The organism is Streptomyces sp. NPDC046860 (assembly GCF_040645115.1).
Classification (GTDB): Bacteria; Actinomycetota; Actinomycetes; order Streptomycetales; family Streptomycetaceae; genus Streptomyces.
Window position 1 is genome coordinate 181,718 of the sequence record NZ_JBEYXQ010000006.1, and the last position, 54,631, is coordinate 236,348.

Genomic DNA, 54,631 nt, shown 5'->3' on the forward strand with positions numbered 1-54,631 from the left:
TGGGCAGCTATCGGCAGTCACGGGAGCTGATGTCTACAGCGTCACCTCGAATGGATGTCGCGAGGTAACCACTCACTTCTATAGGTGCATGAAGTCGAAGAGTCAGCATCTGGAATCCTTCATCGGTCGAACCCACCGCAACTGGATCATGGAGTGATTGAACCGTAACACAGGGGTGCGGGCACCTCATTAAAGGATTAGCAAAGTCACGATTGCCCCGATTCGGGCATTGCGTCTTTTTAACGGATGTGAGTGCTGCTTATAGGTAGTCGGGGCGTTATGGTCGGGCGCTAACCACGTATGCTACTGAAAAGCAAGTGCGAATCAAGCCGAGATGATGTAGGTATCTTTCCTGGCTAGAGTTACGGCGGTCGGAAAGCGCGGCAATCCAGTCGCGGCGCCCTTGCGGCGAGACCACACCGCAAGGGCTCTCGGCGGGGCCGGAGTTCTTTGTCACTACGAGGCCCCGACCGGGGGCCCACCTGTTACGGCAGGAATCAGACACTCCGCCGCCGGGCCCGGCTCGCGGCGTCAGCGGGGCAGAGCGTCCGGCACCCGGTTCGGTCCAGCCAGCCCCGGTGGGCCAGTTTGCGGAGCTGACCGCGGACCGGCTCCACCTTCGCCGGAGTGTTCTTCCGCCACAGCGCAAGAGTGACGTCCTTGGCCTTGACCGGCCCTGGGGCCACCCGCCGCGATCTCCATCAGCCGCAGGTACACCGTCGGCAACGCCTCCGGCCCGATGCCCTCGGCCCGATATGGCACCAGCAACAACCCACCAGCCCCGGATCTCGCGGCAACCGGCTCCGGCTCGGTGATCGCGCCCGCCGGCCGCCGTCCCCCGTCCGTCGTCCCGGCCCACTGGCCGTACACCACCTCGGCCGCCTCCAGTCGAGCCACCTCGGCATCGATCGAGCTGAACCCGTCGCCCGGAGCAGGAGCCAGGGGTCCAGCTGTCGGGCGGAGGGGAGCTACGGCGCGATGGGGTCGGTGGGAAACTTCTCGGGATGGGCTGACGCGAGGTAGTCCATGGCCGTGTCCTCGGTGATCCCGAAGACCGTCATCAGGTGAACCGGATCAGCGGTCGCCCGGGCCTCGTCCAATATCCTGTCGATGCGGACCTGCTCCGCGTTGGCTCCGAGGCGCCGAAAGAAGTACTGGGATGCCTTGTGACTCATTTGGGGACCTGCAGGATCATGCGCCGTCACCCTCGTGACCAGCAGGTGTGGGTTGGTTGAGTGCGGCCAGCGCGCGGCACGTTCCTTGAGCATCGTGGCGATCAGGGACAGCGTGAAGGCGTCCAGGTAGACGAGCCGTGTTTGTCTGCCGGAGGCACTCCGCACGCGGAGGGTCCCCTTCGATCGGTTCAGATCGGATAGCAGCGTCCCGCGGATGGTGTGCGCTCGCAGCGCGTGGATGGCTGTCAGCGCGACGGCGACTCTGCCTGACGCGGTGGGAACACGGTCAATGAGCCCGACGAGTCGGTCCGAGGGCACGGGCCTGCGGACGGCGACGCGGAAGGTGAACGTGGCTGAGCGGGCAGGATCGTGAAAGATGACCCGCTCCCGCTTGAGTGCCTTGAACAGGGACCGCAAGGCGGTGAAGACACCATCAACACCGGAAGCGTTATCGAGGGCTTCTTGGACATGAGCTGTGGTGATCTCGCGTAGGGAGGTGACTTACGGGCCCCACGATTCCAATAGGGGCGTTGCGTAGCCGAGATAGCCGTTCACCGTTTTCCAAGGAAACGGACGGGATGGCCGCCTGCCCTCGCCGCACAGCACTGCGATCCATATGTCGATCTCGGGGAGCAGATGGGCGGGAATCCGTCGGCGTAGGCGGGCGACACCGGCTCGGTGGGAGTCGGCGTGCCGCGCGTGGTCAGGGATGAGTAGACCGCGCTCCGTGAGGAAGGGGATGAGCCGGCGGGCGTTATAGCCGTTTCCCAGACGGGCGATCGCCCACAGGTCGGCTTCTTCGATCGGGGCGTCCACGCCCAGCCATGCCGTGATCATGGTCAGTGTGCGTTGATGAGAGCTGGCGACCCGTGGGCGCCACTGCTGACGGGCGGCGAGCTGGGCGAGTTCCCCGCGGAGTGCTTCGGCCCGGTCGCTGAGTGCGGGCATTTCGCGCTTGTGAAGAACTTCCCAGTGCCGCGGCGGTGCGGGAAACAAGGCGAGCTGACCGGCAGTAGCGATCGCGGGAGATGTCCAGGGCTGTCGGCGGTCCGCGGTCTCTTCGGCGGCGACTGGGCGCCGGATGCCGTCCTGTCCCGTGACGAGTCGATACCCGCGCCAGCGCGGCCGCAGCCCGGTCCCATCCATCCATAACTGGACGCCGGACGTCAAAGCCTGCTCTCCGATGTGAGCATGGGCGTACAGGCACATCCGGCATCGTCCCTGCTGCAGTGGCAGGTTCCGTCCGCAGCCCGCACACACCCCGGCCTGGCGGTGGGCCTGCTTGAAGCGCTGGCACGGCAGACACAGCCGGGCTCCGTTGGCCTTCCACACCAGGCAGTGGGCGCAACTGGAGGCCAGCGCGACCATCTGGCGGGCCAGCCGGATGATCTCAGCCCGCTCTGCCTGCGGTCCGAGCCCGGCTCGGTCGAGGACTTCCGCTATCAGCGCCGGTCGACGCGGCAGTCGAAGGATGGCGTCGAGGCTGACTCGGCGTGTCCCGGGCGGACGTACGGTCAGAGCGTAGAGGCAGTCCGACAGGAGGCCGATGTCGCGGACCCACGGACCCTGTGCCTCCGCCGTCGCGTCGATGGCCGCCCGGATGGCCTCCATCTCCCGGGAGTAACTGGCTGTCGTGAAGTCTCTTGCGGACAACTTTCCCCGCCTCACAACAAGGAGGGACAACTGCCCGGGGATCGGCGGTGGGAACGAAGCAGCCTGATCTTCCTTTCGCTGCCGCTGCTGGACTCGCTCCAGTTGCCGCTGGTACACGCGAGGCCGGCCCGCCGTCGACCGCAGCACCTCGGGGAGGATCAAAGACACTTGCAGAGGCCGCGGTCGACCTGCCCCGGGCATGCCCATTTCCCCCGAGGCGACGCGGCACTCCAGCGCACACAGGCGGCACATTCCATGCTGGTCGAGGGTGACCTCCCGCGGCCATCTGCAGTGGCGGCATTGTCCGACACTGTGGTTCGCGGGGTGCCAGTCAGTGCACGGCTGGCACACGCCCCGGGGTCGTACCGCGCCCCAGGCCCCGCATCTCCGACACGAGGCAGGTCCACGCTCCGCCCACCTCTCCCACTGCTCCTCGCGAAAGCCCATGGGCCGCGGTCTAGTTTGGCGGAAGCGACTTGCGGCCGGAACCGCCGGGACGGGGGACCGGCCGTGCCGCCTCGGACCCAGGCTCGCCGCCTGCGGCCGCGCGAGGTGCCTCGTCCCGTACAGCGCGATGGGACTCCGGCTCCTCCTGCATCAGGTCCGCCACCGTGCAGTCGAGCGCCGCACAGATCTTGTCCAGGTCGTCCAGCCGCACGGTGACCGGCTGGCTGCCCCACAGCGCAGCGACCTTGCTCAGCGATGGACTGAATCCCACTTCCTTGAACGCCGCGAGCAGCTGCACCGGCCGCCAGATGTCCCGCTGCGCGGCGACCATCCGCAAGTTCCACTTCACCGCTACGCCCTTCCCCTCAGCCTCTGGACCGCCCGGTGCGATGCTTCCAGGCTCGCTTTCTCCGGATCAGCGCGAACCGACGAAAGGTACCCAACCGTCGTCGTTGCCCAGCGATGGCCAAGAATTTGCTGTACATCCCACAAGGGCATGCCGTCCTCATAGTGGTGGGTCGCGCAGGCGTGCCTGAGCAGGTGCGGAAATAGATGAGTGACGGGCCCGGTCAGATGGAGCTTTGAGGCGTCCCGCAGCGCGCGGCGAAAAGCATCCGGGCCGACCGGCGGGGCAATCGGAACATTCAGCGCCGCCACCCCCTTCGGTAGCCGCTCGGACGGGAACAACGGGGCGCCCGGATCACTCGGATCGTCGGTGAACTCCCCTCGAATCTCCTCTAGATACCACCACAGAAGGTCCCGGCCCTCCTGGAACAGATACGCCTGTCGTTCGCGCGGACCGGACCGCCGCGCGCCCTTGCCCTGGACAACGAACCGGCCCCATTGACCCAGCTCCCAGTGGATGTCGCCGATGGTCACGGCGCACAACTCCGCAGCTCGCACCGCCGAGATGTACGTCAGCTTCGCCATCACATAGTCCCGGCAGGCCACCGGGTACTTCCGCGCGTCCGGCAGCGAACCGCGCCACGAGGCGAAGAACTCCTTCGTCGCCCGCTTCGACGGCGGTATCCGCAGCCCGAAGTCCCCACGGTTACAGGACGGTTGAACGCATCGACCGGCGACTCGACAGCCACGCCGAAGCGCCGGGCGATTTCCCCGGCGTACCGCTGCTCGAGGAAGTGGAAGTACCCGTCGATCTTCAGCAGCTTGCCCCGCAGCGTGGACGGCGCGCGCTTGCCGACCCCGGCGAAGTACTGATCCAGGTGCCGCGGCGTGATCTGCCACGGCGGCAGATCATAGAAATCGCATACCTCGACGACGGGTTGGACTTGGCGGTGCAGGGTGGTGGGAGCCAGACCTGCGACGTCGCGCGCCCACAGGTACTCCATCAACGTGTCTTGGAAGAACGCGTCGGCGTCGCCATCGGTGACGGTCGCGGCCGCGCGGCGCTGCAGGGTGACGACGTCCGCGAGCTCGGTCTCCGTGGGAGGCAGCACAGGCTCTTCAGACGCCGCGTCCGGGGCCGGAGGGTGCACCAGCCTGAGCCAGCGACTTCCAGAATCTGCCACAGACATGGAAGTTACAGCGATTACACGCAGAATCCAAGAGTTCTACCGAGATCTCACGCCATCGAGCGGGGTCAGGCTTCAGGGTGTCTACCTGCTGAAATGCAGGTTCGTGGCAGATCAGAGGGCGGGCGAACCTGGCGGGACTCCAGTATCTCCAGCACTCGCATCCCGGGCTTCACCTGGGCCTGTTCCAGCATCATGGCCTGGATCTGCGGGGCGGAGACGGAGCTGAGCTGCACACCGTGCTCGTCGGTCTTGGTGATCACGGCGACGTACGTGTCGTACGCCTTGTCGAGCGGGGTGTCGGGGATGAACGCGTGGCGGGGCACCTTGCGCATCACGGCTTCGACCTCCGAGGAGAAGATGTTGCCGTCCGCGCACAGCTCGTCCACCACTTTGTTCCGCAGACGGGTCGCCTCGGCGGGCTCGACGGTCGTATTCGTCATGGAGTTCCTTCGGTCGTGCGTGTTCAGGGGTAGGTGGACATCGCGTGTCGGTTGGACCGGGAGGCCATGGGCGAGCGCTCTCCGCTCTCGCCGGCGAACCAACAGGAAAGTGATGGACGGCGAGTTGGGAGGCGCACGCCGGTGGAGGCCGGCTCGGCGGGCCGGTACGGACTGCCCAGACCGCAGAGCGGCGCGCAAGCGGGTGGAGGCGTGCATCACTCGGTCCCCTTGATGTAGCGGGCCTCAATCAACTCTTCGATTAGGTCGGCAGTGACGAAGGCGAGACGGCGGGCGAGGCCGACAGCCTGCCGATAGGCCGCCGGTGTGTACTCCTCCCGCAGAGGAAGCCCTCGCTCCACGAGTCGGGTCATCTCAGCCGTGGGTGGGAATCCGTTGTCTGCCACCGTGATGTCGCTGAGCTGCTTCAAGTGGTTGCGCAGACGGTCGACCAGGGCGGCAGTCGTCGCACCGGGCGGAGGCTGATTGCCGATCGCCGCGTCGAGATCGTCAAAAACGTCCTCGATGTCGAGCGGTTGCCAGACCCGGAAGCGCTCCAGCACGAGCCGTAAACCGTCTGCGTCGAGCGGTGGCGTCCATTCCTCGGCCGGGCGTTTCGGAGCCACTGCGGTGCTCACCGCTCTCGCCCTGCCGAAGCCTCGATCACAGCCCAGGTGACCTTGCCCCACCGGTATGTGTCGTAGCCCCACTGCGAACTCATCCCCGCCACCAGACTCAGCCCCCGGCCACTCTCAGCGTTCAGTGCTGCGGTCTTCAGGTGCGGGACGCCGTGCGACCGGTCGGAGACTCCGATGCAGACGGCGCCGTTGCTCCGGCGCTCGATGGTGATCTTCGAGACGGGGGTCTCGGTGTGCTCAACGGCGTTGGCCAGCAGTTCGGTAACAATGATTCGTCCGCAGTCGGCCATGTCGTCGTCCATGCCCCAAGCTGCCAGCGCATTGGAGACGAGATCGCGGGCGTGGCTCGCGGACTCACGGACGCAGGGCAGCTCCGCGGTGTAGCCCGGGGCGCCGATCGCATTCGGTTTAGCGACGGTCATGGTCACGAGGTCTTTCCCTCCGGCTTGGGGTGCCCGGTCCTGACGAGTGAGGCAGGGCTGGGCTTTCCTCCGTGCCGCCGTGCCGAACTCGACTCAGCGACCTATGACCAGTCAACGAGTGACGAGCGGCGCGCAACAGGAAGAGTCCCGGCTTTGTGTACGCCGACCGACCGGAAGACTTTGCGTTCCCATTACCTGAGGTGTGGGCATCAGAGTGACCGTGGTACTACGTTCGGTGCATGGGAGTGAATCTCGCCCTTCAGAGCCGATTAGATCAACTTGGCATGACTCAGGAGGAGTTGGCGGCTCGGTTGAACTCTGCGCTGCAGGAGATCACCGGCCGACCCGGCGAAATCTCTTCCCGAACGGTCCGGAACCTGCTCAACGGATCAAGTCGACGTCCAATCGGCCGCACTTGCGCGGCACTTGAGCATGTGTTCGGCTGCCCCGTGGCGGACTTAGGGTTCAGCGCCCCCAGCTCCATGCAACATCACTCGGAGGACCCCGTGCGGCGTCGCGACTTCATCGTTTCCACCACCGGAACGGCAGCCGCAGCCGTTCCGATCGCCAAGCAACGTCGGTCAGTAGGCATGACGGACGTAGCCCGCGCCTCGGCCAGCGTGAACGAGTTCGTGGAGTCCGACAACCGACAAGGAGGGCACGCCTCCCTGGCGACCGCAGCCCTCGAAGCTCGCGCCAAGGTGCTGGAGCTTCAACAGCGGAACGCCAGCGAACGTGTACGCCGCGCCCTGTACGCACTGGCGGCCGAGTTCACCACCATCGCCGCCTGGTCGTGCATCGACCTCCGCGACCTGGCTACGGCACAGGCGTACCTGCATGAGTCGTCTACGTTCGCCGGCCTCTCGCAGGACCCTCCCACCGGCATGCGTGTGTGGGTCAACATGGCCATGCTCGCCTATCAGCGCAAGAACTGGCCGGAACAGCTCGCGGCAGCGCAGGCGGCCAACGCCTCCCCGGCCGCCCGTAGGGACCCCTTCTTCGGCTCCATGGGCCGCGTCCGCCTCGCTCTGGCTCACTCGTCGTTGGGCGATCTGCGGGCCGCTCGGCGTGCTCTTGGCACAGCGCAGGAGGCCTTCCAGAAGGCGGCCGAGGACGAGCGTCCCCGATGGACCGCGTTCTACGGGCCGGCCGAACTCAACCACCTCGCCGCGATCATCCTCAACCACAACGGGGAGCCCGCTGAAGCCGAGGCGATGGCGCACCGAGCCCTGGCCAAGATCCCGGCGGAGTTCCAGCGCAACCGCGCGCTGGCGACCTGCCAGCTCGGGCTGGCACAACTTCGCCAGGGAGAGCCCGAGCAGGCCACGGCGACCGCGGCCACCGTCTTCACGATCATGGACGGCGCACCACTGCCTGGGCGTATGCGCACCTTGATCGGAGACTTCCACCGAGACCTGTTCCGGCTGGCGCCGTCAACGACGTACGCCCGCGACTGGGCAGACCGAATGCGAGATGAATGGAGTCGAGCGTGACCAGGGTGATCGAGCTGCGGCATTACGAACAGGAAAGCCTCCCAGAGGACTTCAGGCAGATGCTCATCGATGTGCACGCCGACGCCTACGCCGATGCGATGGATGACGAGTTCAACCAGCGGTTCCCGTGGTTCGTCGATCACTGGTCAGGGATGGACGGCTTCTCCTGCGTCGTTGCTTTCGACGGCGATGAGCCGACCGGCTTCGCGTACGGCGCCCCGCTCCAGCGAGGTCGTGAGTGGTGGCGTTCCACCGCGTTCGCGCCGAACAACGGCCACATCGCCACCTACGCCGTCTCCGAGGTCATGGTGCGCCCGCGGTGGCGGAAGCAGGGGATCTCGGAGCGGCTCCACGAAGCCCTGCTGAAGGAACGCAGCGAAGATCTAGCGGTACTCCTGGTCGACGTGACGCACCCGAAGGTGCAGGATCTTTACGAGACTTGGGGCTATGAGAAGGTGGGCGAGCAGCAGCCCTTCGCAGACTCCCCGGTGTACGCGGTCATGGTGAAGAGGCTGCAACCCTGAGCAGCCCCGCCCCCGAGTCACCCGCGTACGACGCCATGTACTGATCCCGTCCGATCTGATGGATCGGGCGGGATCTCGGCGTTTCCGGGGTCTGTTCGAGATGTTTTCCGAACGGGTTCGGTGCCGGGAGCGGTTGCCTTGCGGTCGTCGGCCTGAAGTTTCGGAGTGGTCCGGGTGCGTGAGGCCTTCTGCGACGGGCGTGCGTGATCCCCGTGTGGGGTGCCGGGGTCTCAGGTGGTCGTGCGGGTCTTCGAACCGTTGGGTGGAGCCTTGTGGTCGCCGCCAGCCGACGCCAGCCCGCAGGGCACCAGCAGGCCGGTGAGCGCATCAGCCGCCATCCGCAGCTCGCACTCGGCCTCATCCTGGACACCCCGGTGTGATCGCCTTGCGCTCACGCCCCTCCCACGGACGACAGCACCCGTTAGCACCGTAGGGTCGGAACATGTCGATCGAGGACGTCCCGGGCTGTACGGCCAAGCACTGGCGGGACTGCACGGACGTGTACGACTTCCTGGACCAGATACGTCTCCGGCCCGGCACGTGGCTACGCGGCGGCTCACTCCACGATCTGCAGACAATGCTGATCGGCTACCAGGTAGCCCTCGGCGTGCATTCCATCGATGACCCCTGCGACTTCTGGCACGGTGGGGCATTCAGCCAGTGGCTCGGGGCACGCCTTGGCGGCACCAGCCCGCTCGGATGGGCAGCCGACATCGAGCGCAACATGCCCGACGGCTCGACCCCCGTCGAAGAGTTCTTCCGCCTCCTCGATGCCTACAGGAGCGAAGCGGCGCAAGCCACCGCGACCACTCGGCTTCCCGGCATCGAGTACATGATCAACACCTTCGTTACCCTTTTCTGGCGCAAGCGTCTCCTCACACAGGCGACCGAACGTCTCGAAGACCAGGGCTTCCGCGTTACCCGTCTGGAGGCCGGCCAATGGAGCACGGAGCGAGACATGCACCGTGCCATGGCCGCGGCCCTGGACTTCCCCGACTACTACGGGCACAACCTGGACGCGCTCAACGACTGCCTCGGCGACCTGGCCTGTTACGGCGGCTACGACGATGCTCCCGAGGGCGCCGGACTGGCCCTCGTCTTCACCGACTACGACCGGTTCGCGACGACCTGCCCCAGGGCGGCCCAGGTCGTCCTGGACATCATCGCTGTCCAGGCCAGGCAGGCAGCCGTCCTTCGCCGCCGTCTGATCTGCTTGGTCCAGAGCAACGACCCGCAGGTCCGGTTCGAGCCCATCGGAGCCATGTCCGTCATGTGGAATAGCGACGAATGGGCGGACAGCAACCGCGGCTGAGCGAGTGGTACACGAGAGGGGGACGATCAGCGCCAACACGGCACCCGTCATCGTCGGCGTCCACCCGGATGATGTCCCCACTGGCGACTCCGCGCACGAACCACGGAGTGTTGTCCAACCGCACCGTTCCATCGCCAAGGTCCACCGCCCACAGTCGACACTCGTCGGCGGCCAGCCATTCTCGTCCACCTCCAGCCGGAAATGGACCTTCACGTGGTTCTCGCTGATGCCCGTCACCGCACCATCACCCACATCTCGTCCAGGCTCTGCGATGTCTGGCAGCCGTTCCCGACCCCGGCGTACTTCACGCTGGTCCGGCCCGTGCGGCCGCTGTCAGTGGCCTCTGTCAGGATTCCTCGATCAGCACCGTGATCGGGAGAGACTATGGGCACTTGGGACGTCGGCCCCTTCGATAACGACACCGCAGCGGACTTCTGTGGCGACCTTGACGAGGCTGCCGCAGGCGAACGCGAGGGCATCGTTCGCGGCGCTCTCACCCGTGTGATCGACACCGTGGACTACCTCGAAGCGCCTGAATCAGAGGTAGCTGTGGCCGCGGCCGCCCTCGTCGCGGCGCAGTGTCCCCGGGGTGAGCCTGCTGATCCCGTTTATGGGCCGGAAGAGCTCCTTCCTGATCTAAGCGGCCTGCGCGATCTGGCACGTCAGGCCCTCGACCGTGTCATGACCGAGCCGTCCGAGCTGATGGGGCTGTGGGCCGAGTCGGGTGGCGCCACCTGGCGCGCGAACGTCCGCCAGTTGCAGAGCGTGCTCCTGCCTCAGCCTCCTGGAGAGCAGCTCAGCCTGATCTGACCGACCGCGACCGCTACTTGAGTCCTACCTGAAAGGCCACCATGAGCTGGGATGTGCTCCTCCTCCGCTTGCCCGACGAGGTCACCTCGATGCACGAGCTTCCCGACGACTACTCGCCGGAACCGCTCGGCCGGCAATGCGACGTGCTCGCGGCTGTCACCCAGGCCGTTCCCGAAGTTGATCTCTCGGACCCCACGTGGGGCGACCTGTCCGGCCCCACTTGGTCCATCGAACTCAGCATCGGCTCAGAAGACCCGGTGGACTCGATCATGCTTCACATTCGGGGCTCCGGCGACGACGTGCTGGCACCTGTCTTCCGCCTTGCGGAGGCTCTGCGGTGCAAGGTGCTCGACCTCGCCGAAGGGGACCTGATCAATCCGGGGCAGACCTCGGGCTGGCACACCTTCCAACAGTTCCGTGACGGTGTGATCGGATCCACTCAGTGATGCCGCCCGGCCGGATGATCACGTCCAGTGAAGGCGCTGGAGACTCCCAACCCCTATGGCTCAGCGACGAGCCGGCCGCAGCCGGGCTGTGGGCTCGGATGCACGCCGAACACAGAGGCTCCGGCCAGTGGCCCCTGCTGCTGGACCCGCTCGACCCCGAGGATGCTCAATTCCGCCCCTGGGGATCGGGCGAGGTTTTTCCAGAACAGATGTCCGCTGCCGCGAGCCACGACCCAGCCGCCCTTCTCGCGAAGTGGTGGGCGACGTATACCGCCGTCGATGAGGACGACGACATGCTGTCGGCCGATCGGCGCCTCGCCATCACCGCCCCCTTCGAGCAAAGCTGGCCTGGACGCGCACCCAGCCGAGAAGCCGTGTTGAGCGCTGACCGACTGGCCGCCGAGTACGCCGAGGTGTTCCTTTCCGACCATCCCAAGTCGCGTCTCGGGCTGGTCACCGCCGCATCCGGCGCAGAAGCCCTCACAACGGCAGCATGGTCCGGTCCCGCCAACTACGACAACGACACGGCGAAGTTCTCCGCGATCGTCGGCGACTGGGAGAACCGGTTCGGCGCCCGTGTCGTCGCTGTCGGCTTCTCCACCCTGCATCTCAGCGTCGCAGCCCCACCCACAACTGATGAGGACGCCCTCCTGGTCGCTGCGGAGCACTTCGCCTTCTGCCCCGACAACATCTGGCAAGGCAGAAGCCCGTACACACTGGCCGCGTACGCTGAGCGGCTCACCGGTGTCCACAACTGGGACTTCTGGTGGGACTGAGGCCCCTCGCTGGCACCCCGCGCGGGAAACGATCAACCTTGCCGCGGGAAGCGATCTTCAGGCGCTTCACGCGTACCTGATCAGAGGCACTCGTGAACACCCCCCTTTGATGGTCCGCCGCCCGACGATCAGCGCGCCGTCCGCCACTCTCGGCCTCGTGTACCGCTGGACCGACCAACAGAGGCGGGGGGCCACGTCACGGAACGCGGCGCCAAGGCCGCGTGGATCGTGCTGGCCGCAGCTTCGATGGCGCTGTCCGAGGGGAAGGATGCTGACGGCGCTCGGGCGTCCCGTGCCGAGAGCGAACCGAGACAGCAGGAAGCTGACGATGCATCGGATCCTGTCTGGGAACCCCGTCAGGATGCGTCCGGCGGTTTCCGACCCCAGCCGTGCCCAGGGATCCGGACGCCGGCGCCACGCGCCGGCGCCTAACCGCTGACTGACCCGGCGGATACTTCTTGGTCAACTGATGCGGTGAACCTGAGCGAACGGGTCAGCGCAGCCCCGCGAACACCACAGCTGCCGCCGTGCCGCCCAGGATGGTGCCCGCGATCACCTGTGCCGTTGTGTGGTCGCGCAGCGAGACTCGGGACCAGCCGACGGCGGCGACGCCGAGGAAGAGGAGGGCGGCCCACCAGCCGTAGGCGACGGTGATGACGACGGCGACGCCGGAGGCGACGGCGGTGTGGACGCTGACCTTCCACCAGACGGTGACCGCCATGGTCAGCACCAGTCCGGCGATCATGGCGGCGACCAGGGCAACGACCTCGCGGGGCGCGTCGAGCGCCAGAAGCAGGCCCGTGCCGACGAGGACGGAACCGAGGGTGACGAAGAGCGGTATCCACCGCTGAGAACGGACCTTGAGGTGCTTGTCGGTCCAGCGGCCACGGCGGACGCCAGCGACGATGTAGGCGATCGGCAGGCCGCCGCAGAAGGCGCCGGCCAGCAGACCCCAGCCCGCACCCGCCAGGGAGTCGGTGGAGTGCCAGCCGATGACCAGCAGGACGCTGACGACCAGGTTGGCAGGCGCCAGGACCTCGGTGACGAGGCGTGCGGAGCGCCGCTCGGCAGGAACGGCGGCAGTGGGCGGAAGCTGCGTGGTCGTGGTCATGCCGGTGTCTCCTCAAGGTGGGCGCGGAGGAAGTCCTGCGTGGCGCGGGAGCGGTAGGCGGTGCTGAGGGTGGTGAGGGCGCGGATCTCGGTAGCGAGGTCGCGACCTCCACTGGCCGGGCGCATGGGCTCACCGGAGCCGGTGGCCGCGCCGCGGAGCCGTTCCTCACGGGCGACGGCGAGCCAGCAGGCTTCGGTGGTGATGTCGGCGTGGGCGCCGATGAAGCCGAGGGAGGTGGCGTGGTCGTAGGCGCGTCCGCGAAGTTCTGCCGGCGCGTGGTCGGCGAGGGTGAGGATCGAGTCGCGGATCTCGATGGTGCGCCGGTACAGCCGGTCGTGCGCACGCAGTGGGTTGGTCGCGTCGGCGGCACGGCTCGGCGGGGTGTCGAGCCGGGTCTCTGGGACGGCGTCGGTGAGGGTGCGCCACAGGGGATAGAGGCTGACGAGCTGCCAGTGGGCCCGAATGCGGGCCAGGACACGTGGGGCGGCGGGGAGGGTGCTGCCCAGCACGATCAGCAGCAGGGCTAGGAAGAGCAGGTCCGTGCTGAGCGCGTGGTTGACGTTTTCACCGCGCGGACTGTTGCCGAGGCAGTCGATGAGCAGCACGGCGACGCGGTGGAGGGCGTATACGAGGCCGACGGCGGTTCCGGTGCCGATGAGGAGCAGCCCTCGGCCGACGAGTCCGCTGTCGGGGCGGCGCCCCCAGCGGAAGCAGAGCAGCGTGGCACTCAGCAGGGCGGCGCCGAGGTAGGAGGTCCATACGACGCCGTACGCGAGGATCGTGGCGTGGTCGGCGTAGTCCGCCAGGAGGTCCTCCGCCTCGTGAGGCTGGGGCGTGGCGAAGAAGCAGGCAGCCAGCAGGACGACCGCGACGACAGGCACGGCCTCGTGCAGCCTGGATACGCGTATCCCGGCCTTCGACTCGGCCATGTCGGCGACGAAGGTGAGGACCGATGCCGCCGCGACGGTCCCGCAGATGTGCTTGATCAGGAACGTCAGGTTGGTGACGTGCAGGTGCTCGTCGACTGCCGATGCGATGGCGCCAGGCCGGACCGTCATGGCTACGGCGAGTGCCGCGAAGGCCAGCCAGAGACTGAGTCGTTCGGGTCTGCGGAAGGCGGAGCGGGCACGCCAGAGGGTGACGGCCCAGAGCAGGACGGCGGGTATTGCGTCAATCATGTGTCGGGGAGTCTCAGGTATCGCTGAGCGCGGCATTGAGCCGACGCAAGGTGCTGGGGGTGGGCCGGTCGCTGGTTCGACGCAGAGCGGCGCGGGTCGCGATGAGGCCGGCCAGCATCTCAGCGCTCCGCTCCTCCTCGGTCTCGTAGCTCGTGCGGCCAAGGACGCCCGTCACGAGGTCGGGGTCGAGGTGGTGGAAGGCTCGGCCGAGGGTTTGGCGAGGGGTGTGCCCGAGGAGCATGTGGCTGACCTCGTGCAACACGATGTGGTCCCGGTGGAGGGGACTGGTGGCGTCCTCGACGAGGATGTGGTCTGCCTTGTCTGTGGCGAGCCAGGCTCCGCAGGGCAGTTCGTCACCGGTGATCGCCGGGAAGGTGTGCAGGTGGATAGGCCGGCCGCGCTTCTTGGACACGCGGGCGAGCAGTTCCTCGACCTTGAAGGGGTCCGGAAGGTCGAGATCATCCAGGACGGAGGCGAGCCGGATTTCCTGATCTTGGGCAGGCCCCGAACGATCGGACTTCATCTGCCCTCCGACTCCGACACTTCTCGAACGTGCGACTCACTGCCGCGATGCCGTGGCGAGTATATGGATCATTTCCGGTCGCACATCTGGAGGGCTGGCGATTGCGCCGATTAAATACGGACAATTATGTGCAAGTCGGGTGACGGATCCTTGCTAATGGAGCATCAGTTCACGCCATCGTGATGTTTGCCACTGGAATTCACATCGATGATCGAATCCCCGTCGGGAACCCCCAGGCCTTCAAGTTCGCGAGCGCGTTCGATGAATTCTGAAATGATCTTGAGGCTCTTGTCGGAGAGTCCGGACGCACGTAGGGCAACTGATCTCACGCCTGCATCGCGCATGGCGGCGAGTGCGTCGAGTTCGGCGGCGATCTTCTCCGACTCGTCGTCGTCGAAGAAGTAGGCGGGCTTCACGCCGAAGAAGGTGGAGAGGGCCTCGAGGTGGCGCTTGGTCGGATTGTCCTTGGCGCCGGTTCTCAGTTGCCAGATGTAGCTCGCGGAGATGGTCGGGCCGCCCTGTCGGCGGATGCCTGACGCCACCTCCTCGTAGCTGTACGGGCCGCGTCCCTTCGGGTGGACGGTGGCGAACAGTCGGTCCAGGCGACCGGCAAGTGTGGCCCCGCCGCCCGCCTGTGCCGCGGGTGGGTTGTTCTCGTGGTCCATCGTGGCCGTCCTCCGGTCGCGTCACTTCCACTGCTGTGAATGGCTGCCCTGCCTTCATCTTCCCTGGTTGACAGTAGCGCCCCATCTCAGTCTAGTGTGATCATCGTGCCATCCACCCACGAAAACGGTCCAGGCCGGGGTGGGGCCAAAACGACGATGCCCGGGAGCGCCAACTCCCGGGCATCCGTCGGCTGCCCTCGCCGAGGGCACCCAATGATCCGGGGCCGCGTGGCCAGCTTGCAGGCAACAACCGCGCAGCCCCGTCCATGAAGACGGAGTATCACATGCGCCCACCCAGTAGCGGAATCCCAGCAGCCTCGACGCGGGGCCGGTGCCAGCGGCTCCAGCGCCGTCGAGCTCACCGGGAGGGCTGATGGCCCGCATCCGGACGGTCAAGCCCGACCTGTTCGTCAACGAACGGGTCGCAGCCTGCTCGGTCACCGCAGTCGTCACCTACATCGGCCTGTTCACCCAGTCCGACGACCACGGGCGGCACCGGGACAACCCGGCGATCATCGCCGGCCTCCTCTGGCCGCTGCGCGCCGAGCACACTCCCGTACACGTGGAGGAGGACCTCCAGCAGCTCGCCGACGCGGGACTGATCTGCCGGTACACCGGCTGCGACGGCAAGCGCTACCTCCACATCGCCGGCTGGTACGAGCACCAGAAGATCGACCGGCCCAGCCAGTCCCGGCTCCCGGTCTGCGTCGCCCACCACAGCGACAAGAGGTGCGGCCCGTGCAAGGGAGGCTGCGTCGAGGTCGAGGCGAAGACTCGCGGAGCACTGGACGAGCCCTCGGCGAATCCTCACCGAGGGCTCGACCGGCGCCCCGCACAGCCCGCGCGTCCCCACAGCTACCCCACCACGGCCCCGGGCGCCGACGACGACAGGTGTCTTGACACCAGTGGGACGGCCTCCTCAACGGGAGGGGAAACCGCAGGCCAAGGCGAGCTCGTCGAGGCTTCGCCGAACCCTCCACGAACCCTCGCCGCAGCCTCGACGTCCGGATCCAGGATCATGGATCCTGGATCTTCTTCACCTACGGGGCGCACAGCGCCCGACGGCACGGTCACCGCCAAGAACCTCCTCGCCGAGTACGTGGGCACCTGCACCGAGCGCCCGCCCGGTGACGTCCTCGGACACCTCGGGCGCCTGCTGAAGAAGCTGCTGGCCGAAGGCATCGACGTGGACCACATCCGCGCCGGCCTCGCCCGCTACGCCGAGATCCAGGGCCATCCCTCCCGGCTGCCGAGCCTGGTCAACGACGCCATGAACGCCCGCGTCCCCGCCCAGACGGCATCCCGGCCCGGCGCGACGCACCGAGCATGGACCAACCCGGTCGACGCGGCCACCGCCTACGCGGAGGAGCTGTGATGAGCCGCGAGCCCGAGCTCCTCGGCGCCGGAGCCCTCCAGCGACTGCAGCGGATCCTCACCGCCCGGGGCATGAACCCACAGCACCTCCCCGACACCCCGGACGAGGACCAGCCCTACACCCCGCTGGGCCTGCTGGACGCCCGGATGCCCCCGCGCTACCGGACCGCCCACGCCGACCACCCCGAGATACTGGCCTGGACCCGCGACGTGATCGCCCGAGCCGAGGCACCCAACCCCGGCGCGCGCCGACAGATCACCACCGGCCCCAGCCTGCTCCTGGCCGGTGTCACCGGCGCGGGCAAGACCCACCAGGTGTACGGCGCGGTCCGAACCCTCGTCGAAGCGGGCATCGCAGTCAGGTGGCGGGCCACCACGGCCGCCGACCTCTACGCCGACCTGCGTCCACGCCCCGGCCATGACACCGAACGCGAGCTTGAGACGGTCAGCCGCTACCCGCTACTGATCCTGGACGACCTCGGCGCGGCCAAGGCCTCCGAGTGGGTCGAGGAGATTACCTACCGGCTGATCAACCGCCGGTACAACCTGATGCTCCCCACGCTGATCACCACCAACCTCGCCATGCGCGACCTCCGCGAACTCCTTGGGGACCGCGTCGCCTCCCGGCTCGCCGAGATGACCACGCGCGTCACCTTCGAGCCCGTCGACCGCAGACGCCAGCCCCACGCCGCCTGACCTGCCGCAGGCCGCCACGCCGGGCCGCGTACCCGGCGCACCACCCCGTCTACTTCCCGACCCAGCAACACCTCTCCGCCGACGCCCACCGCGCGCGGAGAGCGATCGGAGCAACCACATGCCCCCCACGACGATCAGCCCTGCCCGCCACCGGTCGCTCGGCGACCACACCTGGCAGGACCAGGCCGTCTGCCAAAGCACCGAGCACAACCCGGTGGACCCCGAAATCTTCTTCCCCGAGCCCGACGAGACCGCCAAGATCACCGCAGCGAAGTCGCTGTGCGGCCAGTGCCCGGTCCGCCGCACCTGCCTGGACGCCGCCCTCGAAGGCGGCGATGCCCACGGCATCCGGGGAGGAATGACGGAGGAGGAGCGTGCACCGCTGCACGGGAAGCTCGCCAGCCGCCTCGACTACAGCCGCGTCAACGACACCGTCGCCGGGCGCGACGTCCACCTCACCAAGGCCGAGCGCCGCGCGGTCGTCCACGCCGCCTACCGGCACGGCCTGTCCGAACAGCGCCTGGCCTGGCTCCTGAAGGTCACCCAGGAGCACGCCCAGAAGCTGTACCGCGAGACCCGCCGGGCCCTCCGCAACCGAGACCTGAAGGAATCGCCACAGGCCACCGCGCCCTCCGAGATCGACGGCGAGCGCTTCGGCCGCGAAGACTTCGGGACGGCGGCGTGACCATCGCGAGCGTGCCCAAGACGGCGCACATCACCGGATGGGACCGCGCGGTCGTCATCGTCCTCGGCGGCGCGGGCTGCGCCCTGAGCTACGACGCCCTCCAGCAGATGGCCATCGCCATCCACGTCCGCGGTCTCCTGACCTACCTCTTCCCGCTGGTGATCGACGGGTTCATCGCCTACGGCATCCGGGCCCTGCTGGTCCTGCGAGACGCGCCCCTGCGCGCCCGGCTCTACGTCTGGACGCTCTTCGGTACGGCCACCGCCGCCAGTATCTGGGCCAACGCGCTGCACGCGGTCAGGCTCAACGAGCAAGCCGCCCTGGTCACCGGGCTGAGGCTCGGGGACACGGTCGTCGCGGTGCTGTCCACCGTCGCCCCGCTCGCCCTGGCCGGGGCAGTCCACCTGTACATCATTATCGCCCGAGGGCCGGTCAAGGACAGTGACCGGGATGACCGCGACGACCTCGGTCAGACCGGTCACCTCGGTCAGGCTGGTCAGCTTGGTCAGGCCGACCGCCCCGAACGCTTCCCGGTCACTCGGGCTGACCGGCCCGGTTCGGGGAAGCCGCAGGCCGGTCAGGTCAGCGCCGGACAGCCGGTCACTGCCCTGACCGACCAGCCGAGACTGGCCCTGGACAAGCAGAGCGCGGGCCCCCGGTCACTGACCGGGGACAACGCCCCGGTGGGCAGCACCGGCCCGGACACCGGTCACCGCGACCTGGAGCACAAGGCCGCTGACCTGCCCGGACAACCGGACAGCGCGTCGCAGGTCACTGACCGCCCGGTCGGCACCGAGCCGGTCACCGGCGACCGGGACAGCCGGCAGCCGGTCACTGCCCGGCCGGTCACCCCGCCCCCGGTCAGTGACCGGGAGACCCGGTCAACCCGTGACCGACGGCCTGACCTGGACACCGAGGAACTGCTGGAGATCGCCCGGTCAGCGGTCAGGGCCGAGGACAAGCTGACCCGCAAGGTGGTCGCCCAGGCGATCCGAGGTCAGCAGATCCCGCTGTCCAGCGACACGCTGACCGCCCTGATGGCCCAGCTCCGCAAGCAGCACGGACAGACGGTCACCTCCACCCAAAACTGACCGGACACCGCGGGGGCGAGTGACCGAGCCGGACACCCCGGCCGGTCACTCGCCCCTGAACCCGCGCCCCACAACCTTCCCAAGCAAACCGGAGAGCACCCAGTGCGCACGAACCCCGCCACACCGGCCGAGGTCGACTCCTGGCTGACGGTCCTGCACCAGCGCGGCCACCTCCACCGCGCCGAATCCGGCCCCGACAACACCTGGACCGTGCAACGACTCCCACACAGCCGCCCCTGGACCCTCCACCACCCGGTCCTCGCCATGGACTGGATCGAGGAAGTCGTCCGCGACATCCACCAGTACGACCCGGAGACGAGCCAGTGACCGCCAACGACCCGGCAGCCACCACGTCCGGACAGCAGCGTGACCCCACGACGGCTCCGGGCGGAGCAAGTTGTCGCATACGACGGTCCTACGGCCCGTCGTATGCACTTGCCCCCGCCCAGGGTGGCGGGGGAAGTCCGGCTGGTCCCCGAGTGAGGGGGCACGGTGACCAACCGGACTCCCGGCACCAGGGGGCGCCCGTCGTGGGAGGAGAAGCAGACGACCGCGCCCCGCGCGAGCAGCAGAGCCCGGGCCAACCTGCGTTCCCCGACCGAAAGCCACGCCGCCGCACCCGCAACCCGAGCCAGCGCACCCACAAGATGACCACCCGCCTGTCCGACACCGAGAAGACCGAGATCACCGCCGCCGCCAAGCAGCGCGCCGTCACCGTCGCCCGTTTCCTCGCCGCCGCCGGCCTTGCCGTCGCCCGCGGTTCGACCACTGTGCACACCAACGAACAACTCGACGCCGCCATCGACGAGCTGGCCGCCCTGCGTACCGCCATCTCCCGTGTCGGCAACAACATCAACCAGATCGCTTTCGTCTACAACGCCGGAGGGCAGCCCCGCCCCGGCGAACTCGACCACGCCCTGACGACCTTGATCCGCGTCCTGGCCCGCGTAGACGACGCGGCCGACACGCTGGTCAAGAAGCGCCTCTGATGGTCCCCAAGATCCGACGCGGCTCGCGCACCCATGGCCTGCTCGTCTATCTGTACGGTCCCGGCAAACGCGACGAGCACACCGACCCCCACCTCGTCGGCAGTTGGGACGGCTTCGCCCCCGACCCCGGCCGTGACACCAGCCCCGACCCCGACCCCAAGGTCACCCTCGCCCGACTCGCCGCCGCCTTGGACCTGCGGGTCAAGCAGGCCGGCGACAAGGCCCCAGCCGAGCACGTCTGGCACTGCTCAGTGCGTACCGACCCCGGGGACCGGACTTTGACCGATGACGAGTGGAACACTGTCGCCCGCCGCCTGGTCCACGCCGTTAACCTCGCCCCCGAGGGAGATCCGGACGGCTGCCGCTGGGTCGCGGTGCGCCACGCAGACGACCACATTCACCTTCTGGCCACCATGGTCCGAGGCGACCTGCGTCGCCCGAGGATGAACTACGACTTCAAGAAGGCCCAGGCTGAATGCCGCCGCATCGAACAGGAGATGGGCCTGCGCCAGCTCAAGCCCGGCGACGGAACCGGCGCCAAGACGCCCACCAGCGCCGAGCGCTTCAAAGCTGAGCGCACCGGCCGACCCGAGACACCGCGCGAAACGCTGCGCGAAGCCGTCCGCCACGCCGTCGCCGGAGCCACCAGCGAAACCGAGCTCTTCACCCGCCTCCGCGAAGCGGGCCTGCGAGTCAAGCTCCGGCACGCGCCCTCCGGTGACGTCCTCGGCTACACGGTCGCGCTCCCCGGCGACCGAAACCGCTACCGCGAACCGGTCTGGTTCGCGGGCTCGACCCTGGCCCCCAACCTTTCCTATCCGAAGATCCAACGCCGCCTTGCCGACGGAACCCCCGACGCGGTCACGATGCCGGAAGCCGACAGCAGCCGATCGGACTGGTCGCCGCCCGCACGGGCGCGACGCACCGCCACAGGAATCGCCGAGCGTGCCGCAGTCCTCCTGGACAGCGACAACGACGAAGCCGCAGCCCAACTCGTCGGAGTCGGCGAACTCCTGGACACGGTCGCCCAGACCTCCCCGGCCGCCACCCGCGCCGAACTTGGCGCCGCCGCTCGCTCCTTCGAACGTGCCACCCGCAGCCACGTCCGAGCCGAACGCGCCGACACCCGGGCGATCCGCTCGGCGGCCCGGGGCATCATCCAAGCTGGCGGCGCGCTCGGCCGAGGAGAAGACGGCGGCGCCACCGCCATGCTCGTCTCCACCCTGGTCCTGGTGGCGCTGGCCGCAGCACGCTGGCACTCCGCACGCGGTCACGCCCAGCAGGCCGAGGCCTCCCGGCAGGCCGCCGAGCACCTTCGTGCCGCCTACCGCCAGGCAGCCGCCGCACCCATGCAGGCCCTGCGCGACCGGGGCCGAGCCTTGCCCGAAGCCCAGCGCCGCACCTACGAGACCACCATCCGCGCCGCCCTGCCCGAGAACAGCACCCCACCCGGCACGAACACGAAGAACGACGCCCTGGTCGCCACCCTGGCCCAGGCTGAGCAAGCAGGCCACGACCCCGAGGCCCTCCTGCAGAAGGCCATCGCCATGCGCGAACTCGACACGGCCGAGGACGTGAACGACGTTCTGGTCTGGCGACTACGCCGCCTCGCCCAGCTCCCGGCCCACCCGGGCGAAGCCACTCGACGCCCGCACGTCGGCACCGGTCGCGCGGAGCCTCCCGCCGACCGGACCGGCATCCGGACCCCGTCCCCGGCCTCGCCGAGGCCCGCCGCACCGGACCCGCGCAGCCGCCCGCCGCGCCGCTGACCAGCAGTCCGGCAGGCCCGCCACCGGCCTGCCGGGCTGCGTGAACCCTATGGACAACCGGCTCCACCGGCTGTTACGGATGAAGAGAAGGCCTCGACCGGGAGATGACGCTCGTGCTCAGAACGACCGACCACCACGTAGAGCCGACCCCCGTCCTGCCGGCCGCCCCGGCCGGAAGCGATCCGCTGCCGCAACTCCAGTACGAGACACAGCCGCCCAGCGGACCCGGCGCGACGCGCTGCCTCAGCCACCCGCCGGAGCTGTCCCTGTGCGGGATCCCCGTGATGTGCTCGGCCTGCCGGGCCCGGCGCGACTGGCTGCTCATCAACCACGGCCGCAACGTCTGGGTCCGCTGCCGCTGCAGCAACCAGTGGCTCGAGCCCGAGGTCAGCCGCGCCGATTTCGACGCCATGATCGCCATCCCGGACGGGACGACCTACCCCAGCGTCGAGCAGGGCCTGATCGCACTCGGCTTCGACGGCGCCTTCGCTGGCACCTACCTGGAGTAGTGAGCGGAATTACCTCCGATACAACAGAGGCCAGGTCAGCACACTGCGCCGGTCTGGTGCTCTTTTGAGTGGATCGACTCGCGATGGCCTGCGACTCGCGCGGCCCACCCTCCGGACAGGGGCCAAGTTGGCGAAAATCGACTGATAGGCCGACTAAATGGGTCAACATGCTGGGCGTGCTCCCACGGCAGTGCCAGCGGCCGGACCTGGATTGCCCGCGATTTCCCACGTACGAAGCCACGTCCTATGTCAATCTGGCTACTTCGCGGTGGGATGCTGGCCGCGGCGCGTACAGTCGCCCGGTGGATCACATCCCGCATCGCGACAACTACCGCTACCGCGACCAGGACCCCAACTGCTCCCGATGCTGTCTGGACGTCTTGCATGCTCGCCCGCCCGCAGCCCATGAATTTGCGACGGCACGCGGCCTTGAGGGGCTGGTAGGCGAGTATGGCTCCCTGGTCGAGCAGCACCTGCTGCGTTTGACGGTTGGTAGCTGGATCACAGTCGGCCGCATATACCCCTCCACCCCGGACCTGGTGGAGTGGATGGCTTGCATTGACGAGCCCGCCCGCGTCGCTCGTGCGTTGCCGGTTCCAGCTGCGATAGCCGTAGGCGTTGCTGCGGGTCTGATCGAACTCAACCAGGATCTCGAAGACGGCCGGGCTGGCGAGGTGATGGCGGGCCTGGCGCCGCACACCAACCGCGCACTGGCGGATCTGTGGCGCGATCTGACGCTGCTCAGCGTGGAGGGCTATCCCGTGGAGGCTATGGGGCTCCGAGCCAGAGTGGAAAGGTCCGCGAGCCGCCGACCCACGCTGTGGTCCAAGTCGCTGCCGTGGCTCCTCGCCCTTGCCCGTCACCTGGACGGTCTCGACGTCTCCCTCACGCTGGCCTTGGCCGAGCATCGCCCATCGGTGCGAACGGCTGTCAAGGCGAGCACACGAAGTGCGGTACGAGAAGTCCGGCGCCGGGCCGAGGGAATCCAGGCCATGGCTGACGGCATCGGCCCCATCGAACAGAAGCTGTTCGACGCGCTGGGCGGTTCCATGGACGCCCGGCGCCACGTCTTCCCCAGACCCCTCGGCGCTCCGTCGTCGACGTGGCTCGCCAGCACCGATCTGGAGGATCTGACGCGTGGAGCGGTGGCGGGCTCAGTCAAGGACTTCATGAACTTTGTGTCCCGGTCCGGCGCGCAGGACGAGGAAGCGCTCACTGCCCGCCTACTGGAGAAGCTCGGGCAACGGTTCGCAGCCGGATCGAAGTCCGGGCAGTGGATGGATCCTGACTCTCCAGAGGTAGCGCTGGCGAGTCGGCAGGAGACCAAAAATGCAGAGAAGGGTACCGGAGCGGACATCGGTGTCATCCTGGAGGTCACGGTCCCGGGGCGGCTGACCACGAGGATCGGTGACCTGGTCCAGGTCAAGAAGGCCAACGCCCTTATTCCCAGCGCCTCACGTAGTGACTCCTGGAAGATCAACCGCCTGCAACTCGATACCCTGCTAGAGCTCAGTTCGACGGCGACGTACTGGCTCATCCCCGCCAGCGGTGATGTCTACGTCGTACCGGCGAAGTTCTTGCATGCTGTTGGTGCTGCCCACTCCGGTCGCGATTCCTTGTTTACCGTCGGGCACAGCGATGTACGCCATGCCGCCGTGAGTCTGGAGCACTACCTGACCGATCTGATGGCAGGCATGTGGCTGGGAGGTACTAGCGCCGCGACACTCTCAGCTGCCGCAGGTAAAAATCCGGCGAACCGTCCCGAGTTCTTCCTCAATATCAAAGTCACGCTTCCCCGCTTCCTCGACGATGTGCGGAATGGTCCGCAGTGGATCGGAGGGTGAGCCGCACGCGCGGCGCGGGGGCAGCGTTCCCACGGATGAGTACGGCTGGCCCGGAATTGGCGAGATCCGTCCGTATAGAAAGCGCGCTCAGTTCCATGCGCCAGGGCGCACACTGCTTGCGTAGCATGCTGTCGGCCCCCGGACGCATCCGGCGAGGCCGACAGGACGCGGCGAAAGGGCAGCAGTGCAGCGAATCGGCCTCTACTACCCGTACGTGCACTTCCGTGATGAGCAGTGGATCAAGGCCGCCGCCCTCTACTGGCCGGGCGTTGCCCGGGTCGTCCCGCGCGGGTTTTCTGTCACCGACCCGGATCTGGTCAAGGCCCTGCGCGACGAGCTGGACTTCGTCACCGACGTGGACCCCAGGGAAGCCGCAGCCGCTGTCGCCCCCGCCTTCCTGAAGGCTGTCGAGGACCACGGCGCCGAACTGAGGCAACGGTTTCTGGCAACTGCCGACACCCGAACTTTCCACGCGCATCGGGGGAACCGGCCTGAGCCGTTGATGATGGGGCAGCGCATCGTCAACGCGGAGCCGACCTCATCTGACGACGTGCGAACGCTTCCGCGTGACGAACGCCCTCTCGCCGGCCTGTACCCGCACGAGGTAGACCCACGGCTTGCGGACGCCCTTCGCGGTGCAGGTCTCGCTGCGCCAGCCATGCGGTCGCGTGTTGCCAGATTCGCGGACGTGACGTGGCTGGCTATGGACCCGGTCCTGGCCTGGATCTATAAGTGTGTGCTCACCGAGGAGCTGGCCCGCCGTACGCGGTATGCGCCGATCACGGACCAGGTCGCGGCCCACAGCGCCACGGACGGCTGGGACAGCGACCGGATCGCTGCCGCCATGCTGGGCGAGCCGCCCCGACCGGCAAGTTCTGACGAGACAACACGACTCGGGCTGATGGCCGTGCAGTGCGTCCTCCCGGACGGCCTGCGCTCGGTGCCGGTGGCAAAGATCATCCAACTGCGGAAGGACCACCGAGCGGAGTTCAATGCCTTCACCCAAGCGGTGAACAAGGCTGCGGCGGACCTGCGAGAACAGGTGGCCGGCATCGAAGACCGCGCGGCGTTCGAGCAGTACCTTCGACTGAAGTTCGACGAGAGCATCGCGCTGCCGCTTGAGGACCTGCGCAAGGCCATGAGCGGCCTCAACCTCAAAACCTTCTACAGCGCGCTGAACTACAAGTTCGAACTGCCCGCCCTCGCCGCGGCGGCGAGCGGCTGGGCAGGCAACGTGCCGATCGCCGCGGGCAGCCTCGCGGTCGCCGCCGCGACCCTGCGCCAAGCCACGGCGGAGGCACGCGATGCTCAGCTCGGTGGCTCTCCGGTCAGCTACTTGCTCAGGGTGGAACGGAATCTGAAGCCGACCACCCTGGTGCGGCGAGTCGCGCGAACGCTTGGCCGAGCTGCGGGCTCCGGGATCTAGCCGCGCTCAACCGCGGTTGCTGTGCTTGGGAAGCTGGCCCCGGAAGTCGCAGCCGGGGCAGTCGTCATCGCCGTGGACATGGCCCTCGTACCAGCCGTGGACGGACGCGTGGAGGAGCGCCTCCTCCACCGAGGTCGCCACAGGACCGATGCGATGACGTTGCCGACAATCAGCTGGAGCACGGCGGTGTCGGGCGCGGGGAACGGCGGGGACGGCATCGGCGCGTCGGTCGTCATGGCGCGCAGCCCACGGGCGGGACCGACCACCGGTCAGCCGGATGCGGTGCTGTCGTGCTGGCCGGTGCCGTGCAGGTCGCTGCGGAACCCTCGGCCGACCGGCTGCCAGCCCTGGAAGGTGGCGGGCCTCCAACGCGGCCGGTCCGGCACGCTGGTGTCGTCGGGCTCCGGCAGACTGCCCCGGCTCTTGCGGCTGCGGGCGGCCCGGACGCTGATGCCCAGGTGGGCGGCGACCTCCGGATATCCCCAGAGCTGCTGGTCGTCGGCCATCGTGTCCTCCTCGTTCGTCGGTGATGAGCGTACGCAAGATTCGGATGGGCGGGCGTACGGCGAGGCCGCCCCTGCCGGTCGGCGCGGGGCGGCCTTCTGTGGTTGCGGTCAGACTTCGGCGAGGCGGTTGGAGAGGTCCAGGGCGACGGTGGCGACCGCGAGGGCGGCGCACAGGCCGGTCACCTCGTGGAGGGTGGGGCGGACCATGCGCGGCCAGTTGTCGGGGGCGGCGGGCCAGGAGGCGAGTAGGACCTCGGTGGTGGCCAGGCCGAGGTGGGCGGTGACGTCCCAGCCTGCACGGGAGGCGGGCTCCCAGTGCAGGCGGATACGGCCGAGCGGGAGTCGGGGGGTGCCTGCCGGGATCCAGGAGATGTCGAGCGGTCCCTCCGGGAGGGCGGAGACGCGCTGGACCAGCGCGCCGCGCACTCCCGACGGCATGGGCCGTACGGCGAGGGCGTGCAGCGGGCGGGCGGTGAAAGGGTGGGGTCGCGGTGAGATCGAGGCCTCCTGGACGGGGTCGGTACGGCGGGGTCAGGCCCAGGCGAGGGCGTCGCGGACAGCTGCCGGGAGGTAGCCCTCCTGGCCGTCCTCGGCGATGAACGCCATGCCGTCGCCCACGACGACGTCGGTGTCGAGGTAGTGCGCGAAGGGCCAGTCGGGGTTGACGGCCAGGCGGATCGGCAGGTCGGGGTCGAGGTTCTGAAGTTGCCGGAGCAGGTGGCCGACGGTCAGGTAGTGGGGCACGGGAACCTCTGGGAGTGAGATGGGCGGGTGAACACCACGGTGGTGGAGCGTCGGCGGGTCGTCGAGGCGGAGCAGGTTGCGTAAGGCCTTCGGGCCGGTGGGTCCGGCGTGGGGTGGCTGGCGCGGTGCCACCTGCGGACTCGTTGACGTAGCCCTTGCCGCGTTCTTCATCTGCCAGTCGCCGCAGGAGCAGATGGCCTGGATGTAGGCGCGGCCGGGGCAGTCGGGGCGGAGCGGCTTGCCGGAGGTGCTGTGCTTGTGCGCGGCCGGGCAGCCGGTGCCGTCGGCGTGGTGGTTGGTCAGCGGCGCGCGGTGGGGCAAGGGGTGTTCTTCTCGATTTGGTCGGGGCCGGTCAGCCCGGCATACGAGTCGACCGGCGGCGGTCCGGAAGGAGGCCGGCTGCGGGGCGGTTCAGCGGCTGGGGTTGGCGATGAGCGCGGCGAGGAAACCGGCCACGGCCTCGGAGGGGGTGTAGGGGCCGAACTCCTGGATCCAGGGTTCGGCGTCGGCGGGGATGACTCGGACCTGCCAGACGATGCCGCGCTTCCAGGCGGCGGTGTCCTCGGGGAGCCAGCCGACGTAGACGCGGCCGTCCGGGCTGGTGCAGTGCACGTTGGCCTCCGGGGTGTCGACCATGGCCCAGCCGAGTGCGCCGAGCAGTTCGAGTACTGGGCCCGCGCAGTGGTCGCTGGAGAGCCAGGCGCGTTCCTCGACGGCGGGGTGGACGACAGCGGGCAGGAGGGTGCTGGAGGTGTTCAAGAGTGGATGGTCCCTTCGTTGACCTGCGGTTTTTCCGACACCCGTACGTTGACATGCGGTGTGCCGAAGTACGTAGTTGTTTCCGGGAAGGTGCTGTCTGCCGTGGGCGAACTGGCCGCCGGGGACGAGAGACCGGCGGGCCGGGGAATGGATCGGCGCGGCCGGTTGTCCTAACTCGGTTGCGGCGCAGGGCCGCACAGAGCCGGAGGGGGAACAGGCGTGGCGGAGTTGAACAGACACTGGGGCGGTGCCGGGTTGGCGCGCAAGATCCGCAGCGCAGGGCGGCCGTGGACGATAGGCGACATCGCGATGGCGGCCGACGGCCAGTGGGCCGTGGATACCCAGGCCGAGAGGCAGCGTGACGGGGAAGCCGTGGTGAAGCGCCGGATCGCGGATGGGCGACGCGTTGAGCTGACGTTGGCGGAGCTGGACCGCGCGATGGGCTCCCGGTTTGGGGAGGCCCATCGCAACGAAGACGTGGACTGACCAGTTACCGTCGGGGCCCAGTCACGGCCACTGTCGCGCCGACAGCGGCCGACGGGGCGGGCTGGTCCGGTGGTTGGCCCAGGGCGCGCGGTGCGTGCGCGGAGCGGGCGACAGCGGCCTCGGCCAGGCGAAGTGCCCGTGCCTGGTCCGCGGTCACGGCGGCGTCGCGGGCCTCGATCACGTGGCTGATCGCCGACGCCCCGGCTGTTGCGCCCTCATTGCCATTCACCTCAGGCCGGAGGCGGGAACCCGAATTTGCGGGCAGCTCGCTCGGCCCGTATGCGCTGCCCCCTCATCTGCATTTGCGCGAACTGCTCGCTCACGCCGTAAGCGGCCGCGACGCGCGCGTTGTCCCAGCCATCGAAGGCCATCCGCGTAGCTGCCGACAGCGGCACCAGCAGCTCGCCGGCCATGAAAGTCGCCTGCTTCTCCTGCTCCGCGCTGAATTGGCGCTTGTGGTCCTCGCCGAGGATCACATTGTTGAAGGAGTGCTCCAGCAGGTGGTGGCCGAGCTCGTGAGCGATGTTGGAGCGCCGGCGGACATGTGAATGGGACTCGTTCTCGACGATCACCCGCGCAGTACCGAGGGGCACCAGCGCAGCCGACCAGGCCGATGATCTTTGCACCGTGAAGTGACTGAGGGTCTCGGCGCCCATGCCGAACTCACCCAGGCTGGCGAGGGCGTACACACTGATGCCGTGCTCCTCGGCGAGCGCATACGGATCGAGCGGATCCACCGGACTCAGGCCGAGCCCGTCCCGCTCCTCCTGCGCGACGTCGCGCATCAGCGCCTGCGTCCAGCGCACTCAGCTGCTCCGGGACTCACGTTCGGCGCGGAACCGCCGGGCGGCAGCACCGATGACCTCCTCCAGGTAGGCCACGTCACCCTCGCTGAGATCGCTGCGTGCCCGCAGCAACGGCACCAGTGATGCCACGAGCTCCGGCTCCTCTTGGGCGGTCTCCCCGCCCGGGGTCACATAGAAGGTCTCCGCCGGCATGCGTAGCCATGTCGTCATGGCTGCGAACGCGGTGACATCGGGCTTCAGCCCGTTGGCCATGCGGGAGACGGTCGACGCGCTCACTCCGAGTTCCTTGGCCAGCTGCCGCCAGGACAGCTCCTTCTCCATGCGCGCAGCATCCAGAGCCGCGTGCAGGGCCTGCACATTCACGCTCGGGCTCTCGCTCATTGATATCCCTGGCTTCTTGCACTGCTCGACTTGTCGATCACTTCTGCTACAGTGTAGCTGCTCGAAAATTCGAGCACTGACCGACATCAGCACTACGTTGGTCGGTATGGACACGCATGCCTGGAGGACCCCGATGCCGACGGACAGTCACGGACCCGGCCTCGCCACGATCATCGTCAACACCCGCCCGCACACGTGGGAGGCGAAGGACATCACCTTCGAGCAGGTCGTCGAGCTCGCCTACCCCGGCCAGCCGCCGAACGAGCAGGACACTTACACCGTCCGCTACAGCCGCGGCCACGAGGGACACGGCTCGGGCAGCCTGACGGCCGGCCACGGCGTGAGAGTAAAGAAGGGAATGGTCTTCGATGTTTACCGCACTTCTCGCTCGTGACCGGGACCTGTCGCGTCTGCTCGACGACGGATACGATGTGGTGATGCAGGCGGGACATCTGATCGTCCGCCACATTCCTTATGTAACCGAGGCGCGAGCCGTCGACTACGGATTCCTCGCCTACCCGGTGACCCTCAGCGGCGACCGCCTCGTCTCCGGCACGGACCACCGCATCTGGTTCGGCGGATCGCCACCGTGCAACGAGCATGGCCAAAGACTCCCCATGGCCAACCCAGAAACCCGTGCGATCGCCGAGGGACTGAAGGCCGACTTCATGCTCTCCAGCAAGCCGGGACCGGCCGGATACCCCGACGAGTACACGAAAGTCACGGCCTACGCACGCATCATCGCCGACCAGGCCCAAGCGATCGACCTGTCCGCCACGCCCACCCCGGGCGCGGCGTGGCAGGAGATCGACGAAGACACTCCCTTCGTCTACCGGGACACCGCCACCTCACGGGCCGGCCTCGCGGCAGTCAACCGCCGATACCGCGGCCACCGCATTGTGATCGTCGGCCTCGGAGGCAGCGGAAGCTACATACTCGACCAGGTCGCCAAGACCGAGGTCGACGCGATCCTGCTCGTCGACGGCGACACGTTCGACAACCACAACGCCTTCCGGGCACCCGGTGCACCGACCATCGACACCCTGCGCAGCCGCCCGAACAAGGCCGCGTACTTCGCAGCGCTCTACTCCCGCATGCACCGCGGCATCACCGCCTGTGAGGAATACCTGGACGAGGACAACCTCGTGCTCCTCGACGGTGCGACCTTCGTGTTCCTCGCATCCGACGACGCGGCCGGCAAACCGACCGTCATGGACTGGCTGGAAGCCCGCGACGTGCCCTTCATCGATGTCGGCATGGGCATCGAGGAGATCGACGGCCGACTCAGCGGGCTGCTGCGGGTGACGACAAGCCTGCCAGGACGTCGGCAGCAGGCCCGTCAACGGATTCCGTCACCAGCACCCGAGCGCGATGCCTATGAACGCAACATCCAGACCGCCGACCTCAACGCGCTCAACGCGGTCCTGGCCGTCAACCGCTGGAAGCGGGCCATCGGCATATACGCAGACGCAACCGACGAGGGCCTCGCCACCTACTCGCTGATCACCAACGAGATCGCCAACGAAGACCTGCCGTGACCGCCTCAGAAAGCCTTCGGCCGGCATTCGTCGAAACCTTCCCGGCAGCGATGGACCAGGGAGTGCTGTACATCTCGATCCCGTACCGCACCTGCGGTCACCTGTGCTGCTGCGGTTGCGGGCAGGAGGTTGTCACACCGCTGTCGCCAGCGCAGTGGTCGCTCACCTACGACGGCGACAGCGTGTCCCTCGCCCCCTCGATCGGTAACTGGGCGCTCCCATGCCAGTCGCACTACTGGATCCACAAGAACCAGATCCGCTGGAGCCGACGCTTCTCGGCCACGGAAATCACCGAAAACCGTGAGCGCGACCGCCGCCGGCTCGCCACAGCCACGAGCGAAGTCGCGCCAGGACCGCTGGCCAGGCTGCGTTGCCGACTCAGCCCACGGCGTCGATAGGCCAGCAAGAGCGCACCCCCACATCACCGTCCGGCCTCCGCGCGCGGCGACGCGACGGCACCAGGGAAGAGGATGCGCGGACAGACCCGGACACGGCGTCGTTCGCGTACCCGCGGCCCGGGCATTTCTGACGCACTGGGGATCCCGACGCGCGGTCACCGTCCCCATGTTCTCTACGGTTGCGGCGTCTGTGTCCCCCTGTCGGCCGCCTCCATCCGGGCGAGCAGGGAGCGCACCAGGGTGGGTAGGCTGTCGGGGCCCTCACCGATCCAGACATGATCGGTTGCCTCGCCGAGGACGTACGCGGCGTCGTCGAGCAGGCCGCTGGAGATCTCCATGCAGGCGTCGGTGATGCGGGAGGCGGCGAGCAAGGACCGCGAGAGCACCTCGACGTAGTCGCCGGGGCTGAGGCCGGCAGCCTCAGCGGCTGTGCGGATGGCGGCCAGCTCCAGCGCGCTGAACGCGAAGTCGAACTCGTCGTCCTTCTCCGTCGGCGAGGGGGCGGCGAAGGCCGGGTCCGGCGGTTCGGCGGGGATGCCGACGCGCGCAGATCTGGTCCACGGAGGCGGTCAGCTCGGCGAGAGACTCGGTGAGCCAGCCGAGCGCGGAAGCGTAGGACGCCAGGGCGAACAGACCGGCGGGGGTGGAGGGAAGTGGCTCCTCGACGACGAACTCTTCGAGCCGGTCGTTCAGTTCGCAGACCACTCGGGGGCCGGCGGACAGCGCGCCGAGGACGGGATGCAGGTAGGAGCGGCCGGCGGAGGTGGGGTACTCGGTCGTCAGGATCCCGGAGACGCTCTGTGCGGCGTCGGTGAGCAGCCCGGCCAGTTCGTTGCGGGCCAGGGGCGTACGGTCGGAGGTCATCGCAGGGGGACCTTTCGGGAGGCGGCGGGAGCGGTGGGGCCGGCTGCCGCCGGTGCCGTGGCCGGGAGGGGTGCGGTCGGGTCGAACGCGTGGGGGGACCGGGACCGGGCTGCCTGGACTCGGGCCGCGGCCGCCGCGTCGGTGTCGGCGGGCCGGTCGAGGCCGGTGCGGAGCTGGGCCGTGCGGTAGACCGCGTAGTCCTCCCGTGCGCCGGCCGCGACGAGGTAGATCTCGCGCTTGTGGGTCGAGGTGGGCGGGGCTGGGCGGAACTGGATGACCATCCGGTAGGAGACGGCTGGGTCGACGTAGACCTTGTGGAAGCCTGCGAGTCGGCCGGTCAGCGGCAGGCAGTCGTCGCTTCCGTGGACCAGGTTCTGCAGTTCCAGCAGCGCCAGGTCGCGGATCGCGTCGGGGAGTTCGCGCAGATCCGCGATGGCATCCGGGTGGGCGGCGAAGGCGAAACGGGCGCGGCTCACATCGGCCTCTGAGCATTCGGTCGCTGGGTCGCTCCCGCCAGCTCGGGCGCCAGGGTGGCCAGCACGCGGTGGTTGGGCCGGCTCGGGCTCGTCGTGCATGCGGCGAAGGGGCCGTCGGGGGCACGGAGATGAACCAGGGCCTGGTCCAAGTGGTCGCGGTGCCACGTCGAGGGACCGGACAGGCCGGCCTCGGTGTCAGTGAGCTGCTGCCATGCGAGCCAGAGCGCGTGCAGCCGGGCAACGGCCTCGGGGTGCTCGTGCCACTGGTCGCACCATGGGCGGGTGGTGCTGATCTCCCGTCCGTAGACGGGCAGGAACAGGTAGTTCACCCAGTCGCTGAGCGCGGCCAGTTCGACGGCGTACGCCTCGCCGCCCAAAGCGAGGATGAACACCGAGGCCGGGACGTCGGCGCTGTCGGCGTCGGCCGTGTCTGCGGTGGGGGTGTCGTCGGTGGGCTGAGGGGTGGAGACGGGCTCGGAGCCGAGGCGGTCGAGGATGACACCGTGCTGGCGTACCTCCGCCATGGTCTTGGCGAGGGTACTGGCGAGATCGTCGAGATCGCCGTCGGGAACACGGAACGGCTGGGGCTCGGGGGTGGCCTTGCTGGGGTCGGACATGGCGGATCCAAGGGAGTCAGCGAGCAGGGCGGGGGCGAAGTGCGGCGCGCTCTTCTGGAGGTCACGGCGGTGCTCCGTTCGCAGGTCGGCATGAGCAAGAGGATGCGGAGATTCCGCGATTTGGTGCGGCCGGGAAAACCGGATAACGGGGCGCTACAACGCGGTACAACGGGGGCAGCGTGGGAAAGGGGGAGCCAGCAACTGCATGGCGTGGGCAGCCTGTTGGGGGACCACGCCGTTGCCGAGCGCGGTGAGTTGAGCCGGTCGGCCGAGTCCCGGAGTGGCGGTCACCCAGCCAGGGGCCAGGCCCTGCATCCACTCCACGAAGTCGGCGCGCAGGCGTCCGGCAGCGTCGGTGGGCGGCGGCGCGGGGCGGGTGAGGCTTTCCCATCGGGCGATGGCGCAGGCGTACGCTCCCCATCGCCCGTCGGTTCCTCGGCTTCCGGGGCCGCCTCGGCCCACAGCGGCAGAGCCACCGCCGGCAGCGGCGGGCGCTAGCTGTATTGATCCGCAGCGTTGTTGACGCGGCTGATCGGGGGGTGGCCGTCGAGTGCGGTGTGGCAGCGGTGGTGGTTGTAGGTGTGCAGGAAGTCTGCCAGGGCTGCTGTTCGCTCGTCGTTGGAGGTGTAGGGCCGCAGGTAGGCCCACTCGTCGAGCAGGGTCCGGTTGAAGCGTTCGACCTTGCCGTTGGTCTGCGGCCGGTAGGCGCGGGTGAGCTTGCCCCTGGCGCCGAGGTCGGCCAGGGCCTGTTGCCAGGCGAAGCTCTTGCGGTAGGGCCAGGCGTTGTCGGTCAGGACCCGCTCGACGCGATCGATGCCATGCGCGGTGAAGAAGGCCGCGGCCCGGCGGAGGAAGGCAGCGCAGGTGGCGGCCTTCTCATCGCCGTGGACCTCGCTGTAAGCGAGGCGGGTGTGGTCGTCGACGGCGGAGGGGATGTAGTCGAAGCCCATACCGCTGCGGGTGGCGCGGCCGGCCTGGCGGCCCAGGACCTTGTGACCGCCGCCGTCGGGGATCCGGCCGAGTTTCTTGACGTCGACGTGGAGGAGTTCGCCGGGCCGCTCACGCTCGTAGCGGCGGATCACAGTGCCGGTCGGACGGTCGAGCCAGGCCAGCCGATGGAGCCGGTGACGGGTCAGGATCCGGTGGACCGTCGAGGCCGGGAGGCCCAGGATCGGGCCGATCCTCGCCGGTCCCAGTTTGCGGGATTGCCGCAGGTCGCAGACCTTGGCTTCGATGTCGGCCGGAGTCCGGTGAGGTGTCGTGCGTGGCCGGCTGGAGCGGTCGGCCAGGCCGGCGTCACCTTCGGCCCGCCACCGCCGCACCCACTTGTGCGCGGTGGCCCGCGATATACCCATCTCGGCTGCGACATGGGCGACCGGACGGCCCGAACGGACCCGCTCGACCAACAGGCGCCTACCGAAGACGGTCAGCCGGGCATTACGGTGGGACACGAAGACCTCCGTGCGGTGAGTTCCTAGACAGCTCCCACCACACCGGAGGTCTTCGTCATGTTCAAGACCTGCCGAGTGTCAACAACGCTCGTGATCAATACAGCTAGCCCCTGCCCGGACGACGGACAGGAGTGCCGGTGTCGCTCGTCCTCAGGGTGGGCCGCAGCGAAGCCGCCGCGCTCGGCAGAGTCATGTCCCCCGTTGCCGTGCCGCTGGTTCGGCCAGCCCTTGATCCCGTCCGACGCCTTCGGAGTCGGCAGCAGCCACTCCACCTCGTCGGTCAAGTTCGGGCCGTGGCCGCCGCTCTTCCTCTTCGACGGATGCTGGGAGCCGCCGCTCTTGCCGATGTTACTCGTCGGGGTCTTGAGCTGGGTGCTGGGCGGGCCAGGCGACGGAGGAAGGTCCGCTCGCGACGATGCGGGGCTCCGACGTCGCAGGCACGAAGCACGAGCCACCTTGCGTCGTACCGGAGGTCGGCCAGGGAGCCGAGTACGGCACCAAGTGCCTACATAGGTGGCTGGGTTGGGTCGTCTCCCAGGCACCACGGGCAGAATTCCACGTCGCCAGGGGAACCGGCGGGCGAGGTGAGGAGACCTCGGACATTCTCGATCACCACCAAGCAGGGGCGGAGGGCTTCGACCGCACGGGCGACGTGCAGCCACAGCCCCGAACGGGTGTGGGGGTTGAGTGCGTTGTGGCAAAGGGAACTCCTGTTCGATGAGCAGGGGTTCGCGGAGTCCCCTATGCTCGCGAGGCAGTTGGTATGAACAGTCCATTTAGGGGGCGCGGAGCCGCATGGCCGACGAGATCAAGTACGAGTACAAGACCGTGCAGACAGTTCGCGGCACCGACGGCTTGGTGATCTCGAAGATGCAGAAGGACGGCTGGGAGCTCGTGGAACAGCTCCCGGGCAAACTTCGCACCACCCTCAACTTCCGTCGACCGAAGAAGCCTCTACCGCGGCTCCTGATCGGGGCGGGGGCTGCCGTCCTCGTGGTCTTGGCCGCCATCATCGGCACTGGCGCTGCGCTCAGCGACGGAGACGAGGAGAAGGACGCTCCAGCCAGTTCTGGAGCCACGAGCGAGAAGCCGTCCGCTACGCCGACTCCGACCGCGGCCGCACCGACTGCCGCTGCTGTGATCACACCGCAGAACAACACGGAGTTCGCGGCATTGTTGAAGGCGGACCCGTGCGACGAAGCGAACCTGGACTTCGCAACCAAGCACGAGGGGCAGACGGTCGCGTTCGACGGCTCAATCAGGCACATGGCACCCCACGGTGACTACCACACCCGCTACGACTTCCTCCTGGGCCCAGGCGACAAGGGACCGCAGACGACGGACGGCCCGAACTTCAAGTACGAGGACGTCAACACCGGCAACCTGAACCTGACCGGCAAGCAGATCCCTGCCACCGTTGGCGTCGGCGACAAGTTCCGCTTCGTCGCCGAGGTGGGCGAATTCAACGCGGACCAGTGCCTCTTCTTCCTCGCCCCGGTCTCGACGGAAATCCGGTAGTGCGTTGTGGTAAAGGGAGCTCCTGCTCAATGAGCAGGGGCTCCCTTTACCACAACGCACTGAGTCGCCCGGCGGCCGGCGACGGAGACGTCTTTGACAAGGGAAGCCGGCCGTCAGGACGCACACCCGAGGAACATCAGCCCAGTTGAGGGCACTGATGTCCTGCAGATTGGGCACGCCAGGCCAGTGCCGGGCCAGGATGCGCGAGGCGTCGGGGTTGATCTCGGCGTGCCAGGCCAGGGTGCCGCCGAGGGCGGCCTGGACCCCGAGGTCCAGACCGCAGTAACCCGAGCAGAGCAAGCCGATCAACGACATTTGCGCGGTGGTGGTCTCCATGTCACCGGCCCCGTGCGATTCGGTCCGAGGAGGGTGCCACCGCCGTGGTGACGCCGGGAGGCGGCGACCCCGGAGCGGGCGCAGCGGTGGTGGACCGGCTGCGGGCAGCCTGGAGCCGAACGGACGGGGAAGGGACCGTTGCCGATGCGGCGTGCAGGGAGTTGGCCCCGTCGTGCAGGGCCGCGTCGGCGGTGGCGACGGCGTCCCCCATCACCCGTATGGCTGGCCCCCGGGCCTCCCGGGTGTCGGGCTCGTCGCGCAGACGCTTGGTCCGGTTCAGGAAGGCGAGCTGGTGGGCCACCGCCCCCAGGACGGAAGCCGCTTCGCTCGCGGGCTCGACGGCGGCGGCGAAGCTGGTGATCACCCGAGCGGTGTGGGGCGCCTGGTCCTGATCGGCGGCACGGAAGAGGACCTCATCACCCAGGTCGATGATCAACTTTCCGAGTTCGAAGATCTGGCGTGCGACGGCGACGGCGACGGTATCGGGTGAGCGGTGGAGGTCTCCAGGCACCGGCAGTTTGCCGCGCTGGGCGTCGAAGGCGGAGGACGTGGCGCGCAGGGCCAGGGCGTCGGAGATGGGGGTGTTCACGGTGCGTTCCAGAAGTGGGGACAGTCGGATGGGCTGGGTTGGTGGGTGAGGACGGTTCAGCCGTGGGTGCGCGAGGGCGGTCGTGTGGCTGATGGTGTGAAGGCAGGGCCTGGGGACTTTGAGGGCCGTGCGGCCGGTCGCGGTGTGCTGCGGGCGAGGGCGGCGTGGACCCGCGCCGTCGGGGGCCCCTCGGCCGACGGTGCGGGGAGTGGTGGCGGAGCAGGGTGGCCGTTCGCGGTCTGCCAGCGGGCGCGAACTTCGTCGAGCGGCCCGAGCGCGTGCAGGGCGTGGTTGATGAGCCTCCCGGGGGCCAGGGTCTCGTTCTCAGCCAGGGCGCGGATGGCGCGGGCGGAGGCGGCGGCCGTGCGGGCGACGGAGGAGCGCATGATCTGCTCGCCGAGCCACTCGGCACTGCCGGGGCCGACGCCGTCGCAGATGGCGGTGATCTGTTCGGCGGTCAGCGTGCCGTCGGCCAGCAGACCGCGCCGCTGGGCTTCCCACAGCACGGTGATCCGGTCGATGGGCTCGCCGCGGTGGTGCAGTGCGCCCAGGCAGCGGTAGAGCTGGCCGTGGGCGGGGTCGGTGAAGTCGCCCGGCCGCAGCCAGCCGACGACCTCGGCCATCGCCTTCGGCCGCTCGACCAGGACCGCCAGCAGGAACTGCTCGTCCTCGGCGACCTGGTTCGCCCATACCGGCGGCGGCGCGACGGGCGCTGTGGAGGGCGGCATGGCGGGGGCGACCGGGCGCGGTTCGGCCCCCCAGCGGCGCGCGAGATCGCCGAGTACCCCGGCCAGGACGTCCGCATAGTGCAGCGCTCCCTCCACCTCGCGCTGGAGGGCGTCGGCGCGGGCTGCCTGGTGGAGGCGGATCGCGTGCGCGGTCACGCTGCGGTGGATCGCTCCCTCCAGCACCATCCGGCCGTACACCGGGGCGTGCTCGGGGCGCGGGCAGGCCGAGATCAGGGTGTGGGCGTATGCCGCGGTCAGCCCCCGGACGTGGTGGCCGGCCTCGTCGACCGCGTCGGTCACCCAGGACAGCGGCACCGGTTCCTTGGTCGCCACGGCGGGGTGGCCCTCGGTCCGGAGTTTGCGCAGGGCGGCGAACAGCGCCTGGTGGACCGGCCGGTAGAAGTGTTCCGGTGCGAGCCAGTCGAGGTGCGCGAGCTGGTCGGGGTCGAGCAGCACCGAGCCGAGCACCGCCTGCTCGGCACTCAGCAGCGGGTTCATCGCTGCCGTCCGGGGTGGGGAGTCGGCGGATCGTCCTGCTGGGAGCGGAGATCGGCGATGGTCTGGTCGGCGGCGGCCATCGCCGCGGCGAAGCGGTCCAGCTGGCCGGTGAACGTCGGATCGGTGGCGAGGATCGAGCCGGAACCGGTGACCAGCCACCACTGGCCGCCGCGCCGGACGAACGGTGACCGGGCGAGGCGTTCGGACCGCGCCAGAGGTGAGGACGGAGTGCGCGAGGACACGAGCCCGGCGCCGAACGAGAGCGCCTCGGGCGTCGGGGCGCTCATGCCGACAGCCCGAAATCGTCGCGGCCCAGGGACTTGGCGACGGCCCGCTCAGTGATGGCCTCCGTCGCGTGGGCCGAGGCCGGACCGACCACCTTGGCGGCGGGCTCCTTGTACCAGGGCCGCAGGTCCAGCATCGCCACCCGGATACCAGTGGCGAGCAGCAGCGCCTTCCCCTTCGGGAGCGCGCGGATCGCGTCGGGGGGCAGGATCCGCTCGGTGCGCATGCTCACCGAGGTGGACCTGCCGCCGTCGCTGGTCGACACCGACGTGGTCTGCACGTCGTGGTCACCGACCTGCCTGCTCAGACGATCGGCGAAGTCGGCGTCGTCGATGCCACTTCCGATGATCTTGATCGTGGCGGCGGACCAGAGTGCGTCCATGCCTGCCTCGCCCCAGCACCGCTGGCCCTGCCGGTAGGACTGCAGGATCGTCATCGGGATCACGCCCCGTGAGCCCAAGTGGCTGTACAGGTCCGGGAGATCGGAGATCTTGCACACGTTGGCGGCCTCGTCGAGGACGCACAGGGCAGGCGGGTCGAGCCGGCCGCCGGAGCGCTCGGCGACGACCACGGCCGCGCGCATCACCGCGTCGGCCGCTGCGGCGATGATCGCCGAAGCGGAGCCGCCACCGTCCTTGCTGAGCAGGTACAACGTGTCGCGGGAGGTGGCGAACGCGGAGGGCTTGAACTCGGGAAGGAGCTTGTCGGGGGTGACCCAGGCGGCGACCTCCGGGTCGAGCAGACAGCTCGCGTACTGCCGCGCGGTCTCGTAGATGCCGTCCCGCGTTTCCGTGGCCCCGCTGACCGTGCCCTGGAGCTGGGCGGCGACCGCGTCGTGGCCGGCATCGGTGAGCAGGTCCACCGGAGTGCGGTCAGCAGGGGAGGCGAGCCAGGTCAGGACATCGGTGATCGGGCGCCGGTGGCTGGCGGCGGCCAGGAACAGCGCGCCCAGCGTGTTGGTCGCGGCGGTGGACCAGAAGTCGGAGCCGCTGGATTCGTCCACGCTGGCGGCGACGAAGTGCCCGGCAAGGCGTTTCGCCCCGGCCAGGTCGCGGGCGTCGGCCAGGATGTCCCACCACATCTCGCGCGGGTGGTGGGCGATCTGCTGCGGGTCGAGTGTCCAGATCGTGCCGACCTTGGCGCGGGCGTCCACTGTCGCGGTGAACGCGTCGTTTGCCGCCTTGTTCGAGGTCAGCAGTACCGGGCCGGGGGCGGCGAGGATCGCGGGTATCGCCAGCCCGGACGTCTTGCCGGAGCGCGGGGCCATGATCGCGACGATCACGTCCTCCCAGGAGGCGCGGACCTCGGCTCGGCCCGGGGAGTGCGTGCCGAGGAGGATCCCGCGGTCGGCGGGAGCGACCTCTTTCGGTTTGAGGTCGGACAGGCTCGGCCGCAGGCTCTTCGCCTTGGCGGTGATCTCCTTGTCCATCAGAGGGGCGAGATCTTGCTTGCGGGCGAGGCCGTTCTTCGCCTCGCCGCGCTGCCGCAGCCACAGGATCAGGCCGGTGATGGTGAGGCAGACGCAGAGCAGTCCGGGGAGGAGCCGCGCGCCGACCAGCAGGGCGGTGGGGCTCAGGTGCGGCCACAGCATGCCGGGGTGCAGCAGCGCGTCGGTGGCCTTGAACGGCACCCAGGGGCCGGCACCGACGAGAGCGTTGGTGAGGTTGCCGGTCAGCCAGGCAAGGGAGCCGAAGGCGATGGCAGCGCCGAGGACGCCGAACAGGAGGTAGAGGAGCGCGTCGGAGCCGGTGGTGGTCGACGGCGCGCTGGTACGCGGGGCGGGCATGGCGGATCCAAGGAGGGAGAGCGGACAAGGCGGGGCGGGGCGCGCGGCGCTCTTCTACTGGTCATCGGGGCAGCTCCTGTTCTGGGAAGGGGGTGGTGGTCGCGGTCAGGGCGAGGTCATCGGGTGCGCGGCGACCGGGGCGGTGGGGTGCTGGCAGGTGGTTCGGACGTCCTGCTGGCGGAGGGTGCGATCCGCTGGGCGGCGGCGTGCGGGGAGGAGGCGCGCGCGGCTCGCTGCCGGTTGGCGTGGTCCTGCTTCGAGCCGCTGACACGGTGCGATTCGCCCCCGGTTCCGATGAGTTCGGATTGTGCTGCGCTGACGAACTCCGCAGCGAAGCCGAACCGGTCGGCGAGTGCGTACGCCTCGTCGTCGAGGTCGGATATCTGCTCGCCTGCCGTCTCCAGCGCTTCCCCGACGCGTTCCAGGACGCCGTGCTCGGGATGAAGGAGGTGATTGACTGCCTGCGCAAGGCCGACACCGTTCTCGGCGGCCCTGATCTGGTCAGTCAGCCGCAGGACTTCGGCTCCGGCGGTGTAGAGCCCGAGCGGGTTGGCCGGGGTGGTCAACCGGCTGGTGTCGAGGGCGGGGTCCAGGTCGACGCTGTACCGGGCGGCGCGGAGCATCTCGGCTGCGTGGGAGGCGACGGCGACACGCTCAGCCTTCGGGGTGGTGGTCGGCAGACGGTGGCGGCGGCCGTACCAGTCCTCGATCTACTGGAAACCGGCGTGCTTGAGGAGTGCGGCGGACAAGTCGTCGCTGGCGCCCTTCGCCGAGACGCTGCCGCTGGGCTCAGCGGTGATGGTGATGTAGGGGGCAGGCACGTGGGTCTCCTGGGCGCGGGGTGTTGGGCGTGGGGCCGGGGGCAGGTGGCCGAGTTCGGTGGCGATGCGGTGGCACTCGGTCTGCACGTGGAAGGCGTCGCGGTAGGTGTGGTGGACGCCGCCGTCCTCGCGGGCGAGGGTGGCAACGACGTGCACCAGGCGAGCCTGGTTGCGCACGGCGATCCACCGGCAGGCGTCCGGATCGCCGTCCGGGGCGATGCCGGTGGCCGCCACCACCCGGCGGGCCACCTCGGCCCACTGCGAGTCGGTCAGGTCGGGGTGCCGGGAATCGGAGCGGACCGAGCAGACCCACACCGGCCGCTCGGCGCTCGGGCCCCAAGGCGCTCGACGGGTGCGTCGAGGGCGTGGGCCAGAGACGGCAGGGCATCGGGCTGGGTGAGCATCCAGATCGGGGCACCGTGGCCGTCCCCGGCGATCAGGCGGGGGTTGGTGTGGTTGCCGCGCTCGCCCGGCCCGGACAGATACGCGAGCAGGCTGGCGGTGTGGCTGGCGCGCTGCAGGTGGGCAATCACGGCGTCTACCTCGAAGGGGAGTGGCGAACGGGAGCCAAGGCGACCGGGCCGTCAGGGAGAGAGGATCCGCAGAATCCGCGATTTGGCCCGGCCGGAGATGGGTGGTAGACGGCTGCGGTCACCCCGGTTCGTCGATGCCGTGGCCGTAGGCGAAGTCCGCGCAGGCAGAGCTGGGGCGAAGTGGGCGTCGAGCAGCAACGCCAAGTACGGCAGTACGACGGCGTCCTGGGCAGTCAACTCCGGCGAATGAGCAGGTAGGGGGCGAATTCGGCCTCGATGCGGTGCAGGCCAGCGAGTAGATCGGTGGTGCTCCCGGTGCGCGGCACATCGCAACGCAAGGGGTACTCGGGCCTGGGATATCCGCATCACTTGCAGGGAGGGATCCGGTGCCCCGCCGGGGTTGGGGCACCGGGCGGTCAGAAGTGGGGATTCTCGGTGGGACGGTCGGCTCCGGTGGCCGCCTCGAGCAGCTCGGCGAGGTCGCCGGGCTCGGAGGAGCGTTGATCAATCCACCATCCGGCGCGGGTGATCGTGCGAGCCGTCTCCTCGATCTCCTCCCACTCCGCCTCGCTGGTCGCGCCTTCGAGGAGCAGAGCGGTGTACGCGGCAGCCAGGACCTGGTGGCGGTGCGCACGCCCCAGGCGACGGCACGCTCGCGGCCTTCGAGTGGCGGCATCCGATACCGTTCCGACCAGGCTTCGGACTCGGACTGCTCTTCGGCGCGCTTGGCCTCCAGCCAGGCGGCCTTGTCCTGCTCGTCGCCCTCCTTCGCGGCCCGCCAGCAATCGGTGCACTCCTGCTTGGCGAGCCACTCGGCGAACCCCGCGCGACGGTCGGCCGCCCGGCCGGACAGGTCTCGCTCAGCCTGGTGCCCACAGGAATGGGTAATCTGCCAAATGATCTTCACAGCCATGGGAACAGCTCCTTACGGGAGTTGGGTCAGCGGTTGCGGGAGAACGCGATGCGCGGGTCTACCGGGCGGGCCGCCGGGCCGGAGGCGGCGGGTACGGCAACCGGCGCCTCACCCAACAGGTCGGCGCGGGCGGGACCGGCGGCGAGCGCGGCGCCGCTGATGGGGAACTTGTGAGTGGTAGAGCTTTGCCTGCGCTCGGGGTGCGCTGCCGTCATGGGCGCGGGTGGGCGGCGCGCGGCTATGTCCCGGGCGAGGAGGGGATGCACGGCCACCTGGAGGTCGGCCCGGTGCATAGCCAGCGTGGCGGTGGCGACCTTCCCGAGCGCCTCGCTGCGGTCGGTGGTGGTGGGCAGCGTGTAGATGTCCAGGCTCGGGTTATGCCGCCAGCCGTGCTCTTCCAGGAGGAGTCGGCTGCTGAGAGCGGAGGAACCGTCGGCGGTGGCGGCGACCACGCCGAGCTGCGGATGCTCGGCGAACGCGACGTCCGGCTCAACGCGCGGGGGTCGGACGCGGGCGGGTGCTGGTCCGGAGGCCGGCGAGGGGTCGAACGCGGCGTCCACGTCAACCCGGTAGCCGGTCTTGCGCAGCAGCGCGACGGCCCGTGTGGCGCGGCCCTGGCCATCACGTTGCTGGTTGGCCAGCGCGTACAGGTTCGGGTGGTCGGGGACAGGGTGGAAGTCCAAGCCCTTCAACATCCAGGCGCTTGCGGCCAGTTGCTTGGGGTTGGAGGCGACGATGCCGAAGTCGGGGTGGTGGCCGACCGCGACGTCGGGAAGTGGGTCGTACTCGGGGGTGGGCATGGCGGATCCATCCGGTGTCGGCAGCGGGAGCGGGGTGGTTGAGGACTGGGATGGTTCTGCTGGTGCTGGACATGGCGGGCTCCAAGCTGGGCAGCGGTCAGCGACCGGGTGCGGACGAAGGTCGGGCGGGAGGCAGGGAGGGACGTACCGCTGAGGCTGACGGCAGCTCGGCTGGGGGCGTGCGCCGTGCGGTCGGCGAGACCGCGAGAGCGGCGGTGACTCGGGGCTCCGCCGGTTCCTCCGGGGTGACTCGGTCTGCCCGGGCCCGGACCCCGTCAGGGTGGCCGGTGTGCCGGTCTTCTTCCTGGGCAGGTCGCCGCAGATCCGGTCGGGGCGGCAGGCCGAGCTGATCCAGGCGCGTGTCGATGGCGGCGAGCAGGCGGGGGATGCTGCCGCCATGCCGGGTGTGAGGACCGTCGGGCTCCGAGTCGTAGATCACTGCGTGGAGCGTGGAGTCGTCGGGATGCCCGCGCGTCACCAACCAGCTCTCCGGATATCCGGGCGGGTGGTCGGTGGGCGGTTCCTGAGGCGGAGAGATGATCAGGGCGCTGCCGTCGGGGAGTTCGGCGTGGACGATGTAGTCACTGAGGCCGTACTCGACGGTGCAGGACAGTCCGCGTTGCCGAAGCGGCGTGGTCAGGTGGCTGTACTGGTGCTCACGCTCCGATGTGCCAGCGGCGGCTTCCTGGATAAAGGGTTCGCCGGCGCGCGCAGTGATGCGTGTGCCCTCGCGTTGGAGGGTGACCAGGGTCTGATCGGGGCGCATGTGGGCTTCTCCGTGGCCGGCCGTCCCCAGCCGCCGACGGCGGGAAGTCGCAGCCAGGCGGGGACTGGTAGGGGTAGTGGCGTTCGTTGAGGATCCGGTGATCGGGTCGTTCGGCCTCGCCGGAGTCGGTGCTCGAGCTGTCAGCGCGAGCGGCGCGCGGCAGGGGGGTCCGACGCTGCCGAGGCTGGCGGCGAAGTGGCGGAGGCACCGCGCTGGCCGGAGGCGGATCGGGCCAGGGCCGCCTGGACACGCCTGGTGTGCGCAGACTGGTCGACGCCGATCCGTTCGGTCAGGTGATCGGCAGCCCTGGCCAACGCTGCCCCGCTGTAGCTGAGTTCGTCGGCGTAGTGCCAGCCTTCGGAGTTGCGGATCTCGCGGGCTCGTTCCTCGTAGAGCTCCCGCGATCCGGGCATGGACCCCTCCATGAGCGCGATGACCTGATCCCACTCGCGGCGGATCTCGCCTGCTCGCTCCAGTACGGAGTCGATCCCCCGCAGGCGCAGCAGGTCGGCGCTGATCGGGCCGTCGAGGTAGTCGGCCGGTTGCGCGGCGGCCCGGACACCAGCCAGGACTTCGGGGCCGTGGGTCAGGAAGGTCTCGACGTGCTCCCAGGCGGCGGCGTCCCGGGCCACCTTGCCATCGGCGTAGCCGGTTTCGTCGATGGGCCAGCCGTCCTCGTCGCAGTACGAGTCGGAGACCGCGTCCCACTGGTCCGAAGCCTGCGTGATGCCGGCGGCGGCGGAGGCCAGGGCCTGGACGCGCGCCCGCCATGCCGTCCGCTCGCCGGCATCTTGCGGCCGGCAGTCACGGGTAGCGGAGGAGCCGGGTGAGGTAGGCATGGTCGTTCCTCCATTCTGTACGGGGCCTCACCGCGAACGCGGCAGCGAGCCCATGAGGGATGGTGGAACCGGAACAGGAGCGTCGCTCTGCTGGCTGCCCGAGCAAGTGCCCCGGGCCGACGCCGTCGGCGAGGGGCGGCCTGCTGCTTGACGCGACCGGGAGCGGATCTCGTGGTCGACGTTCTCCGCAACGAGATGCAGCTCCTCGCCGAGGTCGGTCAGCCGGGAGGCGAGGGCGTCCAACTCGGACGCGCTGCTTCGGGCACTGTGGGTGCGACACCACGCGGAGGCGGTTGCGAGCATCTGATGCAGGCGGGCCACCGCGCCGAAGTCCTCTGTGACGGCCTCGTGGAAAGGGTTGGTGAACTCGTCGGTTCGGGCTGTGGTGAGGCGGGCGTTCCAGTCAGTGGCTGGTGTGCCGCTGGCCGGACTCGTGGCCGGGCCGGTCGCTGGGTGGCGCTGGAGTGGGGCGGCGTTCTCGACCACCCCGAACGGGAGACCAGGGGCGAGCTCGGACCGGGAACCCACCACCCCACGTAGACTCACTGCCGCGCCTCCTTGCGCTGCACAGGAAGTGAGAAATCGGCAGTTGCGGTGAACCCGCGGACCTCGCCGGACATGCGGGCGTCGGTGTCGAACAGCTCCCGTTCGACCGGATGCAGGATGTGCTGCGTAATGAAGCTTCGACCTGCGACTTTCCACAGGCCCCGGCCCTTGGTCAGGGCGGACACGGCCTGGGTTTCGACACCGGTCAGGCCGAGCAGCGACGCGGCGGCGGCGAGCTGGTCGGGCTCCTGGCGGTAGATGATGCGGGTGCTGCAGTCGGCGAGGAGACCCTCGGCGAGCACCCGGCCGCGCGAGCCGGCGTCGCCCGCGCTCAGTAGATCGCTGAGGCGGTGGATGATCATCAGGTTGGCGATGCCGAGACCTCGGCTGAGTTTCCACTGGCTCTGCATGCGCTCCAGCAGGCCGACGTGCCGCATCACCCGCCACGCCTCGTCGTAGATCACCCAGCGCCGGCCGCCGGCGGGGTCGGCGAGCGCGGACTCCATCCAGGCGCTCGCGCAGGCCATCGCGAGGACCAGCGCGGTGTCGTCGCCCGAGCCGCCGAGGCGGGAGAGGTCGATGGACAGCATCGGGGTGGTCGGGTCGAAGGCCACGGTCGAGGGCGCGTCGAACATGCCGCTCAAGTCGCCGTGGACCAGGCGGCGCAGGGCATGCGCGAGGTCTTGCGCGGCGCGCCCCATGTGCCCGGCCCGGTCACCGAGAGCCCGGTCGAGGCGGTCGGGCGAGCCGAGGGTGTGCGCGATCTCGCCGAGCAGGGGCACGGTGCCGCTGGCCTCGGCTTCCGCGACGGCCAGGTCCAGCGCGAGATCGAGGGCCGTGTGCTCCATCGGTCGGAGATCGCGCTTCAGCACGGTGCGCGCGAGGCCGGCCAGAAGCAGGAGACGGCGCTTGCGGACCTCGGTCGACCAGTCGTCCTCGCTCACCGAAGCTGGCCGGGCCGGGGCGTCCAAGGGGTTCAGCCTGCCCGGGAGCCCCGGCCCCAGCGCGATGCTGTAGCCGCCGAGAGCGTGCGCGACGGCCGTCCACTCGCCCTTGGGGTCGCAGGGAACGTAGACCCGGTATCCGTGGGCAATCGCCCTGGTGGCTATGGACTTGGCCAGCGCGGACTTGCCCATGCCGATGATCCCGGCCAGGACGGCGTTGGGGTTGGTGAAGCCCTCGATCCGGCCGCTGCCGTACAGCGAGAACGGGTCGTAGCAGAACGCGGCCTCAGCGTGGACGTCGCGGCCGATGAAGATGCCCTCCGCGCCCAGGCCGCCCTCGGCGAGGAACGGGTAGGCCCCGGACACGGTGGCGGTGGTCATCCGGTGGGCGGGCAGGCTGAGCTTGCCGCCGCGTGCCGAGGAGGAGCCGGGGCGTCCCGACGGCGGATAGGTCGGCCGCAGCTCCGGGTCGAGGGTTTCCTCGTCGCGGCGCCTGGGCGGGGCTCCGGCGAGGCGGGCCTGGCGGCGGGCCTCTGCGAACCCGGCGCGGGCGGCGCGCTGCTCGGCGCGCGACGCCTTGCGGGGCACGAACAGGTGGGAGGCGCTGGCGCGGGGGCGGGGCATGAACGTTCTCCAGACGGAAGGCAGGGTCAGTAGCGGACGAGGCCGGTGAACGGAGCGTGGAGGTCGGCCGGGGTGGTGCGGCGTCGGACCAGGTGCGCGGTGCGCTGGTGGCGCTGGCAGATGGTCAGCTCCGGTGCGCCTTCTGGCAGGCCGGCCTGGCACGCTTCGCGGTCGGGGACCTCGCCGGAGCCGGGTTGGGGGGCCGCATGGTAGGCGGCGTGGACGTGGTCGGCGGCCTGCCAGATCCGGGTGCGGGCGGCGCTGAGCTGGTCGCCCTCGATCGGCACGAGATGGCCTGTGCGGACGGCCTGGGCGTCGAGTAGGCCGTGCAGCGAGACGAGGTGGGCGTGCAGGGCGTGCAGCTCGGCGCGGGTGGTGACGAGGGGACCGCCTGGCACGTTGAGCGCGCGGTGGAAGTCGAGCGCGGCGGTGGCGAAGGGCACGAAGTCCTGCGCGGTCGGGCTGGAGGTACGGGACATGGGGGTGCTCTTTCGGAAGGGAGGGGGCCGGCGTCAGGCGGCGAGGGCGAGCGGCATGGCGGCGGCGGTGAACGCTTCGGCCTGCTGCCAGGTGAGCGGCCTGAGGTCGAGCTGGGCGCCGACCGCCGCGGTTTCCACGACCGCGCAGGCGGAACGCAGCTCCTCCTCGGAGTCGGCCGAGACGGTCAGCAGGCCAGTCAGGGCGACATCCGCGTGGCCCGCGATGAGCTGCCGCTCCCGGGACTTGATGTCCTGGTACTCGATCGAGTCCGCTTCGGAGTCGACCTGGCCGCGCCGCGCTCGCTCGGCGGCGTCCGCGATCACAGTGGCCTTCTTGCGCTGGACATCGCGCAGGGCGGCGTCCAGCCCCTTCGGCTCGTACGACAGCGACAGGGTCCGCCGCACCCCGGCGGTGAACAGCAGCTGGTGCAGGAAGCCCGCCGCCGTCTCGGTGCGGGGCCAGTTCTCCACCCAGTACGTGCAGTGGACGGCGGAGTCGGTCGCGATATGGTCCGACTTCTCGACGACCACGACCGGGCCTGCAGCGGCGGGGTCAGCCTCGGGACGCCCGGAGGAGGACCAACGGTCCAGTGCGGCAAAGGCCTTGGGATCGTATGCCGTTCGCACGACTGCCGCGATCTCGTGGGCGGTGAGCCAGCCGGTGGGGTTGAGCCCGGCGGTGCGCGCGGCCTGGTCGAAGGTCGAGGTCAACTGTGCCAGGACACTGAAGGACCCGGTCAGACCGCCTCCGGCCTGGTTGATCAGCCGCCTGGCGGCCTTGGCGTCCAGCGAGATGGCGACGTACGCCTCGTGCGGAGCCGCAGCCGGGCCCGCGCTCTGGATCAGCTCGCTGTAGACCCGGCCGGCCACCGGTGCAGCGGGGCGGCCGTGCTCCTCCCAGTACCGGCGAAGGGCGTCGCCGGAGTCCGGCACGGTTCGCTCGATCACCTGGATCCGGGCGACCTGACCGGTGCGGGCCAGCGCGGCGAGGGCACGCCCCCAGCCATGGACGTTGGCGTTCTGGGCGCCCGGGTCGAGCAGCGCGTATGCGCGGGAGGACACCTTGACGACGGCGGTCAACGTGCCGGTGTGGGGGTTGTGGACCGCGCCGTACCGGCGGTCGGGGGCGGTGACCACGCGCAGGCTGGCGGCGGTACCGGGCAGGTGAAGGAGTCCTTCGCGCACCGGGCGCCGGGAGGGCCGGGTGACCCAGATCAACTGGCCCCGCATCCGGCGGAGCGCGTACCGGAAAACGATCGGTGCCCAGTCGGCCAGGGCCCGGCCTCGGTAGCGAACGAAGACGAGCAGCGCGATGGCGGCCCACAGCGGGATGAGTTCGAGCGCGCCGACCACGCCACGGGCGAGGATCACGGCGAGCAGGAGCAGGCCGGTGAGGCTCGCGACGATCAGCTGCGGCGCGGTCAGGCCGAGCAGGATGCCGCGCCTGCTGCGGTGCGGGAACTTCACGATGGCCGTGGCGACTTCGGCCTGGGGGTTGTCAGACATGTTGGTTCCAGACAGTGGGAGCGGGCGAGACGGGGCGGAAGGCGCGGCACTCGTCTGGAGCTCATGGCAGGACTCCGTCTCGGGCGTTCGGGGGAAGGGGACGGGCTGGAGGGCTGCAGCCCGCCCCCTGGGGTCGTGGTGGGTCAGGATCCCGACGGCGGCTGGTCGGGGAAGACCCAGCTCGCCGGAATCGGGGAGCCGGTCGCCGACGGACCGGTGGAGAGCGGCGGCGGTGCGGCGGGACCGCTGGGCGGCACGGCACCGGCGTGGGTCAAGCTGCTGCCCGGAGCCGACGCACCAGCGGGCTGGGCGGCGGAGGGAGCGCCCTCGGAGCCTCCTGCTTCGGTGTCGGTAGGCCGGGTGATCAGCGCGGGGATGCCGGGGCGCTGGAGCAGGGCGCGGCCCTTGTCGCCGGAGGCGTCAGGGTCCTCGCCGTACCGGAAGCTGGTCCGCGGCTTCGGTGGTCCGGCGTCGATGCCCTCCTTGCTCAGGTTGCCGCCGGCGGGATTGATGCCGGAGGCGACACCGTCGCTGCCCGCGCCGGGGACCCGGCTCGGCCCCTGCGGAGCAGGAGTGCCGGTGCTGGCCTGCATCGCGAGGTTGCCCGCGGTCTTCGCGGCCCCAGCGGCGACCGCCATGCCGGCGACTCCGGTACGGTGCAGGTCGTCGTGTCCGCCGCCGTCACTCGCCCAGTGGGCGAACTTGTAGGTCGCGTACGGGCAGAGCAGCACCAGGACCATCACGACGATGCCGGCCATCGCATCGGACAAGGCAGCCATGCCGTCCCTGGCGTCGGACTTGCCCATCGCCGAGACGCCGATCAGGAAGACCACGGTCATCAGCAGCTTCGATACGACGAGGGTTGCGGTGGCCTCGATCCAACCCCGGCGCCAGCGCTTGGCGACCTCCCAGCCGCCACCGCTCCCGGCGAAGACTGCGAGAGCGACCATGATCAGGACGCCGACCTTGCGGGCGACCATCACGCCCCAGTACAAGAACGCGCCGATCGCGCAGCCGAGGGCGACCAGGGCTGGGACTCCCCAGCCGAGGCCGTACATCGCCCCCAACTCGTTGACCCTGATGACGCGGCGGATCGCGTCGTCCACTGAGCTGTTGGCCGCTTGGAACAGGCCGTCGGACAGGGCGTCGACCACCGTGATGGCCACGGAGGTGAAGGCGACGGCGCAGAAGGAGAATAGGACGCCGGTCATCGTGCCGATCGCGGCTTGAGCGAGGGCGCGTTTGTCCCATCGCCAGGCCGCGAACATCAACTGGATGCAGAACGTGCCGACCGTCAGGGCGAGGCCGATGGGCAACAGCAGCTCATAGTTGTCCCGGAACCAACCCGCGTTGAGATCGATGGCGGTGGTTTCGTTGACGGCCTTGGCGGCGAGATCGGCTGCGCTGGCGGCCAGCTCACCCGCTGACTTCGCGATCCACGCCCCGATGCCGTCGGTGACGGTCCCGGCGGGGTTGGTGGCGAAGTCGACGGTGCCGCAGACCTTGTCCATCAGCGGCAGGTCGCAGACTCCCATGGCGATACCTCCTATCTCGGGGTGGGGGTCAGGGCGCGACGGTCGGCAGGACACCGGCCAGGGCGCAGGGCTGGGAGGGACGGCACTGGACAGCGAGGGTGGTGACGCGGTTCTCGGCGCCGCCGTGCGGCGAGCCGTCCCAGGCGATCGACTGTTTACCGGAAACCGTCACGGCGTAGACGTACGCGGTGGTGATCGCCCCGGGGTCCGCCTGCAGGGCCTGGGTGAACGAGTTTGGGAAGTGCGCCTCGTTCACGGTGGCCGTGGCGAACTGGCCGCCTGCGGCCATCTCCTTCCACAACACGCTCGAGGGGACGAGCGCGTCGACCGAGGCGGTGTCGGCGTACTTCGTCTCGCGGGTCAGCCACCCGTGCACGGCAGTCAGCAGCTCATGCTGGGAGTAGGCGCGGGTGTCGTAGGACCACAGCGCCGCGGCTGCCGCCTTGCCGAAGGTGACCGGGTCGTGCGTGGACGGGGGAACGGGCAGGGCGCTGCGGCTCCCGTGCGGAGGTGACGAGCCGGAAGCAGAAGCGGCCGGGGAGGAGGGGGAAGCCGAACTCGCCTGCGACGCAGAAGCCTTGGGGGAGGTCCTGCCGTCACGGGTGAGGTAGGAGGCCAGGCCGGCGAGGGTGACGAGCACCACCAGGACAGCGGTACCGAGCAGCGCCCGGCGGCGCACGCGAGACGCGCCGCCGGGGTTCGTGGAACGGGGAGACATCAGCGGACCTGCGATCCCAGCGTGCTGAAGAACGCCACCACACCGTTTGCGGCACCCAGCAGAAGGGCCGCGCCGGCGCTGACCAGCACGCCCTTCTTCCCGTTGGCCTCGGCCTGGTGGCCGCCGGAGTGGTGGCCCCAGGCCCACACGCCCGCACTGACGGCGAGCGCGCCGACCGCGGCGATGATCCCGAAGAGGTTGATCGAACCCATCACCTGCTTGAGGACCGCCAGGCCCGGCAGCCCGCCCCCGTTCGGTTTGATCCCGGGGTCGTAGGCGAGCTGGAAGACCGTGTCGGCGAGGTACATGATTGTGAACTCCAGTTCGATTTAGTGCACGCCGAAGCCCGAGTGGACGAAGCGCCAGTGCAGGAAGGGGGGAGGGAGAGAAGCGCCGGTCAGACGACGCGGCGGGCCGCGAGGATCTGCGGCTTCCAGGACGCGAGGGTCGCGAGGCGGACCACGTCGCCGGTGTGCGGGGCGTGCACGATCAAGCCCTTGCCGACGACCATCCCGACGTGTTCCGGGACTTCGGCAGTCCCCTCGGTGAAGACGAGGTCACCGGGCTTAAGAGCGTCGACCGATACCGGCTTGCCCTCCTTGACCTGCGTGTACGTCGTCCGGGTGAGGGTGAGGCCAGCGGCCTTGTACGACTGCTGCATCAGCGAAGAGCAGTCGCAGCGGCCCATGGGGTCGGGCCCGTGGGAGTCGGTGCAGCTCCCGCCCCACTGGTACGGGGTGCCGAGTTGGCCGAGCGCCCAGCGGATCGCCGTCTGGACCTTGGGCGGAGCGTCTGCCGGGATCTTGTATCCGGCCGGCACCGCGCCGGGCGGGATGGTCCCGAAGTCGGTGCCGTCCCCGCCGGCCGTGCAGGCGCCCGCGGTACTCGGCGGAGGACCGGCCGTGCTGTCCGGGCCGGATGGGGTGGGGCTCGGCGACGTGGCGCCGGCCTTCGACAGCAACGGCTCCATCGCCTGCTGCAAGGCGGAGGCCAGGGGCTCCCACTTCGCGTAAGCCTCCGGGAAGCCGGACTTCTGCACCGCCTGGGCGGCCTCAGTGACGGACAGGGACTGCCAGCCCGAGACCTTCTCCAGCGCCTTGTAGAACATCGTCGAGGCGTGCACCGGGTCGAGGATCTCGTTCGCGGTGCCCCAGCCCTGCGACGGCCGCTGCTGGAACAAGCCCAGCGAATCGCGGTCGCCGTAGGTCAGATTCCGCAGGCCGCTCTCCTGCAGGGCGGTCGCCAGGGCCACGATCTGACCCCGGGCCGGGATGTTCATCGCGACGCCGGTGGCCTGGATGGTTTTAGCGTTGGGGATCTGCTCGGCCGGGTCGCCCAGGCCCGGCACGGAGACCGTGCCCTTGCCGCCGCCGTCCAGGATCGCCTTCACCTGAGCGGCAACGGCTGCGGTATCCACAGCCTGCGTACCGCCGGTCGAGCAGGAGGCCGAAGCAGTCCCGGCCCCGATGGCGAGGATCGGAACGGCCAGCAGAAGCGGACCGGAGGCGAAGAGACCGACGACTACTCCGGTGGTCTTCTTCATCGCCGCCGTCGCTCGTCGGGGCGGACAGCCAGGGCGGGCAACGGGGCTGGGTTAGGGCGTGGGCGTATCAGGGCGTACTGCATCGCAGCGGCTCCTCGCGGTTCGTAGGAGGCGCGGTGCCGACTTCTCGTGCAAAGCCGCCGGCACCGCGCCGATGTGAATCCGCCTCTCAGGGCGGGCCCGGGTCAGGGGAGTTGGTAGCTCCCGGACGCCGGTCTCAGGTCATGCGCGGCAGTCAGCCGCGCTCGTAATCTCAGGCGGTGGACCGGGTCTCCTGACAGCTTCGGGAACGGGAGGGGCAACGCGCTCTCCGGGCCGCGTCTTTGGACGCGATAACACGGATCAGCACAGGTCAGCGGGGGTGGAGCCGGGCTCCGCCTTGGTGACGTGGCGAGACAGTAGACCGGGATTCCGGCCGCACCAAACGACCGCCGAACCCAGGCCCGAAGCACGCACAGGCTCGTTAGGTACGGCCGGAAATCACGGCTAACCTCCGGCGCAACCCCACTCCGGTCGGCCGCTGTTGACCGCCGTACGGAGCTGGCCCAGTCCCGCCGTGCCCTGAAAGAGGCCCCCGCACATGAGCTACACGCTGCACCGAGGCGACGCCCTCACCGTGCTGAAGACCCTCCCGGACGAGAGCATCAACGCCGTCATCACCGACCCGCCGTACAACTCCGGCGGACGCACCAGCTCGGACCGCACCGGCCGCACCGCCCGCGCCAAGTACGTCACGGCCGGATCGGCGCACGACCTGCAGAACTTCCCCGGCGAGAACCGCGACCAGCGCTCGTACCGCAGCTGGCTGACCGACCTGCTCACCGAGGCATACCGGGCGTCCACCGAGCACGCGGTTGCGATGGTCTTCACCGACTGGCGTCAGGAACCGACTACGACCGACGCCCTACAGATGGCCGGCTGGACCTGGTCCGGCACCATCCCGTGGATAAAGCCGGCCAGTCGGCCCCGCAAGGGCGGGTTCAAGCAGTCGTCCGAGTTCATCGTCTGGGGCGTCAAGGGCACCCTCGACAAGGACCGCGACCTCTACCTGCCCGGCCACTTCATCGCCTCCCAGCCCCGCAAGGACCGCGTCCACATCACCCAGAAGCCGGTCGAGATCATGCGGCAGCTCGTGCAGATCTGTCCCGAAGGCGGCACCGTCCTCGATCCCTTCACTGGCAGTGGTTCCACGGGCGTCGCCGCCCTGCGCGAGGGCCGGCAGTTCGTGGGGGTCGAATTGTCCGCGCACTACGCCGACGTTGCCGAGCGAAGGCTCCGAGCTGAGCTGGCCCAGGACGACTTCGTCCTGGCAGGACCGGAGGCATGAGCGTGAGAGCGACCAGACCGGAGCCGACGGACTGTAGACGCAAAAGGGCGGCTGGTGCATCGAGAAACCGATGCACCAGCCGCCCTTTCTGTTGCGTCAGGCCGCCTCGAAGGCCCGCCGGATCAGCGGTCCCGCCTTCTCCAGGTCGGCAGCCGAGGCGATCCGTACCTCCAAGTCGCCGGTCCCAAGGTGGCCGATACCGCGCATGTCACGGGAGAAGCCCAATCCGTTTCTGCAGCCCCCTTTGCGGCATCGCCGCTGGTCTGGGGTTGTGTTGCGATTGCGGTCAGGATGGCATGGGCGAGCATGGCCAGGGTGATGTGTCGATACCAGCCGACATAGCGGCGGACCTCGTACTCGTCCAGGCCGCACTCGTTCTTCGCGGCCTGGAAGCATTCCTCGATCGCCCAGCGGCTGCCGGCAATGTGGGCCAGTTCGGAGAG

At 69.2% G+C, this 54,631-nt stretch carries 60 protein-coding genes and 6 pseudogenes (1 of these 66 only partly in view); 22 read left to right on the forward strand and 44 right to left on the reverse strand.

Going from position 1 to position 54,631, the window contains the following annotated elements:
* Window positions 1-968 precede the first annotated feature (968 nt).
* The 8 genes and pseudogenes from ABZ898_RS11520 to ABZ898_RS11555 all read right to left on the reverse strand — a co-directional run bounded on the left by ABZ898_RS11520 (window position 969) and on the right by ABZ898_RS11555 (window position 6,307).
* The gene (locus ABZ898_RS11520; RefSeq protein WP_361655932.1) at window positions 969-1,592 is read right to left on the reverse strand and encodes a hypothetical protein; all 624 of its coding nucleotides are present in this window, start codon (window positions 1,590-1,592) and stop codon (window positions 969-971) included.
* 84 nt (window positions 1,593-1,676) lie between these two features.
* Window positions 1,677-2,786: a hypothetical protein gene (locus tag ABZ898_RS11525; RefSeq protein ID WP_361655935.1), complete on the reverse strand. Its 1,110-nt coding sequence runs from the start codon at window positions 2,784-2,786 to the stop codon at window positions 1,677-1,679.
* A gap of 499 nt (window positions 2,787-3,285) precedes the next feature.
* On the reverse strand, window positions 3,286-3,624 hold the full coding sequence (locus ABZ898_RS11530; RefSeq protein ID WP_361655938.1) for a helix-turn-helix transcriptional regulator: 339 nt from the start codon (window positions 3,622-3,624) through the stop codon (window positions 3,286-3,288).
* A 2-nt stretch (window positions 3,625-3,626) separates the two neighbouring features.
* Window positions 3,627-4,205, reverse strand: a complete 579-nt coding sequence (locus tag ABZ898_RS11535) for a site-specific integrase (protein WP_361655941.1) — start codon at window positions 4,203-4,205, stop codon at window positions 3,627-3,629.
* The gene (locus tag ABZ898_RS11540) at window positions 4,205-4,732 is read right to left on the reverse strand and encodes a hypothetical protein (protein ID WP_361655944.1); all 528 of its coding nucleotides are present in this window, start codon (window positions 4,730-4,732) and stop codon (window positions 4,205-4,207) included. Before ABZ898_RS11540 ends, ABZ898_RS11535 begins: the two co-directional genes overlap by 1 nt.
* A gap of 221 nt (window positions 4,733-4,953) precedes the next feature.
* A pseudogene (locus ABZ898_RS11545) lies at window positions 4,954-5,250 on the reverse strand (methyltransferase, FxLD system); the annotation flags it as partial.
* 215 nt (window positions 5,251-5,465) lie between these two features.
* The gene (locus ABZ898_RS11550; protein ID WP_361655947.1) at window positions 5,466-5,885 is read right to left on the reverse strand and encodes a DUF6415 family natural product biosynthesis protein; all 420 of its coding nucleotides are present in this window, start codon (window positions 5,883-5,885) and stop codon (window positions 5,466-5,468) included.
* Complete coding sequence (locus ABZ898_RS11555; protein WP_361656303.1) at window positions 5,882-6,307, reverse strand: ATP-binding protein; 426 nt, start codon at window positions 6,305-6,307, stop codon at window positions 5,882-5,884. The genes ABZ898_RS11550 and ABZ898_RS11555 overlap by 4 nt, the downstream gene beginning before the upstream one ends.
* Before the next feature lie 284 nt (window positions 6,308-6,591).
* On the opposite strand from ABZ898_RS11555, the gene ABZ898_RS11560 reads away from it, so the two are divergent.
* The 3 genes from ABZ898_RS11560 to ABZ898_RS11570 all read left to right on the forward strand — a co-directional run bounded on the left by ABZ898_RS11560 (window position 6,592) and on the right by ABZ898_RS11570 (window position 9,636).
* Window positions 6,592-7,800 (forward strand): XRE family transcriptional regulator, encoded by a 1,209-nt coding sequence (locus ABZ898_RS11560; RefSeq protein WP_361655950.1) that lies wholly within the window; start codon window positions 6,592-6,594, stop codon window positions 7,798-7,800.
* Window positions 7,797-8,324, forward strand: coding sequence for a GNAT family N-acetyltransferase (locus ABZ898_RS11565; protein ID WP_361655952.1), 528 nt, complete (start codon window positions 7,797-7,799; stop codon window positions 8,322-8,324). Before ABZ898_RS11560 ends, ABZ898_RS11565 begins: the two co-directional genes overlap by 4 nt.
* Window positions 8,325-8,766: 442 nt before the next feature.
* A complete protein-coding gene (locus ABZ898_RS11570; protein WP_361655954.1) occupies window positions 8,767-9,636 on the forward strand; it encodes a barstar family protein in 870 nt (289 codons plus the stop codon).
* Here the strand turns inward: ABZ898_RS11570 and ABZ898_RS11575 are convergent.
* Window positions 9,593-9,781, reverse strand: coding sequence for a DUF4265 domain-containing protein (locus ABZ898_RS11575; protein ID WP_361655956.1), 189 nt, complete (start codon window positions 9,779-9,781; stop codon window positions 9,593-9,595). The two genes, ABZ898_RS11570 and ABZ898_RS11575, sit on opposite strands and share 44 nt — an antisense overlap.
* 239 nt (window positions 9,782-10,020) lie before the next feature.
* On the opposite strand from ABZ898_RS11575, the gene ABZ898_RS11580 reads away from it, so the two are divergent.
* The 3 genes from ABZ898_RS11580 to ABZ898_RS11590 all read left to right on the forward strand — a co-directional run bounded on the left by ABZ898_RS11580 (window position 10,021) and on the right by ABZ898_RS11590 (window position 11,668).
* On the forward strand, window positions 10,021-10,446 hold the full coding sequence (locus ABZ898_RS11580; protein WP_361655959.1) for a DUF4259 domain-containing protein: 426 nt from the start codon (window positions 10,021-10,023) through the stop codon (window positions 10,444-10,446).
* 41 nt (window positions 10,447-10,487) lie between these two features.
* Window positions 10,488-10,892 (forward strand): hypothetical protein, encoded by a 405-nt coding sequence (locus ABZ898_RS11585; protein ID WP_361655962.1) that lies wholly within the window; start codon window positions 10,488-10,490, stop codon window positions 10,890-10,892.
* A gap of 98 nt (window positions 10,893-10,990) precedes the next feature.
* A complete protein-coding gene (locus tag ABZ898_RS11590) occupies window positions 10,991-11,668 on the forward strand; it encodes a DUF4253 domain-containing protein (protein ID WP_361655964.1) in 678 nt (225 codons plus the stop codon).
* 493 nt (window positions 11,669-12,161) lie between these two features.
* Here ABZ898_RS11590 and ABZ898_RS11595 read toward each other — a convergent pair whose 3' ends face one another.
* From ABZ898_RS11595 to ABZ898_RS11610, 4 genes are all read right to left on the reverse strand, one after another.
* Complete coding sequence (locus ABZ898_RS11595) at window positions 12,162-12,779, reverse strand: hypothetical protein (protein WP_361655967.1); 618 nt, start codon at window positions 12,777-12,779, stop codon at window positions 12,162-12,164.
* Window positions 12,776-13,957 (reverse strand): DUF2304 domain-containing protein, encoded by a 1,182-nt coding sequence (locus tag ABZ898_RS11600; protein WP_361655970.1) that lies wholly within the window; start codon window positions 13,955-13,957, stop codon window positions 12,776-12,778. The genes ABZ898_RS11595 and ABZ898_RS11600 overlap by 4 nt, the downstream gene beginning before the upstream one ends.
* A 13-nt stretch (window positions 13,958-13,970) precedes the next feature.
* On the reverse strand, window positions 13,971-14,480 hold the full coding sequence (locus ABZ898_RS11605) for a hypothetical protein (protein WP_361655973.1): 510 nt from the start codon (window positions 14,478-14,480) through the stop codon (window positions 13,971-13,973).
* 164 nt (window positions 14,481-14,644) lie between these two features.
* Window positions 14,645-15,145, reverse strand: a complete 501-nt coding sequence (locus ABZ898_RS11610; RefSeq protein WP_361655975.1) for a helix-turn-helix domain-containing protein — start codon at window positions 15,143-15,145, stop codon at window positions 14,645-14,647.
* A gap of 373 nt (window positions 15,146-15,518) precedes the next feature.
* Here ABZ898_RS11610 and ABZ898_RS11615 point away from each other — a divergent pair, with 373 nt between their 5' ends.
* The 10 genes from ABZ898_RS11615 to ABZ898_RS11660 all read left to right on the forward strand — a co-directional run bounded on the left by ABZ898_RS11615 (window position 15,519) and on the right by ABZ898_RS11660 (window position 25,528).
* Complete coding sequence (locus ABZ898_RS11615) at window positions 15,519-16,520, forward strand: hypothetical protein (RefSeq protein WP_361655978.1); 1,002 nt, start codon at window positions 15,519-15,521, stop codon at window positions 16,518-16,520.
* A complete protein-coding gene (locus ABZ898_RS11620) occupies window positions 16,520-17,215 on the forward strand; it encodes an ATP-binding protein (protein WP_361655981.1) in 696 nt (231 codons plus the stop codon). The genes ABZ898_RS11615 and ABZ898_RS11620 overlap by 1 nt, the downstream gene beginning before the upstream one ends.
* 118 nt (window positions 17,216-17,333) lie before the next feature.
* Window positions 17,334-17,900, forward strand: coding sequence for a WhiB family transcriptional regulator (locus ABZ898_RS11625; protein WP_361655984.1), 567 nt, complete (start codon window positions 17,334-17,336; stop codon window positions 17,898-17,900).
* On the forward strand, window positions 17,897-18,991 hold the full coding sequence (locus tag ABZ898_RS11630) for a DUF2637 domain-containing protein (protein WP_361655986.1): 1,095 nt from the start codon (window positions 17,897-17,899) through the stop codon (window positions 18,989-18,991). Before ABZ898_RS11625 ends, ABZ898_RS11630 begins: the two co-directional genes overlap by 4 nt.
* 102 nt (window positions 18,992-19,093) lie before the next feature.
* Window positions 19,094-19,318: a hypothetical protein gene (locus tag ABZ898_RS11635; RefSeq protein ID WP_361655988.1), complete on the forward strand. Its 225-nt coding sequence runs from the start codon at window positions 19,094-19,096 to the stop codon at window positions 19,316-19,318.
* Window positions 19,319-19,521: 203 nt separating this feature from the next.
* The gene (locus ABZ898_RS11640; protein ID WP_361655991.1) at window positions 19,522-19,980 is read left to right on the forward strand and encodes a hypothetical protein; all 459 of its coding nucleotides are present in this window, start codon (window positions 19,522-19,524) and stop codon (window positions 19,978-19,980) included.
* Window positions 19,980-21,749: a mobilization protein gene (locus ABZ898_RS11645; protein ID WP_361655993.1), complete on the forward strand. Its 1,770-nt coding sequence runs from the start codon at window positions 19,980-19,982 to the stop codon at window positions 21,747-21,749. The genes ABZ898_RS11640 and ABZ898_RS11645 overlap by 1 nt, the downstream gene beginning before the upstream one ends.
* Window positions 21,750-21,853: 104 nt before the next feature.
* Window positions 21,854-22,258: a hypothetical protein gene (locus ABZ898_RS11650; RefSeq protein ID WP_361655996.1), complete on the forward strand. Its 405-nt coding sequence runs from the start codon at window positions 21,854-21,856 to the stop codon at window positions 22,256-22,258.
* A gap of 302 nt (window positions 22,259-22,560) precedes the next feature.
* Complete coding sequence (locus ABZ898_RS11655; RefSeq protein ID WP_361655998.1) at window positions 22,561-24,102, forward strand: hypothetical protein; 1,542 nt, start codon at window positions 22,561-22,563, stop codon at window positions 24,100-24,102.
* A 184-nt stretch (window positions 24,103-24,286) separates the two neighbouring features.
* Window positions 24,287-25,528 carry a DUF6236 family protein gene (locus ABZ898_RS11660; protein ID WP_361656001.1) on the forward strand — a complete coding sequence of 414 codons (1,242 nt, stop codon included), beginning with the start codon at window positions 24,287-24,289 and terminating at the stop codon, window positions 25,526-25,528.
* Window positions 25,529-25,534: 6 nt separating this feature from the next.
* Here ABZ898_RS11660 and ABZ898_RS11665 read toward each other — a convergent pair whose 3' ends face one another.
* The 5 genes from ABZ898_RS11665 to ABZ898_RS11685 form a co-directional block, all read right to left on the reverse strand.
* Window positions 25,535-25,669, reverse strand: a complete 135-nt coding sequence (locus ABZ898_RS11665; protein ID WP_361656003.1) for a hypothetical protein — start codon at window positions 25,667-25,669, stop codon at window positions 25,535-25,537.
* A 128-nt stretch (window positions 25,670-25,797) separates the two neighbouring features.
* Window positions 25,798-26,034 (reverse strand): MarR family transcriptional regulator, encoded by a 237-nt coding sequence (locus ABZ898_RS11670; RefSeq protein WP_361656005.1) that lies wholly within the window; start codon window positions 26,032-26,034, stop codon window positions 25,798-25,800.
* Window positions 26,035-26,142: 108 nt separating this feature from the next.
* Window positions 26,143-26,472 carry an esterase gene (locus ABZ898_RS11675; RefSeq protein WP_361656007.1) on the reverse strand — a complete coding sequence of 110 codons (330 nt, stop codon included), beginning with the start codon at window positions 26,470-26,472 and terminating at the stop codon, window positions 26,143-26,145.
* A gap of 93 nt (window positions 26,473-26,565) precedes the next feature.
* Window positions 26,566-26,778 carry a hypothetical protein gene (locus tag ABZ898_RS11680; protein ID WP_361656305.1) on the reverse strand — a complete coding sequence of 71 codons (213 nt, stop codon included), beginning with the start codon at window positions 26,776-26,778 and terminating at the stop codon, window positions 26,566-26,568.
* A gap of 411 nt (window positions 26,779-27,189) precedes the next feature.
* Window positions 27,190-27,537, reverse strand: a complete 348-nt coding sequence (locus ABZ898_RS11685) for a DUF317 domain-containing protein (protein ID WP_361656010.1) — start codon at window positions 27,535-27,537, stop codon at window positions 27,190-27,192.
* A gap of 219 nt (window positions 27,538-27,756) precedes the next feature.
* Between ABZ898_RS11685 and ABZ898_RS11690 the strand changes: the two genes are divergently transcribed.
* Window positions 27,757-28,023, forward strand: coding sequence for a hypothetical protein (locus ABZ898_RS11690; RefSeq protein ID WP_361656012.1), 267 nt, complete (start codon window positions 27,757-27,759; stop codon window positions 28,021-28,023).
* Between the two features lie 230 nt (window positions 28,024-28,253).
* On the opposite strand, the gene ABZ898_RS11695 is transcribed toward ABZ898_RS11690, so the two are convergent.
* Window positions 28,254-28,829, reverse strand: coding sequence for an ImmA/IrrE family metallo-endopeptidase (locus ABZ898_RS11695; RefSeq protein ID WP_361656015.1), 576 nt, complete (start codon window positions 28,827-28,829; stop codon window positions 28,254-28,256).
* A complete protein-coding gene (locus tag ABZ898_RS11700; protein ID WP_361656018.1) occupies window positions 28,830-29,210 on the reverse strand; it encodes a helix-turn-helix domain-containing protein in 381 nt (126 codons plus the stop codon). It abuts the gene before it with no gap.
* Between the two features lie 133 nt (window positions 29,211-29,343).
* On the opposite strand from ABZ898_RS11700, the gene ABZ898_RS11705 reads away from it, so the two are divergent.
* From ABZ898_RS11705 to ABZ898_RS11715, 3 genes are read left to right on the forward strand one after another with little or no spacing between them, the layout of a single operon-like run.
* Entirely contained in the window at window positions 29,344-29,604 is a 261-nt protein-coding gene (locus ABZ898_RS11705) for a multiubiquitin domain-containing protein (protein WP_361656021.1), read from the forward strand.
* Complete coding sequence (locus tag ABZ898_RS11710; protein WP_361656024.1) at window positions 29,579-30,748, forward strand: ThiF family adenylyltransferase; 1,170 nt, start codon at window positions 29,579-29,581, stop codon at window positions 30,746-30,748. The genes ABZ898_RS11705 and ABZ898_RS11710 overlap by 26 nt, the downstream gene beginning before the upstream one ends.
* Window positions 30,745-31,146, forward strand: a complete 402-nt coding sequence (locus ABZ898_RS11715; protein WP_361656027.1) for a DUF6527 family protein — start codon at window positions 30,745-30,747, stop codon at window positions 31,144-31,146. Before ABZ898_RS11710 ends, ABZ898_RS11715 begins: the two co-directional genes overlap by 4 nt.
* A 173-nt stretch (window positions 31,147-31,319) precedes the next feature.
* Here ABZ898_RS11715 and ABZ898_RS11720 read toward each other — a convergent pair.
* The 5 genes and pseudogenes from ABZ898_RS11720 to ABZ898_RS11740 form a co-directional block, all read right to left on the reverse strand.
* Window positions 31,320-32,010 (reverse strand): annotated as a pseudogene (locus tag ABZ898_RS11720) (hypothetical protein).
* Window positions 32,007-32,486: a hypothetical protein gene (locus tag ABZ898_RS11725; protein ID WP_361656030.1), complete on the reverse strand. Its 480-nt coding sequence runs from the start codon at window positions 32,484-32,486 to the stop codon at window positions 32,007-32,009. The pseudogene ABZ898_RS11720 and the gene ABZ898_RS11725 overlap by 4 nt, the downstream one beginning before the upstream one ends.
* Window positions 32,483-33,103 (reverse strand): DUF4913 domain-containing protein, encoded by a 621-nt coding sequence (locus tag ABZ898_RS11730; protein ID WP_361656032.1) that lies wholly within the window; start codon window positions 33,101-33,103, stop codon window positions 32,483-32,485. Before ABZ898_RS11730 ends, ABZ898_RS11725 begins: the two co-directional genes overlap by 4 nt.
* A gap of 494 nt (window positions 33,104-33,597) precedes the next feature.
* Entirely contained in the window at window positions 33,598-34,554 is a 957-nt protein-coding gene (locus tag ABZ898_RS11735; protein WP_361656035.1) for an IS481 family transposase, read from the reverse strand.
* A 280-nt stretch (window positions 34,555-34,834) separates the two neighbouring features.
* A pseudogene (locus ABZ898_RS11740) lies at window positions 34,835-35,299 on the reverse strand (DNA cytosine methyltransferase).
* Between the two features lie 50 nt (window positions 35,300-35,349).
* Here ABZ898_RS11740 and ABZ898_RS11745 point away from each other — a divergent pair.
* Window positions 35,350-36,072 (forward strand): DUF4839 domain-containing protein, encoded by a 723-nt coding sequence (locus tag ABZ898_RS11745; protein ID WP_361656037.1) that lies wholly within the window; start codon window positions 35,350-35,352, stop codon window positions 36,070-36,072.
* 105 nt (window positions 36,073-36,177) lie between these two features.
* Here ABZ898_RS11745 and ABZ898_RS11750 read toward each other — a convergent pair.
* From ABZ898_RS11750 to ABZ898_RS11835, 18 genes and pseudogenes are all read right to left on the reverse strand, one after another.
* Window positions 36,178-36,408 (reverse strand): annotated as a pseudogene (locus tag ABZ898_RS11750) (hypothetical protein); the annotation flags it as partial.
* A 1-nt stretch (window position 36,409) separates the two neighbouring features.
* Window positions 36,410-36,997 (reverse strand): hypothetical protein, encoded by a 588-nt coding sequence (locus ABZ898_RS11755; RefSeq protein WP_361656039.1) that lies wholly within the window; start codon window positions 36,995-36,997, stop codon window positions 36,410-36,412.
* 56 nt (window positions 36,998-37,053) lie between these two features.
* Window positions 37,054-38,223, reverse strand: a complete 1,170-nt coding sequence (locus ABZ898_RS11760) for a DnaB-like helicase N-terminal domain-containing protein (RefSeq protein WP_361656042.1) — start codon at window positions 38,221-38,223, stop codon at window positions 37,054-37,056.
* Window positions 38,220-38,510 carry a hypothetical protein gene (locus tag ABZ898_RS11765; RefSeq protein ID WP_361656045.1) on the reverse strand — a complete coding sequence of 97 codons (291 nt, stop codon included), beginning with the start codon at window positions 38,508-38,510 and terminating at the stop codon, window positions 38,220-38,222. The genes ABZ898_RS11760 and ABZ898_RS11765 overlap by 4 nt, the downstream gene beginning before the upstream one ends.
* Window positions 38,507-40,294, reverse strand: a complete 1,788-nt coding sequence (locus ABZ898_RS11770) for a TraM recognition domain-containing protein (protein ID WP_361656047.1) — start codon at window positions 40,292-40,294, stop codon at window positions 38,507-38,509. The genes ABZ898_RS11765 and ABZ898_RS11770 overlap by 4 nt, the downstream gene beginning before the upstream one ends.
* A 116-nt stretch (window positions 40,295-40,410) precedes the next feature.
* Window positions 40,411-40,917, reverse strand: a complete 507-nt coding sequence (locus tag ABZ898_RS11775) for a hypothetical protein (RefSeq protein ID WP_361656050.1) — start codon at window positions 40,915-40,917, stop codon at window positions 40,411-40,413.
* 87 nt (window positions 40,918-41,004) lie between these two features.
* Window positions 41,005-41,430: a hypothetical protein gene (locus tag ABZ898_RS11780; RefSeq protein ID WP_361656052.1), complete on the reverse strand. Its 426-nt coding sequence runs from the start codon at window positions 41,428-41,430 to the stop codon at window positions 41,005-41,007.
* Between the two features lie 634 nt (window positions 41,431-42,064).
* Window positions 42,065-42,561, reverse strand: a pseudogene (locus ABZ898_RS11785) (hypothetical protein).
* 26 nt (window positions 42,562-42,587) lie between these two features.
* A complete protein-coding gene (locus ABZ898_RS11790; RefSeq protein ID WP_361656054.1) occupies window positions 42,588-43,361 on the reverse strand; it encodes a hypothetical protein in 774 nt (257 codons plus the stop codon).
* Window positions 43,362-43,458: 97 nt separating this feature from the next.
* Entirely contained in the window at window positions 43,459-44,127 is a 669-nt protein-coding gene (locus ABZ898_RS11795; protein WP_361656057.1) for a hypothetical protein, read from the reverse strand.
* Between the two features lie 140 nt (window positions 44,128-44,267).
* On the reverse strand, window positions 44,268-44,966 hold the full coding sequence (locus ABZ898_RS11800) for a hypothetical protein (protein ID WP_361656060.1): 699 nt from the start codon (window positions 44,964-44,966) through the stop codon (window positions 44,268-44,270).
* A gap of 542 nt (window positions 44,967-45,508) precedes the next feature.
* Complete coding sequence (locus tag ABZ898_RS11805; RefSeq protein ID WP_361656063.1) at window positions 45,509-47,080, reverse strand: ATP-binding protein; 1,572 nt, start codon at window positions 47,078-47,080, stop codon at window positions 45,509-45,511.
* Window positions 47,081-47,106: 26 nt separating this feature from the next.
* A complete protein-coding gene (locus ABZ898_RS11810; RefSeq protein WP_361656066.1) occupies window positions 47,107-47,559 on the reverse strand; it encodes a DUF6238 family protein in 453 nt (150 codons plus the stop codon).
* A 33-nt stretch (window positions 47,560-47,592) separates the two neighbouring features.
* Window positions 47,593-49,065, reverse strand: a complete 1,473-nt coding sequence (locus ABZ898_RS11815; RefSeq protein WP_361656069.1) for an SCO6880 family protein — start codon at window positions 49,063-49,065, stop codon at window positions 47,593-47,595.
* Window positions 49,066-49,208: 143 nt separating this feature from the next.
* Window positions 49,209-50,600 (reverse strand): ATP-binding protein, encoded by a 1,392-nt coding sequence (locus ABZ898_RS11820; protein ID WP_361656072.1) that lies wholly within the window; start codon window positions 50,598-50,600, stop codon window positions 49,209-49,211.
* 28 nt (window positions 50,601-50,628) lie between these two features.
* Window positions 50,629-51,318: a hypothetical protein gene (locus ABZ898_RS11825; RefSeq protein WP_361656075.1), complete on the reverse strand. Its 690-nt coding sequence runs from the start codon at window positions 51,316-51,318 to the stop codon at window positions 50,629-50,631.
* On the reverse strand, window positions 51,318-51,626 hold the full coding sequence (locus tag ABZ898_RS11830; protein ID WP_361656077.1) for a DUF6112 family protein: 309 nt from the start codon (window positions 51,624-51,626) through the stop codon (window positions 51,318-51,320). The genes ABZ898_RS11825 and ABZ898_RS11830 overlap by 1 nt, the downstream gene beginning before the upstream one ends.
* Before the next feature lie 89 nt (window positions 51,627-51,715).
* A complete protein-coding gene (locus ABZ898_RS11835; RefSeq protein ID WP_361656080.1) occupies window positions 51,716-52,861 on the reverse strand; it encodes an NlpC/P60 family protein in 1,146 nt (381 codons plus the stop codon).
* A gap of 580 nt (window positions 52,862-53,441) precedes the next feature.
* Here ABZ898_RS11835 and ABZ898_RS11840 point away from each other — a divergent pair.
* Entirely contained in the window at window positions 53,442-54,188 is a 747-nt protein-coding gene (locus tag ABZ898_RS11840; protein WP_361656083.1) for a site-specific DNA-methyltransferase, read from the forward strand.
* Between the two features lie 341 nt (window positions 54,189-54,529).
* On the opposite strand, the pseudogene ABZ898_RS11845 reads toward ABZ898_RS11840, so the two are convergent.
* Window positions 54,530-54,631: pseudogene (locus tag ABZ898_RS11845) on the reverse strand (IS701 family transposase) (its annotated part continues 941 nt past the right edge of the window); the annotation flags it as partial.

Bases quoted from the DNA above. Each gene is read 5' to 3' on its own strand.
- ABZ898_RS11525 (WP_361655935.1), bottom strand. From the start codon at position 2,786: ATGGAGGCCATCCGGGCGGCCATCGACGCGACGGCGGAGGCACAGGGT.
- ABZ898_RS11535 (WP_361655941.1), bottom strand. From the start codon at position 4,205: ATGGCGAAGCTGACGTACATCTCGGCGGTGCGAGCTGCGGAGTTGTGC.
- ABZ898_RS11555 (WP_361656303.1), bottom strand. From the start codon at position 6,307: ATGACCGTCGCTAAACCGAATGCGATCGGCGCCCCGGGCTACACCGCG.
- ABZ898_RS11560 (WP_361655950.1), top strand. From the start codon at position 6,592: ATGACTCAGGAGGAGTTGGCGGCTCGGTTGAACTCTGCGCTGCAGGAG.
- ABZ898_RS11570 (WP_361655954.1), top strand. From the start codon at position 8,767: ATGTCGATCGAGGACGTCCCGGGCTGTACGGCCAAGCACTGGCGGGAC.
- ABZ898_RS11580 (WP_361655959.1), top strand. From the start codon at position 10,021: ATGGGCACTTGGGACGTCGGCCCCTTCGATAACGACACCGCAGCGGAC.
- ABZ898_RS11585 (WP_361655962.1), top strand. From the start codon at position 10,488: ATGAGCTGGGATGTGCTCCTCCTCCGCTTGCCCGACGAGGTCACCTCG.
- ABZ898_RS11590 (WP_361655964.1), top strand. From the start codon at position 10,991: ATGCACGCCGAACACAGAGGCTCCGGCCAGTGGCCCCTGCTGCTGGAC.
- ABZ898_RS11595 (WP_361655967.1), bottom strand. From the start codon at position 12,779: ATGACCACGACCACGCAGCTTCCGCCCACTGCCGCCGTTCCTGCCGAG.
- ABZ898_RS11600 (WP_361655970.1), bottom strand. From the start codon at position 13,957: ATGATTGACGCAATACCCGCCGTCCTGCTCTGGGCCGTCACCCTCTGG.
- ABZ898_RS11605 (WP_361655973.1), bottom strand. From the start codon at position 14,480: ATGAAGTCCGATCGTTCGGGGCCTGCCCAAGATCAGGAAATCCGGCTC.
- ABZ898_RS11610 (WP_361655975.1), bottom strand. From the start codon at position 15,145: ATGGACCACGAGAACAACCCACCCGCGGCACAGGCGGGCGGCGGGGCC.
- ABZ898_RS11615 (WP_361655978.1), top strand. From the start codon at position 15,519: ATGGCCCGCATCCGGACGGTCAAGCCCGACCTGTTCGTCAACGAACGG.
- ABZ898_RS11620 (WP_361655981.1), top strand. From the start codon at position 16,520: ATGAGCCGCGAGCCCGAGCTCCTCGGCGCCGGAGCCCTCCAGCGACTG.
- ABZ898_RS11625 (WP_361655984.1), top strand. From the start codon at position 17,334: ATGCCCCCCACGACGATCAGCCCTGCCCGCCACCGGTCGCTCGGCGAC.
- ABZ898_RS11645 (WP_361655993.1), top strand. From the start codon at position 19,980: ATGGTCCCCAAGATCCGACGCGGCTCGCGCACCCATGGCCTGCTCGTC.
- ABZ898_RS11650 (WP_361655996.1), top strand. From the start codon at position 21,854: ATGACGCTCGTGCTCAGAACGACCGACCACCACGTAGAGCCGACCCCC.
- ABZ898_RS11670 (WP_361656005.1), bottom strand. From the start codon at position 26,034: ATGGCCGACGACCAGCAGCTCTGGGGATATCCGGAGGTCGCCGCCCAC.
- ABZ898_RS11675 (WP_361656007.1), bottom strand. From the start codon at position 26,472: ATGCCGTCGGGAGTGCGCGGCGCGCTGGTCCAGCGCGTCTCCGCCCTC.
- ABZ898_RS11700 (WP_361656018.1), bottom strand. From the start codon at position 29,210: ATGAGCGAGAGCCCGAGCGTGAATGTGCAGGCCCTGCACGCGGCTCTG.
- ABZ898_RS11705 (WP_361656021.1), top strand. From the start codon at position 29,344: ATGCCGACGGACAGTCACGGACCCGGCCTCGCCACGATCATCGTCAAC.
- ABZ898_RS11710 (WP_361656024.1), top strand. From the start codon at position 29,579: ATGTTTACCGCACTTCTCGCTCGTGACCGGGACCTGTCGCGTCTGCTC.
- ABZ898_RS11730 (WP_361656032.1), bottom strand. From the start codon at position 33,103: ATGTCCGACCCCAGCAAGGCCACCCCCGAGCCCCAGCCGTTCCGTGTT.
- ABZ898_RS11745 (WP_361656037.1), top strand. From the start codon at position 35,350: ATGGCCGACGAGATCAAGTACGAGTACAAGACCGTGCAGACAGTTCGC.
- ABZ898_RS11760 (WP_361656042.1), bottom strand. From the start codon at position 38,223: ATGAACCCGCTGCTGAGTGCCGAGCAGGCGGTGCTCGGCTCGGTGCTG.
- ABZ898_RS11765 (WP_361656045.1), bottom strand. From the start codon at position 38,510: ATGAGCGCCCCGACGCCCGAGGCGCTCTCGTTCGGCGCCGGGCTCGTG.
- ABZ898_RS11770 (WP_361656047.1), bottom strand. From the start codon at position 40,294: ATGCCCGCCCCGCGTACCAGCGCGCCGTCGACCACCACCGGCTCCGAC.
- ABZ898_RS11775 (WP_361656050.1), bottom strand. From the start codon at position 40,917: ATGCTCCGCGCCGCCCGGTACAGCGTCGACCTGGACCCCGCCCTCGAC.
- ABZ898_RS11790 (WP_361656054.1), bottom strand. From the start codon at position 43,361: ATGCCCACCCCCGAGTACGACCCACTTCCCGACGTCGCGGTCGGCCAC.
- ABZ898_RS11795 (WP_361656057.1), bottom strand. From the start codon at position 44,127: ATGCGCCCCGATCAGACCCTGGTCACCCTCCAACGCGAGGGCACACGC.
- ABZ898_RS11800 (WP_361656060.1), bottom strand. From the start codon at position 44,966: ATGCCTACCTCACCCGGCTCCTCCGCTACCCGTGACTGCCGGCCGCAA.
- ABZ898_RS11805 (WP_361656063.1), bottom strand. From the start codon at position 47,080: ATGCCCCGCCCCCGCGCCAGCGCCTCCCACCTGTTCGTGCCCCGCAAG.
- ABZ898_RS11810 (WP_361656066.1), bottom strand. From the start codon at position 47,559: ATGTCCCGTACCTCCAGCCCGACCGCGCAGGACTTCGTGCCCTTCGCC.
- ABZ898_RS11815 (WP_361656069.1), bottom strand. From the start codon at position 49,065: ATGTCTGACAACCCCCAGGCCGAAGTCGCCACGGCCATCGTGAAGTTC.
- ABZ898_RS11820 (WP_361656072.1), bottom strand. From the start codon at position 50,600: ATGGGAGTCTGCGACCTGCCGCTGATGGACAAGGTCTGCGGCACCGTC.
- ABZ898_RS11825 (WP_361656075.1), bottom strand. From the start codon at position 51,318: ATGTCTCCCCGTTCCACGAACCCCGGCGGCGCGTCTCGCGTGCGCCGC.
- ABZ898_RS11830 (WP_361656077.1), bottom strand. From the start codon at position 51,626: ATGTACCTCGCCGACACGGTCTTCCAGCTCGCCTACGACCCCGGGATC.
- ABZ898_RS11835 (WP_361656080.1), bottom strand. From the start codon at position 52,861: ATGAAGAAGACCACCGGAGTAGTCGTCGGTCTCTTCGCCTCCGGTCCG.
- ABZ898_RS11840 (WP_361656083.1), top strand. From the start codon at position 53,442: ATGAGCTACACGCTGCACCGAGGCGACGCCCTCACCGTGCTGAAGACC.